The following is a 53,160-nucleotide window of genomic DNA, read 5'->3' as shown; positions in this document are numbered from 1 at the left end:
GCGGGCAGCAGATCGGCAAAGTCAATAGTATTCAGGGGTGTGAGGCCAATCAACGAACTGAAGTAGAGGTGCCGAAGGCGGGCTGGTATCCGCTGAAGATAATCTATTTTCAGAAGCTCGGTACATCTTGCCTGATGATGAAGTCAGGAAAGAAAGGTGAGCGTTTTACATGGACGCCTAACGACGTCTTTGGCCGTTAGGCCCAAATAAGGCGCCCCTAAGGACGCCTTATTCAATTATATCAGTTCGCGGCAATCAATTCGGCCTGCGCCACGATCACTTCTGCCTGTTTGATCGAGGCGATGTCGACCAGACGGCCTTTGTAAACGGTTGCGCCTTCGCCATTGGCTTTGGCCTGCTCCATCGCAGCCAGGATTTCGCGTGCCTCGGACACGGCTTCATCCGACGGAGTGAAGACCTGATTGGCCAACGCGATCTGCTTGGGGTGGATCGCCCATTTTCCGACCATACCCAAGGTAGCCGAACGTTTCGCTTGCGCGATGTAACCTTCGTCGTCTGAGAAGTCGCCAAAGGGTCCGTCCACGGGCAGAACGCCATGTGTCCGGCATGCAGCAACAATGGCAGCCTGCGCCCAATGCCACGGGTCGGACCAGTGTTTTTCACCTTCGCGCAGCATGTAATAGTTTTCCTGCGTGCCGCCGATACCGGTGGTCTGCATCCCCATCGAGGCTGCAAAATCTGCTGCACCCAGGCTCATCGCTTGCATGCGCGGAGACGAGGCCGCGATTTCTTCGACATGGGCAACGCCAGCTGCGGATTCGATGATGACCTCAAAGCTGACGGGCTTTGTACGGCCCTTGGCGCGCTCGATGGCGGTGACCAGCGCGTCTACGGCGTAGACATCTGCCGCGCAGCCGACCTTGGGGATCATGATCTGATCCAGCCGGTCGCCGGCTTGTTCCAGCAGGTCCACCACATCGCGGTACCAATAGGGTGTGTCCAGTCCGTTGATGCGCACGGACATGTATTTGTTGCCCCAATCGACGGTGTTCAGCGCTTCGATCACATTTGCGCGCGCGGCGTCCTTGTCCGACGGCGCGACCGAGTCCTCAAGGTCGAGGTTGATTACGTCTGCGGCCGACGCGGCCATTTTCGGGAACAGCTTGGTGTTTGATCCCGGTCCGAACAACTGGCAACGGTTGGGGCGCGCGGGGGCGGCGGGTTGGATGCGAAAGCTCATCTGGACCTCGTGCGAGAAAGGAAATTACGATTTTCTTGCCTCATGGGGTATTAAATTGCGCAAGCCATAGCAAGCATCTTTGTGCAAGTGCGGCAATGCAATCGCAGCAATTGCCGCAATACAGGGTCAAAACAGTGATTAAAGTTTAATCGCTTTGGAAACTTGAAAGATTAGTGCGCCATTTAGGAAGAAGGCGCAAAAATTTCCCACCTGACGGGGCGTTGTCAGACGAAAACGCGAAACACTCGTGGAAATCGTCCCCTAGATTGCGCCAGAATCAAAGGAGTAAACCGCAATGATCGAGACACCGTACCTGCTGTTTTTGGGCGATGCGCCCGACCAATTGGCGGCCAAAGTTGCAATCGGCATCAAGGACTGGCGTCCTGAGAATGCCGTTGGCCAGTACCGTATGGAAGGTTGCAAGGCCGATCTGGGCCTGACCGACATGTCCCTGACCGAGGCGAAAGAAGCCGGCGCCAAGACGCTGGTTATCGGCGTTGCCAACCGTGGTGGCGTGATCAGCCAGGAATGGAAAAAGGTTCTGGTCATGGCGTTGGAGGAAGGCTTTGACCTGGCCTCTGGTCTGCACAACCTGCTATGCGACGAACCCGATCTGGTGGCTGTTGCTGAAGCCACCGGCCGCAAGCTGCACGATGTTCGCGTACCTTCGGTGGAATACCCGATTGCAAACGGCATCAAGCGCAAGGGCAAGCGCTGTCTGGCTGTTGGCACCGATTGCTCTGTCGGCAAAATGTACACGGCGATGGCGATGGATGCCGAGATGCGCGAGCGCGGCATGAAGTCGACCTTCCGCGCAACCGGTCAGACAGGCATTCTGATCACCGGGGACGGTGTGCCGCTGGATGCGGTCATTGCCGATTTCATGGCCGGTTCGGTCGAATGGCTGACGCCTGACAACGATGACGATCACTGGGATCTGATCGAAGGGCAGGGGTCGCTGTTCCACGTGTCTTATTCCGGTGTGACCATGGCGCTGATCCACGGCGGCCAGCCGGATGCGCTGATCCTGAGCCACGAGCCGACCCGCGACCATATGCGTGGTCTGCCGACCTATCAGTTGCCGACCCTGGAAGCGCTGCGCGACACGGCATTGGGTCTGGCCAAGGTTGCCAACCCGGATTGCCAGGTCGTTGGTATTTCGGTCAACACGCAGCACATGTCCGAAGAGGACGCCACCGCATATCTGGCCAAGGTTGAGGCCGATATGGGCCTGCCCGCGACTGACCCGTTCCGCTTTGGTTCGGGCAAGCTGGTGGATGCGCTGGCCGCACTGTGATCTAAGCGGCGCGTCGGAGGCGGGCTTGTCCGCCTTCGGCGAAAGTATTTTGAAAAAGATGAAGGAGCTGGCGCGTGCAGGTAGAAGTCTCTCGTGACGTGTTTCGGCTGGCGCAGGTCTTTACGATCTCGCGCGGGTCTCGGACCGAGGCCAAGGTGCTGACGGTTCGGATTTCTGACGGTACCCATCAGGGGTGGGGCGAATGCGTGCCCTATGCCAGGTATGATGAAACGCTGGACTCGGTCGAGGCCGAGATCGCAGCTTTGCCTGCCGAGTTTACCCGCGACAGCCTAATGGACTTTTTACCTGCCGGGGCGGCGCGGAATGCGGTTGATTGCGCCCTTTGGGACCTTGAGGCCAAGCGCGCAGGAAAGCGGGCCTGGGATCTGGCCGGGCTGCCGGTTCCGGGGCCAGAAATCACAGCGTATACGCTGTCGCTGGACACGCCGAAAAAAATGCAGGCGCAGGCCGCAGCCAATGCGCATCGGCCCTTGCTGAAGATCAAATTGGGCACACCGGATGACATGCCCCGGCTGGAGGCTGTGCGCTCAGGTGCACCAGATGCCACGATCATCGTGGACGCCAACGAAGGCTGGTCAGCTGCGGTTTACGCCGACCTTGCCCCGCATCTGGTGCGTTTGGGTGTAGCCCTGGTCGAGCAGCCTTTGCCCGCCGGGGAAGATGACGCCCTAATTGGAATGGAGCGCCCCGTGCCAGTGTGTGCTGATGAGTCCTGTCATGATCGCACAAGCCTTCAGGGCCTCAAGGGCAAGTACGATGTGGTCAACATCAAACTGGATAAAACGGGCGGCCTGACCGAGGCGCTGGCCCTGCGCCAGCAGGCGCTGGCTGAAGGCTATCGCGTGATGGTCGGCTGCATGGTTGGCAGCTCTCTGGCTATGGCACCTGCGACACTGTTGGCACAAGGTGTGATGGTGACAGACCTTGACGGCCCGCTTCTGCTGGCCGAAGACCGCGACAACCCGCTGATTTTTGATGATGCCGGAGTGCACCCGCCCAAAGCGGACCTCTGGGGCTGAGGAGACAAGACATGACCCGCACCGTTTTTGTAAATGGCGAATACCTGCCCGAGACCGAGGCCAAGGTGTCCATCTTTGACCGTGGTTTTCTGTTCGCAGACGCCGTTTACGAAGTCACCAGCGTTCTGGATGGCAAGCTGATCGATTTCGAAGGTCACGCCGTGCGTCTGAAGCGGTCTCTGGATGAGCTGGAGATGGCTGAGCCCTGCACCAAGGATGAGCTGCTTGAAATTCACCGCAAGCTGGTGGAACTGAACGGCATCGAAGAAGGGCTTGTCTACCTGCAGGTCAGCCGTGGATCGGATGGCGATCGGGACTTTGTTTTCCCGTCCGAAGATACCAAGCCCAGCCTCGTGCTTTTCACCCAGAACAAGCCTGGTCTGGCCGATAGCCCAGCCGCCAAGAAGGGTGCCAAGATCATCTCGATCGAAGACATCCGCTGGGGCCGCCGGGACATCAAGACCGTTCAGCTGCTGTACCCATCGATGGGTAAGATGATGGCCAAGAAGGCTGGCTGTGACGATGCGTGGTTGATTGAGGACGGTTATGTGACTGAAGGCACCAGCAACAACGCCTACTACGTCAAGGACGGCAAGATCGTCACCCGCCCACTGTCGAACGACATTCTACACGGCATCACCCGCAAGGCCGTGCTACGCATGGCGGCCGAGGCACAGATGGAAGTCGAAGAACGCCTGTTCACCATTGATGAGGCGAAGGAAGCGGATGAGGCTTTCACCACTTCGGCCAGCGCGTTTGTCATGCCCGTGGTTGAGATTGACGGGGTTGCGCTGGGCGACGGTACACCGGGACCAATCGCCAAGCGTTTGCGGGAAATCTATTTGGACGAAAGCCGCAAGGTCGCAATCTAAAGATAAGGCCCGCCAGATTGGCGGGCCTCTTTCGTTTTGGGCGTCAGCCCTTGTTCGTTACATTCTCTTCGAACGCGACTTTGAAGGCGGCCTGTTTTTCCGCGCTGGCGTCGGTCTGGTATTTGGCTTTCCACTCATCCATGGTCATGCCGTAGAAAATTTGACGGGCTTCGTCCTTGCCCATCTGAATACCTTTTTCGTTGGCTGCTTCCTGATACCACCGCGACAGGCAGTTGCGGCAGAACCCGGCGAGATTCATCATATCGATGTTCTGCACATCGGTGCGATCCTCCATCAGATGCTGTTGCAAGCGACGGAATGCGGCGGCCTGAAGTTCGATTTCGGTTTGCTTGTCCATGGTCTGGCTCCGGATGACAGAAATGCGTGCTGTATGTGACCTAGCGGCCCGGGGGCGATGATTCAACAATCAGCGTATCAGGCCAGTTTCAAAGCCAGCCATGGGGTGATGCAGAAGATCAGCGTCAGGATCTTATAATTTGCCAGGTACCTAAAATAAGCCCGTTTCACTGCGGGGCGTTCCATCTGGAACATTTTGCCGTGAATGCCAGCAATCCAGTCCTGCAACAGCAAGATCATCATTGTGGTGAACAGCAGAACCGCGATGTTGAGCACGGCCATCCAGCCAAAGACGGACGTCAGAAATTCCTGAGTCATAGTGGCCTCCTTTACCCCTATAATATGGGGTCTGGGGTTGGCTCTCACAATGAAGTGAGGGCTTTTATCACAAGCCGCTTTGGTCCAGCGCGTCCTGCAGGATGGGGGCTAGCCGCTCGGCCCATTCCCGCTGTCCCGCGTGTTCGGCAATCAGATCATTGCGCAGCTCGATCAGTGCGTTGGGGCGGCCAAAACTGGTACAGTGTTTGTCAATGGCATCACCGGGCAGCACGCCGGTATAGGGTTCATTAACGCCCACGCAAAGGTCACCCTCGGCCTCTAGACGGTTGATCAACGGGCCCGAGAACCGTTCGTCCGGAGTATGCAAAACGCCGACATGCCAAGGGCGGGGATCACGACCCCTTAGTTGCCGTGTGAACGAGTGCATCGACACGATCACTGCATGCGGCAACGCGGCCATCTGCGCCAGCGCGTCATGATACGGGCGATAGCACATGTTCAAACGCCGCTCTCGTTCTGCCGCATCGGCGTGCCGGTTGCCGGGAATGATCGACCCGTCATAAAGCTTCATCAACAAGGTCGGATCATCCTCGCCGCGGTTCGGATCAATCACGAGGCGGGAAAAATTGGCTGCGATCACGGGCGCATTCAAAAGCTCACCCAGATGCTTTGATACCTCGTAGGCACCTACATCATAAGCGATGTGGCGTTCCATATCTTCACGAGGCAGGCCAAGGTCGCCACCGTGGATGTCGGGCGGAACCAAGTTGGATGCGTGGTCGCATGTGATCAGCCAACGCGAGGGCCGATCCGCGCCGTGGATAAAAAACGGGGAATACGTCATAAGCCTGTCATCTAGTTTGTCGCAGGTTTAGGGCAGTTGCTTTGAAAAGGGAATTGCGCAATAAGCAGGCGGAGCAATGTTTGCGGTAACATTTGCGCAGAATCAAGAGAAGACGTTAGGAGAGCCAGACCAATGCGACGCCTGAGAAATGTGAAAATCGTGGCGACGCTGGGACCGGCGTCAAATGACTATGACATGATCCGCGCGCTGTACGAGGCAGGCGCAGACGTCTTCCGCCTGAATATGAGCCACGGCAGCCATGATGAGATCCGCGAACGCCACCGGATCATCCGACAGATCGAAAAAGACTTGGACCGGCCAATCGCAATTCTGGCCGACCTTCAAGGACCCAAGTTGCGTGTCGGGGTGTTCGCCAACGACGCAGAAGAACTTGAAGAAGGCGCGGCCTTCCGTCTGGATCTGGACCCTGCGCCCGGAGATATCAACCGCGTTTGCCTGCCGCATCCCGAGATTTTTGCCGCGTTGGAGCAGGGTGCGCGGCTTCTGGTCAACGACGGCAAAATCCGTCTGACCGTGCAGGACTGTGGCCAGGATTTTGCCAATTGCACCGTTGAGGTCGGCGGTACGATCTCGAACCGCAAAGGTGTGAACGTTCCTGATGTGGTGCTGCCACTGGCAGCTCTGTCTGCCAAGGATCGCGACGACCTGGAATTTGTCTGCCAACTGGGTGTGGATTGGCTGGCACTGAGCTTTGTGCAGCGTGCCAAGGATGTGTTTGAAGCGCGCGCGCTGGCCGACGGTCGCGCCTCGATCCTGTCCAAGATCGAAAAGCCTGCAGCGGTCGAGGCATTCGACGACATTCTGGATGCCTCTGACGGGATTATGGTCGCGCGCGGCGATCTGGGTGTTGAGCTTCCTGTGTCGGCGGTGCCGCCGATCCAGAAGCGATTGGTGCGCAAATGCCGTGGGGCGGCTAAGCCTGTGATCGTGGCCACTCAGATGCTGGAAAGCATGATCGAAAGCCCGATGCCAACCCGGGCCGAAGTTTCGGACGTGGCGACAGCAATCTACGAAGGCACGGATGCGATCATGCTCAGCGCGGAATCCGCTGCGGGTACGTACCCAATCGAGGCCGTGCAAACCATGAACAAGGTTGCGATCGAGGTCGAAGCGGACCCGACCTACACGCAGATTATCGCAGCGTCCCGGACGGCAAAGGGGACCACTATTGCCGATGGTATCGTTGCCGCCGCGCGTGAGATTGCAGAAAAAACAGATATCAAGGCGATTTGCTGTTTTACCCAAAGCGGCACCACCGCGCTGCTGACCGCCCGCGAACGTCCAGGCGTTCCGATCATCGCGATGACGCCAGCCACCGGAACCGCGCGACGTCTGTGTCTGAGCTGGGGCTGTCATTGCGTGATGACGCCCGAGCTTGAGCGGTTCAAAGGCGCTGTGGTCAACGCGGCCCGTGCGGCCCGTGCCGGTGGGTTCGCATCCGAAGCCGATCAGATCGTAGTGACTGCCGGTGTGCCTTTCAACGTCCCGGGAACGACCAATATTTTGCGTATCGCGCCTTGCGATGAACGGCTGATCTACAACACTGATCCCGGGTGACAGTTGCGATGCAGGGCCTTGAAAGGCTGGTATCAAACCGATACGCCTAAATTTTAGGCGGAAAAAGTATATAAATTTCAATGACATGCCGAAATAACGGGTGTGTTTGGAAGATAACTCTCTGTTTTTGAGGGTTTTTCCGGGATACTCGGGCGCATGGGCGGTCCACTTAATAAGTTCCAGGTTCCGGCTGCCCTGCCGGGGGCACGGGTCCCGGCATGACCAAAATTATTGGAGGAACGTTATGACAACGAAAATTGTCATTGGACTGGACGGGACAGAAACCGGAGAACACGCCATCGCCTTTGCCAAAGATCTGGCTGGCCGAATTGGTACGTGTGAATTGCTGGTTGTTTATGTCATCGAATGGTCCCCATTTACTTTTCAAACCCCTGAAGAGAACGCATTGCGGCACAAGCGGCGAGAAGAAGAAATCGAACTTGCGACGAACCGGATTGTTACCCCGGCTGTCGAAGCCCTGACCGCAGATGGTTACACAGTGCAGGGCATCGTGCGTCATGGCGACGTGGCTGAAACTCTGAACGCAATCACCGTCGAGAATGGCGGTTCGCAGATCATCGTCGGGCGCGCCTCGGCCGATGGGTTCAAGAAACGCTTGTTTGGCAGCTCGACTCAAAATCTGGTCATGCACGCCGATGTGCCAGTCACTGTTGTGAACTGACGGGAGGGATGAGAATGACTATGTTGAAACATCTCTGGCTGGCTGTAATTGCCGCCTTGATCGCCGCACCGGCAATGGCGCAAGACGCGCCTGGACTGGACGACAAGATCAATCAGGCATTTGCCGATTTCACCGGGCCATTTGTCAGCTTTATCTTTGCTCCGTTCCCGGGAACCAGTTTCCCGTGGATCGTGGGTTGGTTGGTCGTCGCGGCGACTGTCTTTACGCTGTACTTTGCCTTTGTACAGCTCAGGTTCTTTGGCCATGCGATCAGCCTTGTCAAAGGTGACTACTCCGACCCCAACGATGCGGGTGAGGTCAGCCACTTTCAGGCTCTGGCCACGGCGCTGTCGGGTACGGTTGGCCTAGGAAACATCGCCGGTGTGGCGGTTGCTGTCGGCATTGGCGGACCGGGTGCCACCTTCTGGATGATTGTCGCGGGCCTTCTGGGCATGGCGTCGAAATTCACCGAATGTACGTTGGGCGTGAAATACCGCAACGAATACGAGGATGGCACCGTTTCCGGTGGCCCGATGTATTATATGTCCAAGGGCTTTGACGAGCTTGGCTTGCCTGGAGGCAAGATTCTGGCCGTCCTGTTCTCGATCTTCTGTATTCTGGGCGCGCTGGGCGGGGGCAATATGTTCCAGGCCAATCAGGCGCATCAACAGATCGCGGGTATCACGGGCGACTATCCCGGATGGATCACAGGGGTTGTCTTTGCAATCATCGTGTTCCTTGTCATTGTGGGTGGACTGAAGTCCATCGCACGGGTGACCGAAAAGGTCGTTCCATTCATGGGCATCCTGTATGTGGCTGCTGCGTTGGTGATCATCATCATGAATGCTGATCAAATCGGCTGGGCGTTCGGCCAGATTTTCGCAGGTGCCTTCACCGGCCTCGGCGTTGCTGGTGGTATGGTCGGGGCGCTGATCCAAGGCTTCCGTCGTGCTGCGTTCTCGAACGAAGCGGGCGTGGGTTCTGCAGCGATCGCACACTCGGCGGTGCGGACCAAAGAGCCGATCACCGAAGGGTTCGTCTCGTTGCTTGAGCCGTTCATCGACACGGTTGTGATCTGTACGATGACTGCGCTGGTGATCATCATCACCCAGCAGCTGATCGTCGATCCGGAAACCGGCAATTACATGCTGAACGAAGCGGGTAATGCCATTGCGACTGTTGATGGCAACTCGGGCGTCAGCCTGACCTCGGCGGCCTTTGGAAGTGCCTTCAGCTGGTTCCCATATGTACTGGCGATTGCGGTGGTCTTGTTTGCCTTCTCAACCATGATCAGCTGGTCCTACTATGGCCTCAAGGCCTGGACTTATCTGTTCGGGGAAGGCCACGCCAAGGAGCTGGTGTTCAAGGTCATCTTCTGCATCTTCGTTGTTATCGGCGCGGCGGCCAATCTTGGCCCTGTCATCGACTTCTCGGATGCGGCAATCTTTGCGATGGCGGTCGTGAACGTGTTTGCGCTCTACTTCCTGATGAAGGTGGTGCGTGAAGAACTGGCCAGCTATGCGAGCCGACTGAAGACTGGCGAAATCCGCAAATTCGAACACTAAATCAAACCACCGGGGCGGCCTATGTCGCCCCGGTGCCTGATCAGGCTGCAAAAAGCGCAGATTCTGGTCCAAACCCCCTTGCCAGTATGGTCGAACTTGCGTAAACGGCGCTTCTGATCGCGTGACCGGCCGAGATGGCATGCCGAGTCGCGTCTGAAACCGAACCCCGAAAGGAGACGGAAATGCCTAAGATGAAGACAAAGTCGAGCGCCAAAAAGCGCTTTAAGGTGACTGCGACCGGTAAGGTCCTTGCTGGCCAGGCCGGCAAACGTCACGGCATGATCAAGCGGACCAAGAAATTCATCCGCGACGCCCGTGGCAACACCACCCTGTCCGCCCCCGACGCCAAGATCGTCAAGGGCTACATGCCCTACGACCGCTAAGAGGAGATTAAGAGATGTCCCGCGTTAAAGGTGGAACCGTAACTCACGCCCGTCACAAGAAGGTTATCAAGGCCGCCAAAGGTTACTATGGCCGCCGCAAGAGCACCTTCAAGGTTGCCCGTCAGGCCGTCGACAAGGCCAACCAGTATGCAACCCGCGACCGTAAGAACCGCAAGCGCAACTTCCGCGCGCTGTGGATCCAGCGTATCAACGCTGCTGTCCGTTCGCATGACGAAGCACTGACATATTCCCGCTTCATCAACGGCCTGACCCTGGCCGGTATCGAAGTGGATCGTAAAGTTCTGGCCGACCTGGCCGTGCACGAACCGGAAGCGTTCGGCACGATCGTCGCCAAAGCTCAGGCCGCTCTGGCTGCCTGATCCTCTCTTAGCAGAGACAGTGAATGAAGGGCCGTCCCGTTTGGGGCGGCCTTTTTTTGATTGAAAAAGAATTAGTTCGAGGCAGTTCAAAAAAACCGAGGTAAGGGAAACCGGTCTGGCCAAAACAGTTTATAGATGCAAGGTTTCCAAAATAACCCTTAATGGTTGAGTTTGGGATTTAGACAAATGGCCTTTATCAAAGAGTTAGCAAAGATTGCCTTCGCGGTTTCGACGGTGTTCGTCAGTTTTTCCACGGAGGGAAAATCACAGGTTCAGGAAATTGATGCCGTTGCACCTGCCACCATCAACGAATCCTTTGATGGAGAGGATCAATCTCTGATGTTGGGCGGTCAGATTTTCTTTAATCCGACGAAATCGCAGTGGGTGATCTATGTCTCTGATGGCGATCTTGTGCTGGAGAACCGAAAGAACCCACAAAGCCTTCATTACAACGATATCGCCTGGGCCAAGTTTCCAGACGCGGAATCCGTTGAAGCAACTCAGAACCTTCTGATTTCTGCAGTTGTTGAAAGTCAGAACGACGCGCATGGTGGCGCGGGTATTCTTGTTGGCAGTGGTAAGTCAGGCCTTTATCTGGCGTTCACTGTTGATGGGCAGGGGCGTTTTCATGTCCTCAAAAAAGACGGCCGCCAACTACGGACTGTGCATAGTGCAAAGCATGAGGCGATCAAAACGGATGGCCCAAATCAACTTAGTTTTCAGGTGCGCGGTGCGCATGTCTTGTTTTTTGCCAATGGCACAAAGGTTATCCAGGTTCCCTTTTCGAAAAGGGCGGCAAGCTCCCGCAACTCGGATGGCGGTACAGGCATTGGTCTGGCAGCTTTTGGGACCGGTACATTCCGCTTTGAAGAAGTCGAAATATCACGGCCCAATTAAGACACGATAAACACTACTTATCTTCGTTTTTCTTCACCAACTGCGCCGCAAAGGACACGCCCGTTCCCGGCCCGGCATAGGTGACCATGATCACGTCATCCAGATAGACTCCGTTGAATATCCCGGCTGACACATCGTCGCCCGAAATCCCGGCCTCGGCCAGAACAAAGCGGGTGGGCTCGTCCAAAGAAAAGGTGCCCATAGCCTCTTCTACGATCCAATCGGTGTCGCCGATCCGACGCCAGCGATTGGTGGCGGTGATCAGGTTGCCGTCCAGCTTGGTGATCTCCAGCTCCATCTCGGTCTTCAGCAAGCCTTTTGCGTGGTTCGGGTTCGATTTGGCAAAGCCCACCAGATAGGTGCCGTGCCAGGTGCCGACGATCTGGGGAAAGCCGCTGCCTTCATCGGCGCTGGAAGGGGTGGCGACCGCAAGGATGGCCACGGCGGCGAGGCTTCGGATGAGCTTGAGTACCATTGGACACTTCTCCTGCATGGGGTGTGATAACCACAGGGTACTTGAGTTGGCGCATTTGACAAACCCGCGTGTGTAAACACAAAAAAACCGGCGCGGTGGTCGCGCCGGTCTAAGTTCATCTGCCGTGATTGCATGAGTGATGGCAGATATATTCCAGTTAGGTTCAGCCGAATACACGACCCAGTGCGCCGTCGACCGCATCAGTGATCTGGTCGATGTCGTCTGCGGTTGCAATCAGTGCAGGCGAGAAGCACAGCGTGTTGTTGCGACTGGGGATCGAACGGTTGGTGGCCCCGATGATGACGCCCTGCGCCATACAGTCGGCAACAACCGCCTGAACCTTTTTCTCGTCCATGGGCTCTTTGGTGGCCCGGTCGGAAACCAGTTCGGCACCCAGGAACAGACCCTTGCCGCGCACGTCGCCGATAACTTCGTGCTTATCCATCAGCGCCTGCAGGTTGCCCAACATCCGGTCGCCCATATCAATGCAATTCTGCAGCAGGTTCTCGTCTTCGATAATGCGCATGTTTTCGATTGCCGCAGCTGGACCGGCGGTGCAGCCACCAAAAGTCGAGATGTCGCGGAAATAGCTCATCGGGTCCGACATGTCGTCTTTGAACATGTCAAAGACTTCCTCGGTGGTGACCATCACGGCAATCGCCGCATAGCCCGAGGCAACGCCTTTGGCCATGGTCACGAAGTCCGGCTTGATCCCGTACTGCTGATAACCGAACCAGGTGCCGGTACGGCCCACGCCGCAGACAACTTCGTCAATATGCAGCAGGATGTCGTACTTTTTGCAGATTTCCTGCACGCGTTCCCAGTAACCTTCGGGGGCTTCGATGACGCCACCACCGGCGGTCACGGGCTCAAGGCACAGCGCACCAACGGTTTCGGGGCCTTCGCGCAGGATCACCTCTTCGATGGCGTCTGCCGCGGCTTTGCCGAATGCCTCGCCGGACAGGTCTTCCAAGCCCAGCTCGTGCTTGCGGTATTCCATGCAATGCGGAACGCGGACAAAGTCTGGTGCGAACGGACCGTACTGCGCCGTACGCTCGTCCTGACCGCCTGCAGACATGGTTGCCAGGGTCGAGCCGTGATAGTCGCGGTCACGGTACAGGATCTTGGTTTTTTTGCCGCCATAGCGCTTGTGCGCGATCTGGCGAACCATCTTGAACGCCTTCTCGTTCGCTTCGGAACCGGAGTTGGTGTAATAAACGCGGCTCATGCCCGGCATTTTGCTGATCAGCTTTTCAGCAAATATCGAACCGGGGATAGACCCTGCGGTATTGGCGAAATAGCACAGCTTCATCAGCTGGTCGTGAACCGCCTTACAGATCGATTCGCGGCCATAGCCTACATTTACGGTCCAGACGCCACCGGACACGGCATCCAGATGCTCTTTGCCGTTCTGGTCCCAGACACGCATGCCTTTGCCTTCGACAATGATCTTCGGATCGTTGCTTTCCAATGGCTTATGTTGCAGCAGGTGGTGCCAGATATGGGCGCGGTCGGCTTCGACCACGTGCGAGAGATCGTTTTCGTTGAACGTGCCGTCCATGACATGTCCTTTCAGAATGACTGGGGCGCGGGTTGCCAAAAATGGGCTTTCCCGGCTTTGTGTTTCGATGGCTCAGATCACCGCGAAAGCTCTGTCGGAGATAGGGCCAGATTGCACCATCCCGTAAATCCAGTCCATGGCCACGCCGTATTATTACGGGTTTGTCAGAGGAACGACTTTGTGCTCAATTCGCCAGAACCGCAGAGGGAGGGTCAGCAAATGACACAAGCCAGCATCTATGAGCGTCATTTGGACAAATGCCGGGCAAACTATACGCCGTTGTCACCGCTGAGTTTTATCGAGCGAACAGCGCACATTTACCCGGATTATCCTTCCGTGGTCTATGGCGCGCGTCGCTTTACATGGGCTGAAACCTATGCCCGCTGCCGCCGGCTGGCAGGCGCATTGTCCGCACGTGGAATCAGCGTGGGCGACACGGTTTCAATCATCGCGGCCAACATTCCGGAAATGTATGAGGCGCATTTTGGCGTGCCGATGGCAGGTGCTGTTCTGAATGCCATCAACACTCGATTGGACGCACCGATCATTGCCTTCATACTGAACCACGCGGAATCCAAAGCCCTTCTGGTCGATCCCGAGTTCTCAGGCGTGGTCAAAGAGGCGCTGAAACAGGTGGATCACGATGTACTGGTCGTCGATATCGAGGACCCGAGCTTTGACGGTGGTGAGAAGCTGGGCGGCCTGACCTATGATGCCTTGCTGGACGAGGGCGCCCCTGAATTCAACTGGTCCTTACCCACAGATGAGTGGGACGCGATTACGCTGAACTACACGTCAGGTACGACGGGCAATCCTAAGGGCGTCGTGTATCACCACCGAGGGGCCGCGCTGAACGCGCAGTCGGACCTGCTGGACTGGAATATGCCAAAGCACTCGGTCTATCTGTGGACCCTGCCGATGTTCCATTGCAACGGCTGGTGCTTTCCTTGGGCGATGGCCGCGAATGCGGGTGTTTCGGTCTGTCTGCGGGCCGTGCGGGACGAACCGATTTACGCGGCGTTTCGGGATGAGAAGGTGACCCACTTCTGTGGCGCGCCGATCGTGCTGAACATGCTGGCCAACGCGCCCGATCACCTCAAGGACTTCGATCATGAGATCAAGGTGATGACCGCTGGCGCGCCGCCGCCCGCCGCGGTGATCGAAAGTATGGAAAGCATGGGCGTCGAGGTTACCCATGTCTATGGATTGACTGAGACTTATGGTCCGTCGGTTGTCTGCGCCTGGAAAGACGAGTGGAACGACAAGGGGGCCGAAGACCGCGCCGCGCTGAAGATCCGTCAGGGTGTGCGCTATACGGCTCTGTCGGGGCTGATGGTTGCCGACTCGGACACGCTGGAACCTGTGCCCTCTGATGGCGAGACGATGGGTGAGATTTTCATGCAGGGCAACGTCGTCATGAAAGGGTACCTCAAGAACGCCGAAGCCACAGATAAGGCGTTCCGGGGTGGATGGTTTGCCTCGGGTGATCTGGGGGTGATGCATCCGGACGGCTACATCGCGCTTAAGGACCGGTCCAAGGACATTATCATTTCAGGTGGCGAGAATATCTCATCCGTCGAGGTTGAGGATATCCTTTACAAACACCCAGCCGTTATGGAGGCAGCCGTGGTCGCCCGCCCGGACGACAAGTGGGGTGAAACACCCTGTGCGTTCGTTGAACTAAAGCCAAACGCACAGGCGAGCGACGCGGATATCATCGGCTTCTGTCGGGAAAACATGGCCCATTTCAAGGCCCCCAAATCGGTGGTGTTTGGACCTTTACCCAAGACCTCGACTGGCAAGATCCAAAAGTTCAAATTGCGGGATCAGGCAAAGGCGCTGACTTAAGCGCCCACCTTGTCAAAGATCGACAGGTCAAGATCCAACATTTCGCCCATCCAGATCGCCCGGTCCCGGTGGTCCGCCAGGTGATCTCCGGTTTCGGGGTGGGTGAAGATGGTCAGGCCCTGTCGGTTCAGCATCAGCCAAGGCATGACTTGATCGAACGCGTTCGGGCCAAAGCCCAGCTGGCAGCTCCATCGCGGGTGGGGGCCTACATTTTTGGCATGCATGCGCCCCATTTGAACAGGAAACAGGCCGGCGATCTCTTCACAGACCTGCCGGGCAATGGCTTGCGTATTTGCGTCGTAGTAGACATGGGCGTGATAGCCGGTGATCTCTGACATTGGGACCTCTTGCATACGTTTCGAACAAGGTACGGCGCTGCAAATGGTATTGCCACTTGCGCCGTCACACAGGCTCTGTGCGCCAGGTCAAGAGGGTGCGTGGATATCTGGGTGGGCTGCGGCAAAGGCGGGATGTTCGGCACAAGCGATCTCGGCGCTTAGACTGCGCGGCAAGTCCGATAAATCCACGTCCCAACGGCGCGCATTATACATTTGCGGGACCAGACAAACATCGGCCAGTCCAGGCTTGGCCCCGGTGCAATAGGGCGCTTGTTCGAAGCCCTCGAGAAGCGCCTCAAAAGCCAGTAGGCCGGGGCGAATGAAATGGCGCATCCAGATGCCGGGCATCCCATCAGCACCATCACTCAGCGCGGCCGCATACTGCGCGACGGACAAATTGCAGACCGGATGCACATCGACCGCGATGGATTGCGCCAAAGCCAGCGCATGTGCCCGGGCTGCCGGTTCCGGAGGCAACAGTCCAAGGCCGCGAGTTTGGTCAAGATAGTCGATAATGGCCAGAGATTGTGTCAACCGCAGCCCGTCAATCTCGAGCACGGGGACCAGCCCCTGTGGATTACGCGCCAAGTGGTTGTCGGACCTTTGTTCGCCCGCAGCCAGATCAATTGACACGCCGCGATAGCTGATCCCAGCCAGGTTCAGCGCGATGCGCACCCTGTAACTGGCCGAAGACCGCCAAAAGTCATACAGCACCACGCCGCTCATCATCGATCTCCTCAGTTCGTCAGGTGTCCTTCAGCGTGGCGGCTTTCAGGGCGCTAGACAATACATTTGCGTTCCCAATGTGATTGGCCAGGACCAGAACCAGACGTGCGTTCAGGGCGTCACTGTCGGCTTTGTCCAGCCCATCATGCGCCGCAACCAGATCGGCATAGAAACCGTCGGCATTTTCCAGATTTGGGGTGAGGATCAGATCTGTCATGTCGCTTATTCCTTGCCGGTTGCCCGGCGGATCGCCTGCCGGAATGCGTTTTCTTCGAACGTGTCGCGGCGCGCGGCGACGTGCTGGTCAGGTCGGATCAGATAAACCGCACCCGGGGCTTCGCCCAGATACCTGCGCTTCAACTCCAAAGTCAGGTCATCCTTGACCGAGAGAGCCAGTCGCGTGGCCGTAACGCCGCCTTCTTCTAGACTGTCAGGAGCGTCCGCATCTATAGTCAACAAAGTGAATTTCCCGGCCAACTTGGGCAGCAGAAATTCCTCGCCCAAAGGCGCGTCCGGGCAGGCGGAACCGGGGCGCGTGATCTCTGGCCCGGTCAGAGCATCCGCAGAACTCAGCGATGATCCGGAATATGCGCATGGTGTGCTCAACCGGCCGGAATTGACCAGCGGGCGCGCAAACGCATAGTGCTCGCTGAGGTCCAAAACCGCATCCCGCAAAAGACGCGACATATCGGATTTGGGCGTGATAAATTCCGTCGATAGGGTGGACATGCGAATGTTCTCATCAGCGGCTTCGACCCGTTCGCGGTTATAGCTTTCCAGCAAAAGCTCGGGGGCTTCGCCGTCTATAACCATCTTTAGTTTCCAACACAGGTTGTCTGTGTCCTGCAGACCAGAGTTGGCCCCGCGCGCGCCAAAGGGGCTGACCTGATGAGCGCTGTCGCCAGCAAACAAAACGCGACCATGACGGAACTGCTCCATCCGACGGCATTGGAACGTGTAGATCGAGACCCATTCAAGTTCGAAATTGATCTCTTCGCCCAGCATCGCCTTGAGCCGGGGGATCACGTTTTCAGGTTGTTTTTCCTGCTCGGGGTCGATGTCCCTGCCCAGTTGCAGGTCGATCCGCCACACGTTGTCGGGTTGCTTGTGCAGCAGGGCAGATTGTCCGCGATTGAACGGCGGGTCGAACCAGAACCAGCGTTCGGTCGGGAAATCCGCCTGCATCACCACGTCAGCGATCAGAAAGTTGTCTTCGAATACGCGGCCTTCGAAATCCAGGCCGAGCATGCGACGGGTAGGCGAGTTTGCACCGTCACAGGCAATCAGCCAATCCGCCTCAACGTTATAGGGGCCTTCGGGAGTTTCGACTTCAAGCTTGACGTGATCGTTGTGCGTGCCGACGGCTTCGACCTTGTTCTGGCCGCGAATTTCAATCGGGGCGCCCTCGGCCTGCAATTCCCGTACCCGTTCAACAAGCGCTTTTTCAAAATAGTATTGTTGCAGATTGATGAAGGCGGGGTGCGCATAGCCCGCGTCGGGTTGCAGGTGAAACTCATAGACCTGACGGTTGTCAAAAAAGACTTTGCCGGCATCCCACAGCACACCCTTATCGACCAACTTACCCCCGGCGCCCAGACGGTCGGCGATTTCCAGAGATCGCTGTGAAAAGCAGATCGCGCGGCTACCAAAGCTAACCTTGTCATTGTCGTCCAGCACGACGACATGGACCCCTTTCTGGGCCAGGTCAATGGCTGCGGCCAACCCAACCGGGCCGGCACCAATCACGATTACCTTGTGTCGTACCGAGCTTGCCGTGTCCTGATCCGGGCTGCGTTGATAGGCATAGAGTGGAACTTCGAAAATCTTGTTCATGGGCTCTCCCCCGATACTCAGGCGCCGTGGGCGCACTAGATCCCGCCCTTTGGCACGTATGCGCCAGAAGGCATTGCCCTATGATTCCACCTATTTCCCCTGCGCAAAACGATCTGGATCAAGTTTGCCCGTCTTCTTCAGCCCTGCAGGGCCTCCCACATCTCCAAGTCGCGCTGGGCGGTCCAGATACGGGGCGTGTCAATGCCGCGGGCTTCGTCATAGGCGCGGGCAACGTTGAAGGGCAGGCAGTGTTCATAGATCGCGTAATCGGAGAATTTCGGATCGCACTCTAAGCGAACTGCATCCCATGCCTCTTTCAGAGATCCGCCACGGGCTGCAACCTTTGCGGCGGGTCGGTAGGTGCTTTCGACGAAGTCGCGTGTGTTCTCGATGGCTGCATTGACCATGTCCTTGCCGACCAGAGCGTCTCCGCGACCCGGTGCGATGGCATCAACGTCGAACCACTTGATTTCATCCAGCGTATCACCCCAATCGCTAAAATGCCCGTCGCCGCAATAGCAGGCCGAGTGGTATTCGACGATGTCACCGGTGAACATGACATTCTGATCGGGTATGTGAATGACGATATCACCTGCGGTGTGTGCGCGGCCCAAATGCATAAGATCGACCCGGCGATTGCCCAGATAAACCGTCATCGTGTCGCTGAATGTGGTGGTGGGCCAGGTCAGGCCGGGGATGCTTTCATGTCCTTCGAACAGGCGGGGGAAACGCTGAAACTCACTGTCCCAGTCCTCTTGCCCGCGTTCAACGACCATGGCGCGCGCCATGTCGGACATGAGGATCTGTTGCGCACCAAAGGCGCTGGCCCCCAAAACGCGGACTGCGTGGTAGTGGGTCAGCGCAACATGCGTGATCGGTTTGTCGGTCACGGATCGCACACATTCGATCACCTTGTTGGCCAGACGCGGGGTCGCCTGCGCCTCGACAATCATGACGCTGTCATCGCCAATGATGACGCCGGAATTTGGATCGCCTTCGGCGGTGAAGGCATAAAGGCCCTCGCCGACCTCGGTGAAAGAGATCTTCTTTTCCGACATATCCCCCTGGGACGCGAATGCCTTGGCCATGATGAGTTCCTTATCGGGCGTATGGGTTTTCAAGGGCGGGCAGCAGGGTCCCGACACAGTCGCCAAACCCGATGGTGTAACCTTTGCCTTTGGCAGCACCTGTCAGGGTCAGTGTGTCACCGTCCTCGATAAATGTGCGGTTTTCACCGGTATCCAGCGTCAGCGGTTCCTTTCCACCCCAGCTGAGTTCCAGCAGCGAACCCCGCTCTGGTTTTGTTGGACCGGAAATCGTGCCAGACCCAAGCAGATCGCCCGTGTTCATCGGGCAGCCCGAGGTCGAATGGTGTGCCAGTTGTTGGGCGGCCGAGTAGTACATTTCGTTGTAGTTCGTCCGGGCAATGACTGTGGCGTCCTTGCCGTCGGGCTCCATCGTGACCTCAAGATCAATGTCATACAGCATCGGACCGCAGTCTTTGATGTGATCCAATAACTCGAATTCACGCACAGGCGTGTCGCAGCGGAAGGGTTCCAGCGCCGCCTTTGTCACAATCCACGGGCTGATCGAAGTGGCTGTGGCTTTGGCCTGAAACGGCCCCAAGGGTTGATATTCCCAGGCCTGAATGTCGCGTGCGGACCAATCGTTCAGCAGAACATAGCCAAAGATGTTGTCGTCGGCCTCCTGAACCGAGATGGGTCCGTCCGAGGGTGTACCGACAATCGCGCCCATCTCAAGTTCGATGTCAAAACGACGGCTGGGCAGAAAAGCGGGCATGTCATGATCGGGCGACTTGAGCTGACCCCAAGGCCGACGGATATCGGTGCCCGACACGACAACGGAAGAAGCCCGGCCGTTATACCCGATGGGGATATGCAACCAGTTCGGCGGAAGGGCATTTTCCGGTCCGCGGAACATGGTGCCAACGTTTTGCGCGTGGTGACGTCCGGCATAGAAATCGGTGTATTCGCTGACCGCAAAAGGCATGTGCATTTCGGCGTCGATCTGAGCAATAAGCAACGGTTCAACCTGCGCCTGTTCCTCGGCGCCTTCGGCCAACAATGCGGTCAGGCGGTTGCGCAATGCAGCCCAGACGGCAGGACCTTCCTCCATCAGCGGGTTCCAGAAAGGCAGATCGAAGAGCGGCTCGTCTGCCAGTTCGATCAGGCCCCCGGCCTCGGCTGCGGTGACGTCCAGAATCACGTCGCCAATCGCCACGCCGCACCGCGGATCACCTCCTTCGGTCGAGAAAACGCCGTATGGCAGGTTGTTCAGGGGAAACGGGTGATCAGCCTCATTGGCCGAGGCCACCCAGGATTTCATTAATGGCATGTATTCAAACCTCTTTTGGGTGTCACTTTTTGCCCGGCGTGCCGTCGAACTTTTTCTCAAGCGACGTCCAGCAGTCGATGTAATCATCCTGCAACGGGGCTTCGTTGGCTGCAAATGGTGTCAGATGCTGCGGGAAACGGGTTTCGAACATGAAGGACATCGTGTTGTCCAGCTTGTCTGGCCCGAGGTTCGCGTTTGATGCTTTTTCAAACGCTTCCCGATCCGGGCCATGCGGCAGCATCATGTTGTGCAGACTCATGCCGCCCGGAACAAACCCCTGCGGTTTGGCATCGTACTGGCCGTAAATGTTGCCCATCAACTCGGACATGATGTTCTTGTGATACCAGGGCGGGCGGAACGTATCCTCGGCCACCATCCAGCGTTCGCGGAACAGGACAAAATCGATGTTAGCCGTGCCCGGTTGCCCTGAGGGCGCGGTGAGGACAGTAAAGATCGACGGATCGGGATGGTCGAATAGAATTGCACCGACCGGACAGTAGGTGCGCAGGTCATATTTGTAGGGCGCGTAGTTCCCGTGCCACGCCACCACGTCCAGCGGGCTTTGGCCGATCTTTGTGGTATGGAACTGCCCGCACCATTTGACCGTCACGGTCGAAGGCACCTCGCGGTCTTCAAACGCCGCCACCGGAGCCTTGAAATCGCGTGGGTTGGCCATGCAATTGGCCCCAATTGGACCGCGGCCGGGCAATTCGAACTTCTGGCCGTAGTTCTCGCAGACAAATCCGCGCGCCGGACCTTCCAGCACCTCGACACGGTACACGAGGCCACGGGGGAGAATGGCGATTTCCTTGGGTTCCAGATCAATGATTCCGAGTTCGGTCGCGAACCGCAGGCGACCTTCCTGTGGCACCACCAACATCTCGGAATCGGCCGAGAAGAAATAGTCATCCTCCATAGAGTCGGTGACCAGATAGATGTGGCTGGCCATGCCCACCTGCGTGTTCACATCCCCCGCCGTTGTCATGGTGCGCATACCGGTGAGCCATGTCAGCCCCTCATCGGAATGAGGCACTGCGTCCCAGCGGTATTGGCCAAGGCTGATCACGTCCGGGTCAACGCAGGGCGCGGATTTCCAATGTGGCAGTTCGATTTTTTCATAACGGTGCGAATGCTTGACCGACGGGCGAATGCGATAGCACCACGTGCGCTCGGGCGGATTGGCTGTAAAGGCCGTGCCGCTAAGCTGTTCACCATAAAGGCCGTAATTGCAACGCTGCGGGCTGTTCATGCCCTGCGGCAGCGCGCCGGGAAGGGCCTCGGTTTCAAAGTCGTTTCCAAAGCCGGGCATATAACCCGCATGCGTGCCAACGGGTGTGCTGGCTTGCGTCATTTTGTGCGGATCCGTCGGATGGTTCATCCCGTGTTCCTCCAATTGCTGCTTGTCGAGTAATAGTTGATTTTGTAACTAACAAGCATGACTCAGGACAAATCTGCCAAAAAAGATGACTTTGATCTGCAGGAATTCCTGCCGTACCTGCTGAACCGTGCAGCCGAAGAAAGTTCGCTGGAGTTTCAGCAGGTCTATAAGGACCGTTACGGAATGCTTCGCACCGAATGGCGCGTCTTGTTTCATCTGGGAAATTACGGCGAGATGACTGCGAAAGAAATAGGTGAGCGCGCCAAAATTCACAAAACCAAGGTCAGCCGCGCAGTTTCGAAATTGGAACAGCGCCGATACTTAGCCCGTAATCGCGACACATCCGACCGCCGGGTTGAACAATTGACGCTGACATCCGCAGGTCAGACGGTTTACAGGGATTTGCGCCTGGTGGCCGAGGCCTATGATTCAAAGCTTGCCGGCCTGTTTTCGCGGGACGAAGCGGAACTGTTGCGCAAAATGCTTCGGCGTCTGGCGCATATGGATTGACCACTGGTAATTCGCCGCCGCAATTCCCAGATGAAGCCCAGAACAAAAATGGGACAAAACATGACGACCTTGGATGCCGATACGGCAAAATCAAGCGATCTGATCAACTGGCTGGTGGCGCGCGGGCTTGAGGGTGTCGAAAAAGAAGAACTGCTGGAAGAGTACTGCAATCGCCTGGTGGAACTGGGCGTTCCGCTGATGCGATTTCACGCGGCCCAATCGACCCTGCACCCGATTTATGGCGGAACCGGCTATAGCTGGTATTACGGCCAGGGCGGGGAATATCAAAAGTTCGAATACTCTGAACAACCCAGCGATCAATGGCGTGCTAGCCCTCTGTTTGCTGTTCTGAACGAAGGCGAAAGCGTTGTGCACGAACGGTTGGTGGATCAGAACGAACCAAGCCGATTTCCCTTGCTGAATGAACTGCGCGAACATGGCGCCACTGAATATTACGCGACGGGTGTGTCCTTTGACATTCCGACTCACAATCAGCCGAAGGACGCCAAAAAGGCGGTGAACGGTGTATTGTTGTCCTGGACCTCAAACGCGCCCGAGGGGTTCAAGGATAGCGATCTGGCGTTGATCAATACAGCCCTACCGCATCTCGGATTGGCTTTGAAATCTGCAAACAACCAGCGGATATCAAAGGACCTGATGCGCGTCTATTTGGGACGCGATGCCGGTCGGCGCGTTTTGTCCGGCGAGATCAGGCGCGGGTCGCTTCAGCAAATCGACGCAGTGATCTGGAACTTTGACCTTGAGGGGTTCACCAGCCTGTCCGAAGAGCTGCCGGGTGATGCCCTTATTGAGATGCTAAACGAGTATCTGGCCGCTGCGATAGACGTGGTCCACAAATGCGATGGAAGCATCCTCAAGTTCATGGGCGACGGGCTAATGGCCATGTTCGATGTGGGCGAGATCGATGCGGACGCGCGTGCGGCACTGGCTGCCGTCGGCGAATTGGAGGTATCAATGGCGAAACTGAACGCACAACGTTCTGCCGATGGCCTGCCTGTGTCGAACTATACGCTGGCGCTGCATGCAGGTGAGATTCTGTACGGCAATATCGGCTCTGAGAACCGCCTGGACTTCACCGTCATCGGCCCGACCGTCAACCAGACCGCGCGGATTGCCGGAATGCACCGGTCGCTGGGGCAACGGATCCTGATCTCGGACGATGTGGCAAAGGCTGCACGACCTGCCGCGTCAGAGCTGGTCTCTGTCGGTCGCTATATGCTGCGTGGAGTGCCGGAACCGAAAGAACTGTTTACGGTTTACAAGGCGAATGACGCACGGGATTGAGTTTGCGTTTCGTGGCCGAAATTAATTGCGGCTTGGGCCTATCCATTTGTGAACAGGCCCAAGCAATGGTTTCTGGCTCAGACGTGATCGTCCTTAACCAACGCGCCGCGCCCGTGGCCGGCCATACCCCCAGAGACTTCTTCTGTCGCCTCATCCGCGAGTGTCTCTGGCAGGATCAGGTTAAGCACAATAGCGATAAACGCTGCTGGAAGGATGCCTGACGCGCCCAGAACCCGTAGGGTGTCGGGCAGGTGCTGCAGCGCATTTGCCGATCCGGGTGCCACGTTCATGACTTCGAGTTGAAGCCCCAGACCAATCGAAAGCGAAACCGCAAAGATCACCATGTTGCGACGGTTCCATACAACATCCGACAGCATGGATACGCCTGCGGCGACAACCATGCCGAACATGACAATGACACCGCCGCCCAGCACTTCGATCGGAACCGTTCGGATCAACCCGCCGACCTTGGGCACCAGACCGCATACAATCAGGAAAATGGCACCAATAGTGACCACGTGGCGGCTCATGACGCCGGTCATAGCGATCAGACCGACATTCTGGCTGAACGATGTGTTCGGGAAGCCACCAAAGACACCAGCAATGGCAGAGCCGAAACCGTCAGCATATGTGGCGCCCTGTATCTCTTTGTCGGTCGCCTCACGACCTGCGCCACCTTTGGTGATCCCCGAGACATCGCCGACCGTCTCGACGGCGGACACAAAGGCCATGAGGCAGAAACCGATTACCGCGGCGAACGAGAACTCGAAGCCGTATTTGAAAGGCTGCGGTAGTGCGAAAGCCGCAGAGCGTTCCCACGAGCCTGAGATCACTTCAACGGGCAGCTTCCCAACCAGGAGGCAATAAACATAGCCCACCAAAATACCGACCAGGACGGCCGATACGGAAAGCATGCCACGCGCGAAAAACTTCAGCCCCAAGGTGACAAACACAACGATCAGCGCAGGTGTCCAGCTGGACAACGAGCCATAACTTTCTGCACCTGAAGCCTTGGCTGGGACACCTCCGGCTGCGTATTCGATGCCGACCTTTACCAGCGCAAGACCGATCATAGTCACAACCAATCCGGTGACCAAGGGCGGTAGTGCAAAGCGTATCCTGCCGATTACCGTGCCCAACAGGGCGTGAAACAATCCACCGATAATCACGCCCCCAAACAGGGCAGCAAGACCGTCCACGCCTTTTCCGGCAACCAGAGGGATCATGATCGGAATGAAGGCAAAGGATGTGCCCTGTACGATCGGAAGCGCTGCGCCAACCGGGCCAAGCGTTACCGTTTGCAACAGCGTGGCAACGCCAGCAAAAAGCATCGACATCTGGATCAGATACAGCAACTCGGGAAAGTCCGGGCTGTTTGAACCAAAACCAAAACCCGCCGCGCCGGCAACGATAATCGCCGGAGTAACGTTCGACACGAACATTGCAAGCACGTGCTGTATCCCCAGCGGTACGGCCCGATAAATGGCTGGAAAATAGTTTGGATCCCGAAGTTGCTCCGGCGTCCCAATGGATGAATCGGTCATGGCTGTCCTCCCGTCAACGCGCGTTTTGGCGTCCTGTCCTTTGATAGCCTGGTGTGGAATTCACATCCTGATCCATTCAAAGTTGTCTATTATTAGATCAAGCAGATAGCTGGGATTATCAAAAATACCAAAAAGGTGTTTTGGATGGTTGTATTTTAGTTAAAGAAACCAATGGCGGTCCAGAGTCAGCCTGAACGCGACGCTGAAGCTTCAGGCTGCCGGTATTGTCAAAACTCATTGCCCAAAAGGGCAGGGGCGCACACCCGATCTACAATTTTAGCGAGGTATTGTAGCGCTGGGGCTGGAACGCCCGAACGGGGCCGTTAGAAGTCGATCTCAACGCCCGGCAGGTTCAGTTCTTTCATCATGTCGCGCAGCTCTTGCCGTGCAGCGATGTTTGAAATGTTCAGCTGTTTGACCCCGATATCCTTGAGGTCCAGCAAGGTCAGGCCGCGTGGGAAAAGCTCGCGGAAGATAACCCGCTCGGAGAAACCCGAAGCGACGCGGAAGCCGATGCGCTGGGACAGCATCTCAATCGCGCGCTGCATCTTTTCCTTGTTGACCATGCGCTGGGTGCCGACGCGGTTGCGGACAACCACCCAGTCGATGGGCTTTAGTCCCGCCTGCGCGCGCAGTTGGCGCGCGTTCCACACCATTTCTGAATAGACCGACGGGCCCAGGATTTTTTCACCCTTCGAGTCGATCCGTGCCAGCAGGTCAAAGTCGATAAAGCTGTCATTCAGCGGCGTGATCAGCGTATCGGCCAGCGAATGTGCCACCTGACTTAGGCGGGTGTGCGATCCGGGACAATCGATCAGGATGAAATCGCTGTCGCTTTCCAGTTCGGACACCGCGGCGGACAAGCGGTGATCATAGATATTCTCGCCGGGCTTCAGTTTGGACGCATCAATCTCGGGCAGGTCATGATGGCGGGGGCCGGGCAGGGTCAGGTCCGCGTTTTTCAGAAAATTGCTGCGGTTCTCGAAGTACCGACCAAGGCTGCGCTGTCGAAGATCAAGGTCCAGTGTGCTGACCTTGTGACCCAATCGCGCCAGTGCGGTCGCTACATGCATCGACACGGTCGATTTGCCTGCGCCGCCCTTCTCGTTCCCCACTACGATAATATGTGCCATGCTTGTATTCCCACGTCCCGCCGTGCTTAACCACACGTTGTTACCGACCACTATATGTTGTGGAGTCCGGGAAGGGAAGAACCCCAAGCGCCCGCGCAGAGCAATATCAGGCTCTAATTTGGAAAACTCAACCGGCTGGGTCGGTTAGGACCCGCGCTTGCCAAAGCGAATAGGCTGTTTCACAGTTCAAATCAGGGTTTTGCAATAGGGGAACCGGTTGGACCATCTGTTTTTGAACGTTTTGAACGTGGTTCTGCCGGTGCTGATCTGCGCCGGAATCGGCTATGCCCTTGCCGCGATCAAGGCACCGTTCGACAACAAAGTTATCGGTGGGATCGTTTCGCGCGTTGGGTACCCGACGCTGATCATTTCGCACCTGTCCACAACCAAGATCGCGGTAGGCACCTTTCTGGACGTCATGATGGCCGCAGCGCTGGCCATTGCTGGGTTCGGAGTGTTGGGGTTCCTGGCACTGAAAACCATGCGTCTGCCGGTTCGGGCCTTTTTGACGCCGCTGATGCATGGGAACGTGGGCAATATCGGGTTGCCTATCGCCTTGCTTGCGTTGGGTGATGCGGGAATGGCCTATACAATGGGATTTGTCGTGGTGGTGCTGATCAGCATTTTCACCGTCGGCATGTGGATCCCGGCGGGGGAGTTTTCACCCAGAAAGCTCGTCACGTCCCCGATCATTTATGCAGTGATCCTATCCCTGATCCTTATGGCGAGCGGATCAAGCTTGCCTCAACCGCTGGCAAAATCCTTCGACATTCTTGGGGGGCTGTCGATCCCACTTATGCTGCTGACATTGGGCCATACGCTGGCGACGTTGCGGATCAAAAGCCTGGGCCGGGCGGTGCTGTTGACCGTTCTGCATCTGGTCATGGCGATTGCAATCGCCAGCGCTTTGGTATGGGTTTTTGGTTTCACCGGGGCTGAGCGCGGCGCGGTGATCCTGTGTTGCCTGATGCCGTCCTCGGTTGCGACTTACCTGTTCATTGACCAGCACGTACCGGAATACGGGCCGGATGTTGCTGGTTTCATTCTTGTGTCGACGCTGGTCACGATCATCGTCCTGCCGGTGGCTCTGTCTTACTGGATCTAAAGCCGACCCTATGCGCAGCGACAAAAAACGCTAAACTGCTGATGAATTGCATTTAAGAACAATGAGTTTTGGGGTGGAATTATGACCGACAAGACGCCTTCTGACCCAACGCACGAGGGGGGTGCCCGCGTTGTGCTGGCGATGACGGCTATCTGTATGATGGTTGTTGGGTTTAACACAACGGCTGTTGCGACCATCCTGCCCAACCTCAAGGCCGAGTTCGATTTGACGCCATCCGGTCTGCAATGGGTGATGGCAACCTATACCGTGGCCAGCGCCACGCTGGTCACAATAGTCAGCCGGTTGGGCGATATCACCGGCAAGATGGGCGTATTCTTCGCTGGTATGATTGTCTTCGGAATTGGGTCCGCCTCGGTCCTGTTTGCGCAAGACGGCGCGATGCTTCTGTTTGGGCGTGGGGCGCAGGGTGCGGGTGCTGCGGCCCTGTTTGGAACATCTCTGTCATTGCTCACCGCCGCCACACCCGAAGAACAGCGTGCAGGTGTTACCGGCGCATGGGGTGCAATTGTCGGACTTGCCATTGGCGTCGGCCCGATCGTCGGCGGTGCCTTTGCCCACTATATCAGCTGGCGTGCGGTGTTTGCGACCGATCTGGTGTTGCTGGTGTTCGCCTTCCTGATTGGGCTGCATGTTAGCCGACGCGGTTACGTGCCGGACACGCGTCAGGCCGGGGCCAAGTTTGATTATCCGGGCGCTTTTGCGTTGCTGTTGTTCCTTGGCCCGCTGTCCTTTGCGCTCAGCAATGGGGAAAGCAGCGGGTGGGCAACGCCGATGACATTGATGCCGCTGGGTGTTGCGGCGGTTGCGACAATCATCCTTGTTATCGTGTCTCGCCGCAGCGACGATCCGTTGATCGAACTGCGATACTTCAAGCATCCGCGTTATTTCATGGCCGCCGTTGGCATGTTCTTCACCGGCTTCACGCTGTTCTGTTTCTTTGTGTATTTCAACACGTTCGTTCAATCCCCGGATGCCTTCGGTTATTCGCCCATCGGCGCAGGTTTAGCGATCATGCCGCTTAGCCTCAGCATGTTCGTGATCTCGGTCACTGCACCCCGGTTTCTGGCGCCCTACAGCTTTCAATGGCCTATCGTGATCGGCTTGGGGGCGATGGCCTGTGGGTTCTTGCTGTTGATGACAACTTCGAACTCCACTCAATATGCCGAGATCTGGTGGAAGCTGATGATCGTCGGCATTGGATTAGGTATCTGTTTTTCACTTTTACCCCGGCTCGGTCTGCGCGTGTTGCCAGAAGAACATGTGGGGCAGGGATCCGGGGTGATTAACGCCTGCCTGTATTTTGGCGCGACACTGGGCGCCGTGGTCGGAGGTTTGGCCGAAGCGATAACGACCCGCAGAGGTATTTCCGAGGTCATGAATGCTTTGCCCGCCGGTTCCGACCAGCGAGAAGATCTGGCCCATGCCCTAACCCATGGGACGCCGAGTCAAATCCAACAACTGATCGCTAAAATGGATCCTGAAACTAGCAGCGCTTTAGCCAAGGCCCTTAGGGACTTGCAGGACAACGCCTTCGACAGCGCGATGCTTGTTGCCGCGGTGGCGGCTCTAGTCGGGATGGCTTTGGCGCTGATGTTGCTTCGGGGCCCGGTTCCGCCCGTACACAGCGCAGCCGAGCTGACGCGTGCGAAGAGTTGAGTTCGCTTCAACTGTTGGCAATTCTTCTACTGGAAATCCGGCTGTGATAGTAGGCCTCCATGGTTGAGTTTGCGCTACTCTCTCAAAAATCCCTACGCCCTTTGGCGGCATTGTCTGTGCGCGAAAATCAGGCAGGGTTTGTCGCGACAAATCTAATGACGATGGCGCAGTCGATTTTCGAACCGGGGTCAGAAATCTATGGCATTTGGGATGGCGGCGATGCGGTGGGATTGCTTGCCATTATCGACATGGCACATCCCGATGCAGAATTGGATGACGAGGATGACCCGGATGGCGTCTATATCTGGCGGCTGATGGTCGACAAATCTCGTCAGGGCCGGGGCTATGGAATGGCCGCATTGGATTTTGCAAAATCCGTGGCTTTGAAAAAGGGTCGCTCCAACCTGGTGATCAGCGTCGTCGACGAGCCCGGCAGTGCGCTGCCGCTTTATCAATCGTTCGGGTTTGCGCCGACTGGCCGGCTTGTCGATGGTGAGGTCGAGTTGATCATGCGGCTGGCTTAGCCACTTTTTTCTGGCGACGTTCTACAGACAAAAAAGGCCGCCCCGGTGGGCGGCCCTTCGCATCTCAAAAGGTTCCGGCTTAGAAGCCCAGACCTTCGTATTTTTTCTTGAACTTCGACACACGGCCGCCGGCGTCCAACAGGCGCGACGAACCACCGGTCCATGCAGGGTGCACAGAGGGGTCGATTTCCAGAGCCAACTGATCGCCTTCGGCGCCCCAGGTGGATTTCATCTGAACTACGGTGCCATCGGTCATTTTGACGTCGATGACGTGATAATCGGGATGGATGTCTTTTTTCATCTTTCCGTTCCTTACGCTTCGGCGCCAGCCTTGGGCTTGTAGTTGGTGACTTCTGCGATACGCGCGGATTTACCACGGCGCGAGCGCAGATAGTACAGTTTGGCGCGACGGACGCGGCCACGGCGGACAACGGTGATGCTGTCGATGTTGGTCGAATACAGCGGGAACACACGCTCCACACCTTCGCCAAACGAAATTTTGCGAACGGTGAACGCACCGGCGATGGTGTTGCCGCCTTTGCGGGCGATGCAGACGCCTTCGTAGTTCTGTACACGGGTGCGCGACCCTTCGGTCACTTTAAAGCCGACACGGATGGTGTCTCCGGCTTTGAAATCGGGGATGTCTTTCCCCAGGGCGGCAATCTGTTCCGCCTCAAGCTGTGCGATCAGGTCCATCGCATTTCTCCTATCTGCTCGTGGTTGGTCCACGAAGTTGAGCACGGCCTGAGAGCTCTTGGTCTTCACCGGGTCCTGCGTACAGCCCGCCAGAGGTCAGATCGAATATTCCTTTGGTCCGGTCCGCCCTGCCGCGCCGTGGCCGAAGAAAGCCGGGCGTCACGCCATGATGCAAACCAAAACACCGGAGTCGCATGTCGCGGCACCGGATTGCGCTGCTTTACGGGCTTTGTGGGCAGGGATCAAGCCTGAATCGCAAGAATGGTCAGGGCCAGATGGTAAGATTTCGCCACCGGCCAACAACACCGTTGCCTTGTCAGGCAGATCAGGCATTCTAGAGGGAATTATAAGAGCAGAAATTTTGAACAGGAACATACCATGCGCACAGCATTGATGCTGGCTGTTTTGGCCTTCGCGACCCTGTCCTGCGGTCGCAGCAGCCCTCCGCCCCAACAGGTCGAAGCTAAGGCATTCCTGAGCACCACGTCGCCCTCGGTCATTTTTCCAAGCTTTGGGGATGCCAAACCGCATGAGTGGGAAGGCCGGCACCCGGGGCACTATCCGGTTCACGGGCTCGATGTTTCGCGATGGCAGGGTCCGATTGACTGGCGCAGGGCCAAGTCCTCCGGTGTCAGTTTCGTATTCATCAAGGCGACCGAGGGGGGCGACGTGGCCGATCCTTTGTTTGATGATCACCGGCGCGGCGCGCAAGCCGCGGGTGTTCCATGGGGGGCGTATCACTACTACTATTTTTGCCGACCGGCGCATGAGCAGGCAAAATGGTTCATCGAGAACGTGCCCCGAGGTGCCGACCTGCCGCATGTGCTGGATATGGAATGGACGCCACATTCCAAGACCTGCACCATCAGACCCGATGGCGCCACCGTCCGGTCCGAGGCGAAGCGGTTCCTTGATATCCTGGAACGCCACTATGGCCGCCGTCCGATCGTCTATACGACCGTGGATTTCTACGGTGACACCGATATCGCCCGCCTGCCCAAGACGGAATTCTGGCTGCGGTCGGTCGCCGGGCACCCGCGCAACGTTTACCCCAAGGCCGCGTGGCGGTTTTGGCAGTATACGGGCACGGGTTTGGTCCCTGGCGTTCAGGGGAAAGTGGACATCAACACATTCAACGGCCCGCCTGAGATATGGGCCAGATGGAAGGCGGGGGGCGCTTAGCCGCTTGGTGCCCCATAAGTTTCAATGGTTCCTCCGGCCACAAGGTGATCCAGACGGCGTACCCGTTCTTGGCCAGATGTGTGGTGCAACCAGAACCGCTCTCCATCAGTCAGGTCGCGTCGCTCGAAGCCAAGTTCGGTCATGCAGCGGTGCACCTGGTCAATTTCACCCTGTGAGCGAAGCTTATCGTCGAAGGGCGCCGTAACGATGGGGCCCAGGATCACGCCCCACAGCAGGATATTCGTGGCGTATCCACCAATCACCGCGCTGTTGCCCCCAATATCTTCCTCGGCGGCGCATGATTGCACGGCGACCTTTGCGGAGTGCAGGTTATGCCCCGCCTGAGTGGGCACTGCCATCTCAAGAGGCTTGGTTGTGCAAGCTGAAAGGGCAAGCACAGCTAAGCATATGATTTTTTTCATTTAGCAGCCTGTTATGCGTTGAATTGAAATCGCATTTTGCAATATCTGAAAGATGAGTATTTTTTCAGAACATCAGCTTCAAGTGGTGTTCGCTAAATACAGGAACGTGCTGCATACAAGCCACACTCGGGGTATCAATCCTGTGTGTCGTCCCCGGATTCCTCGTAGCGTTCCCACAGATCAGGGCGTCGCTTGCGGGTGATCTCTTCAGACATCTGGTGCCGCCATTCGGCAATGCGCCCGTGATGACCAGACATCAGAATGTCGGGGATCGGGCGGCCTTTCCAATCTGCGGGTCGGGTGTATTGCGGGTGCTCTAAAAGACCCGAGGAAAAGCTTTCGTCTTCGGCTGAGGCCTGGTTGCCCAATACGCCGGGAATCAACCGCACAGTTGAGTCAATCAGCGCCTGGGCTGCGATCTCGCCGCCGGTCATCACGAAATCCCCAAGGCTGACTTCCTGAACGCCGTAATGTTCCAACACGCGTTCATCGACGCCTTCGAACCGACCGCAGAGCAAGGTCATGCCGTCGCAGCGTGCGAGGTTTTGCATCATACGTTGATCCATGCGGCGACCGCGCGGGCTGAGGTAGATCAATGGCCAGTTGCCCTGCACGCCAGCCATTGTGTGTTCGATTGCCTCACCCAGCACGTCTGCGCGCAACACCATACCCGCGCCGCCGCCAGCCGGCGTGTCATCGACATTGCGATGTTTGCCAACGCCGAACTGGCGCAGATCCACGGTCTCTAATTGCCACAACCCTTCTTGCAAGGCTTTGCCCGTCAAGCTTTCGCCGAGAACGCCGGGAAAGGCGGAAGGGAACAGGGTGATGATTTTTGCCTTCCAGACCCCGTGCAGATCAGGGGTCGGAGTCATCAATTCACGCGGCTTCAGCGTGGGTCGGATTGCCTTGCGTCCGTGAGATTTGCTTGGCTTGTCTGTCATATTGTGCCGACCATCGCGTTCTTTGCCCGCTCTACTACCAGCGCTTTTTGCCGGGTCAACTCCGCTTCGTCCAGATGGGATCGGTTCAGCGTCAGCAATTCCGCCAACACGCTTTCCGGTAGCCTGCTGTTAGATTTTGTGGGCGGCACCAAAAGCTGCGCTTTTTCCCGAGGCAAGTTCAGGAATTCGGCAAAAGGCGTACCGGGACCAAAGCGTCGCAAATGCGTCTCTTCCAACCACTCTTCGGTCACAGTGACCGACGGCAGTTTCTTGCGAATGTCCGAGACCGTTTCCTCTAGCGGGGGCAGGTGATCCATGTTCGCGCGGAAGATGTCGAAATCCTGGACCTCGCGGGTTCTCTGAAGATCGTGTGCCCAAAGGCTGCGCAACCACGCTCCGCGCTGCCGCAGGGACAGGTAGATCGTGATATCGACCTCCTGATCTTCGAACCGATCGCGGATGGCATCCACCAGACAGGCGGCCAGATCCGGTGCGGCGGCATATCCCTGTTCGATATTGCGGCTGGGACGCAGGCCGCTGAAATTCTCTTCGCTGACGATCAGGCCGCGTTTCGTGCCGAAGTTCCGCGTGGCCAGATACTCTCGGGTCTGCGAGCTGAATTCGGACAGCGTTCCCACGGTTCCATAGATGGAATGGCGGGTCGCGGCACCTGACAGCCCCAATTTGCGCGTCTTGTAAGGCAGCAACAGCGCAAAATGTGGCCAGATCAATTCGCGGTTTTCATACAGAAATGATTGTGCTGCAGTGGTTCCGGTCTTGTGTAGCCCCAGATGCAGCAGAACGCGTCGCATCAGATCAGCCCCTCGGGCGGGTCTGCGATGATGCGGCCTTTGTCCAGATCCACAGTTGGAACAACCTCAAGAGTGAAGGGCAGAAAAACGGTGCCTTTCAACCCCGGCCCGTGCAGTTCCAGCAGATCTGCGGCGCCGTGGTTTTGTACCGACTTCACACGACCCAGCAGCGTTCCGCCGGTGTCGTAGACCTCAAGCTCGATCAGGTCGGTGTGATAGAATTCGTCATCAGGCAAGGACGGCAGCTGATCACGCCGCGCGAATAGGCGGAGGCCGTTGATGGCGTCTGCCTGTTCTTTGGTCTCGATCCCACCCAAACGCGCCGCAAAGCCGTTTTTGATTGGGCGGGTCAGGACCAGCGGATAGCGTTCCTTGCCGTCTTCATCAGTTAGGGGCGAATAGGTCTCGATGTCCTCTGGGATGGCGCAAAAACTTTTCAGCCGCACTTCGCCGCGCACGCCGTAAGACCCCGCAACGCTGCCCACGCAGATCAGATCAGTCATTTGGCACTTCCGTCGTTACACATAATCCGTCCTGCCAGTCTCCAAGCGGGGCACATGCCTCGCGTTGGTTATTGCGCTCAAAGAACACGCCCACAATAAAAGCGATCAGCAACAGGATGGGAAGCCGTATCAGTCCGAACATCTGGCTTTACCGCGTTTCGATATGCAACCGGGCGCTGCGCTGTTCCCAGCCGGCACGCTCAAGTTCGGGTCTTTCAGACATTTCTTCCGGCCAGCCCACACAATAGTAGCCGACCAGAGACCAATCGTCAGGCACAGCCAGATCGCGTTTCATCTGTTCTGGATCAAGGATTGAGACCCAGCCCAGACCCAATCCCTCGGCCCGCAAGGCGAGCCAGAACAAGGTGATCGCGGCGACGACAGAGTAGCGGCGCATCTCGGGCATCGTGCCCGCGCCCAGCCCCAGACCTTTGTTGGTCGTCTCATCAGAGAACACTGCCAGCTGAACAGGCGCTTCCTGCATGCCGGACAGCTTTAGGCGGCTGTATTTCAGCGCCTTGTCGCCCGAATAGCCTGCAAGGGCCTTTTCATTGGCGTGTTGGAAATTCTCTAGCGCTGCGGCACGCGCCGCTTCGCTTTCGACGCGAATGACGCGCCAGGGTTCGCTAAGCCCCACGGAAGGGGCCAGACGAAATGTGTCGAGGCAGCGCGTCAGCACCGCCTCGTCCACGGGATCGGTGCGAAACCGGCGCACATCGCGCCGGAGCCGCATCAACAGTTCGAACTGCGTGCGAAAATCGTCGGTGAAGTCCTGATCCTGCACGCGCTGACCTGCTTACTCTTCTGCCGCTGCTTCTTCAGCCGGAGCAGCAGCTGCCTCGGCGGCTTCAGCAACCTTTGCAGCTTTCTCTTCTGCGCGTTCCTGAGCTTTCTTGCCCGGGGTACCCTTGTTGGGGTTGTTGCGCTCGGCCTTGTTAAGGGTGCCGGCAGCTTCCAGCATGCGTGCAATACGGTCGGTGGGTTGTGCGCCCTGATCCAGCCAGTACTGAATGCGCTCCATGTTCATTTTCACGCGCTCTTCGCTGTCTTTCGGCAGCAGCGGGTTGTAGGTGCCGAGCTTTTCGATGAAGCGGCCATCGCGGGGCATACGGCTGTCAGCCGCTACGATGCGATAGAAAGGGCGCTTTTTTGAGCCGCCGCGGGCGAGACGAATTTTCATTGCCATGGTGGTATCTCCTTTGAATGGCGTATCCGGTGATTCACCGGTTTAGTTCTGGTGTTTCTTGTGGTGTCGGATGACTTCCTGAATGATGAAATTCAGGAAAGCCTTGGCGAAATCTGGGTCCAGATGGGCCTTGTCCGCCAGGTCTTCTAACCGTGCGATCTGCGCGGACTCGCGCGAGGGATCGGACGGGGGAAGGTCGTGTTCGGCCTTGAGCTTGCCAACGGCCTGGGTGTGCTTGAACCGCTCGCCCAGCGTGTAGACGAGGATCGCGTCCAGCCGGTCGATGCTTTCGCGATGCTCTTTCAGCAACGTCGCAGCCCGAGTCACAGGGTTGTTCATTGGCCGGTCCTTTCGGTGGTCAAAGCAGTGTCAGAGAATTCGAATTTCGGGTGCCGCCAAACCTGACAGCGTTGACCCACAACCTCGCCCTCGCGTTCATAGGTGGCGCCAAGACGTTCGGCCAATGCGCGCGAGCGGTTGTTTTCATGGGCGATGTACGAAATCGGGCCATTCACCCCCTGGTGTTGGGCGGCATAAGCGCGGGCAGCCATCGCGGCCTCGAACGCAATTCCTTTGCCTTCGAAACCATCAAAAATGACCCAGCCCAATTCGGGCTCATCCCAGCCCGGCGCGTTGATGATGCCGGTCCAGCCTGCAAAGGCGCCGCTGGCCTTTTCGACGATGTGCCAACCACCGTAACCCATAATGGCCCAATGCCCGAACCGGCCCAAAAGGGACCGCCATGTTTCCAGTGGCGTTTTGGGGCCACCGACCATGCGGCTGCGGTCCGACGCGAAGAAGGTTGTCATCGCGGGCAGGTCACCCTCTTGCGGTGCCCGTAGGATCAGGTTTTCTGTTTCTACGGTGGGGATGGTGTACGAGGTCATGCGTAGGCCTCCATTCCGCCGTTCACCAGATCGGCCGGGGCAGGGTGCCGCCAGACTTGCATCGTACCAAAAGCCGGATGTTCGAAAGTGTAATCGAACTGGGCACCCAGACGTTCGGCCACGGCCTTGCTGCCCAGATTCTCCGGGTCGATCAGCGAAATTGCCGTTTCCCAGCCCAGCACATCATAGGCATGCGCGCGCGCGGCCAGCGCGGCCTCGGTCGCGTAACCTTTACCAGTTGCGTTATTCATCAACGTCCAACCGATTTCAGGTTCGGGCCAGCTGTGCGGGCACCACAGGCCGACATGGCCGACATAGCTGCCTGTGTCCTTTTCCTCGACGCCCCAGAACCCGTAGCCGCGCATGGCCCAATGACCCAGCAGCATGGCAATGGCGCGCCATGTTTCATCAGGGCGCAGGGGGCCGCCGACGAATTTCGATGCATCGCTGGCAAAGAACTCGGCCTCGGCCTCGAAGTCCGCTTCGCTAGGGGCCCGCATGATCAGGCGTTCGGTTTCCAACCTGGGGATCGACGGTGTCATGCCTGCACCTCGCCATAGCGCCAGACATGCTGATCTGCGTCAAAGGCACTCTCGGCCGCTGCGTCCCGGGATGCGCCAAGGCGTTGCGCCAACGCATTCGAACGCGTGTTCGACCGCGAGACATAACTGACGAACTGGCCCAATCCGAGCAGGTCGAAACCGAAGTCACGTACGGCCGCGCAGGCCTCAGTCGCGTAGCCTTGCTTGCGGTGCTCGGCGCTGAACATATAGCCAAGCTCGGGTTCGCGATCATCCCATTCCAGCCCCAGAAAAACGAAACCAGCGATCTGATCATCGTTCTTTAGGGTCACCGTGAACAGGCCATGCCCATGCAGAAGCCAGCCGGAGGTATAGTAGGAAAACTCGGTCCAAGCCTCCTGTTCGGAACTGCCAAAGCTCTCGCCGCAAACTGTAGTCCAAACAGGCAAGTCATCCAGAGTGGGTGCACGCAGAACCAGCCGCCGGGTCTGAATGACCGGCAGGGCCGCGCGATATTGCGTTGCTGCCATCGCCGCCTTTCCGGACGGGGGCTGGGTGCAGCGTGCTGGTGTCACTTTTTCTTTCCGAAACCGCTCAGACCCGGGGGCAGGGCCATGCCGCCACCCATTCCAGGCATACCGGGCATCTTGCCGCCCATCGCTTTAGCCGCCTGTTCCAGCGCCTTGGGGTCCATGCCTGCGGCCATGTCTTCGGGGCTGGGGCCACCTTTACCGAACATGCCTTTCATGGCCTGTTTCAGCATCTTGCCTTTGCCCATTTTGCCCATCTTCTTCATCATGTCCGACATCTGCCGGTGCATCTTGAGCAGCTTGTTGAGGTCACTGACCTCCATCCCAGAACCGGCTGCGATCCGTTTTTTGCGGCTGGCTTGCAGCAGTTGCGGGTTGGCACGCTCGCGTTTGGTCATGGACTGGATCAGGGCGATCTGGCGCTTGAGCACCTTGTCGTCCATGCCCGCCTCTTCGACCTGCTTGGCCATCTTGCCCATGCCGGGCATCATGCCCATCATGCCCTGCATGCCGCCCATCTGGATCATCTGCTCCAGCTGCATCTTCAGGTCGTTCATGTTGAACTGACCTTTGACCATGCGCTTCATCATGCGCTCGGTCTGTTCCATCTCCATCGTTTCCTGGGCTTTTTCGACCAGGGCAACGATGTCGCCCATGCCCAGAATACGACCGGCGATCCGGTCCGGCTCAAAGGTTTCGAGCGCGTCCATTTTCTCGCCCAAACCGACAAAACGGATTGGCTTTCCGGTGACCGCACGCATAGACAGCGCCGCACCACCGCGCCCGTCACCATCCATTCGGGTCAGGACCACGCCCGAGATGCCAACCTTGGCGTCGAACTCCTCGGCGACCTCAACGGCGACCTGACCTGTCAGGCCATCGACCACCAGCAGGGTCTCGCGCGGGTCGACCGCGTTGCGCACCTGCTCGACCTCGTTCATCAGCACTTCGTCAATGTGCAACCGGCCAGCAGTATCCAGCATATAGACGTCATAGCCACCCAGCGTCGCCTGTTGCTTGGCACGTTTGGCGATGTCGACGGGTTTTTGGCCGGGAACGATTGGCAGGGTATCGACGCCGACCTGCGTACCCAGAACGGCCAGCTGATCCATCGCCGCCGGGCGATAGACGTCGAGCGAGGCCATAAGGACCTTCTTGCCCTCTTTCTCTTTCAGGCGTTTGGCCAGCTTACCGGTCGTGGTCGTTTTACCTGAACCCTGCAGGCCGACCATCAGGATCGGAGCAGGCGGGTTATCGATTTTCAGAGCGCCGGGGTCTTCCTCACCGCGCAGTGTGTCAACCATCGCGTCGTGCACGATCTTGACGACCTGCTGTCCGGGGGTGATCGACTTGGTCACCGCCTGACCGGTGGCCTGATCCTGCACTTTCTTGACGAATTCACGTGCAACCGGCAGCGAGACGTCAGCCTCAAGTAAGGCCACGCGCACTTCGCGCAGGGCAGTTTTGACGTCCTCTTCGGACAGGGCACCCTGTTTGGTCAGCCGGTCAAAGACGCCAGAGAGGCGTTCGGATAGATTTTCAAACATGCCTTCGGCCTCCTATGCCGGTTATCTCGTGGCGTGCCCCAGATAGGAAGCGCCGGTTAAATGCACAATTGCCCCCACGGGCGTGACACGCTGGTGGGGGGCGATCCCTGAACGACTCAAGGGACCGGAAGATCAGACGCTTCCGGATGTTTGACGGCGATTTAGGCCGATTGGCTGTCCGAGTCAACCTCTCGCGCGGGTAGCCAGTTGTTGACCGCATCAACCATCCGCTGTGCGCCGCGCCCGCTGACATAGGCTTCGACGATCGGGTGACGACCAGCACTCATGCCTTTTTTAAGAACCAGAACGGGGCGATGCATCTTGGACGTGGTCCTGTCGCGGGTCGAGGTGGTGGTTTCCACCTCGGCATGGGACAGGTTCGACAACTCATGTTCTACTGCGTCATATCCAAAGATCGATTGGCGACGGATCAAGATGCTATTGCTATTGCGGTCCAATATGACCTGTACGCGGCGCACAAAGACGCAGAATGCGCCAAAGCCCAACCCGCCACCGAACAGCGCAAAGAAGATGCCGAACAATATGCCCTCGCCACCCTCGCTGACCATGAATAAACCAGCCCCAACAAAACAGAGGATAAAGAGTACCAGCGTAATGCCGATGAACCATGGCGTGTTGGTCAGGATCAGTTGGTCCGGGGTGCTGCGCGTGACTTTCATGGCGGCACGCTAGCATCGATTTTTAGGCCTGTCGTGGCTTGAATCTGTCAGCGCATTGCGCGATGAGCGCCACAAACGAGGAGGTTCCCATGGACGCGTCATCCACTTTTCAAGACACGTTGCCGATCAGTTCAGACGCGCTGTTGCAGCGGTTGGATGACTGGGGGCTGAGCTATCGTCTGCACACGCATATTCCCCTGCGCACGGTTGAGGATGCCAAAGGCGTTGAAGAGCAATTCCTGGTACCGGGCGAAAACTCCCTGCGCCTCAAGAACCTGTACCTGCGCGACAAGAAAAAGCGGAACTATCTGGTGACGCTCGAACAAAGCCGCGAGATTGACCTCAAGGCGCTGGGCACAGAGCTGGGGATCGGTAATCTGTCCTTTGGATCAGCGGAGCGGTTGTTTCAGAGCCTCGGTATCCGTCCCGGCGCGGTCAGTCCGCTGGCCATGATCAACGGTGTGCAAAACGATGTGCGGTTCTTCATGGACGCCACCGCGCAAACGACGGACATCATCTATATGCATCCTCTGGTAAATGATCGGACCGTCGCCATGACGCGCGATGACCTGATGGCATTCTTCGATCAGGTCGGATGCGCAGTCACCTGGCTGCCGTGATCAGTCGCTCAGCGCCTCTTCGAGGGCTGCGGCGGCATGGGCGGCGGACGGATTGACGAACAGGTGGCCGTCAGCTTCAAAAACAGGGTCATCCAGGTGGTCGGGAAAGGCCAGCGGCAGTTCGGTACACGCCAGCAAGATCGCAGTTCCAGGTTTTGCGTGCTTGTCGCAGAAAGTTAGTAAACGAGCGCGCGCCGTGGCTGATGCGCCGCCGTAGAAGTCACTGTCGATCATCGCCTGCATCTCGGCAATTTCCGTTTCGGGCAGGCGATCATTTGCAGTGATCCCTTCGGCGGCCAATCGGTCTGAATAATTGCTGGCCTGCATGGTCACTGTCGTTCCCAGAACCAGGGCTGTGGACGCCCTGGCAGATGCTGTGGCCTCAGCGGTTGCATCGAAAATGCTGAGAATGGGCATGGTGATACCTTGCCGGATCGCATGCAGTCGCGCGTGCGGAGTGTTCGAGGCGATGATGCCAAAGTCGCAGCCCGCGTTTTCAAGCTTCAGCAATGCCTCGCGAAACACCGCGTCGAACCCGGACCAACTGGCCTCGTCCCCGGCGGTTCCCCGCAGGGCGCGGGTTTTGGCCTGCGTAACGGATTCGATTGTCATAGGCGGGATCGGCAAGGGCGAGCCGTGGCCGCGATTGGCAAAGTGCCTGCTGGCCCCTTCTGCGATCGCTCGGTAATAGTCCACGGTCGAGGCCCAGCCCACACCGCCCAGAATGCCGATTTTCTTCATGATGAACGCCCAGTCTGCAAATCTCGCTTAAGGTAGACTGGACGTTTCACAAGACAAAGGCCAGAGGTGGATCAGGCGGCGAGTTGAGTTACCGCTTTTTGGGCATTCGCCAACGCGGCGTCCGCATCCAGCGCCATCTTGTCAGCCGCAATCACGTCGACGTCGTGGATGCCGATGAATCCTAGAACGTGCTTGGCATAGTTGGTGGCAAAATCGATCTCAGACCCTACTTCGGTGCCGCCGGACGCGATTGCCAGCACGGCGCGCTTACCTTCCAGCAGGCCTTTGGGGCCAGTTTCCGAATAGGCAAAGGTCAGACCCACGCGGGCGACAAGGTCGATCCAGGCCTTGAAGGCCGCAGGCACCGAGAAATTGTAGATCGGCAGCCCGATGACAATGGTGTCGGCGTTTTGCAGCTCGCCAACCAACTCGTCGGACAGGGCCAGCAGATCACGTTGAACCTCGTCACGCTGATCGGCGGGGGTGAAGTTGGCGTTGATCCAGTCTTCGGTAAGCAGGGGCAGGGGGCTGGCAAGATCGCGGCGGATGATGCGCCCGGCGCCAAGATGCCCGATAATCTGGCCGGAAAGGTCGCGGGTGGCGGATCCGGTACGGCGGGCCGAGGCGTCGATATGCAGGATGGTCTTGGTCATGTCAGGGTTTCCTTTTTGGCGGGGTAACTGTTTCCGGTTCCAATATGAATGTTGCGTCAGCGAACGAAACGCGGATATACCAACAGGTATTGTTGGAATTTGCACAGTGGGCTTGAGCATGGATAATTGGGACGAAGTCAAAACCGCCTATCAGGTCGCTCGGATGGGCACTGTCAGCGGCGCGGCCGAAATCTTGGGCGTGCACCATGCCACCGTGATCCGCCATATCGACGCGATCGAGGCGCGGCTGGGCGTCAAACTTTTTCAGCGCCACGCGCGTGGCTATACCCCAACCGATGCCGGAGAGGACCTTCTGCGCGTGGCTCAGGCCACCGAAGATCAGTTCAATCAGTTAGTGGGCCGAATGAAAGGGCGTGGCGATGATGTGTCGGGCGAATTGGTTGTGACATCTCTGGCCTCGCTGGCGCCCTTGGTCGTTCCCGCCCTGTCCGAGTTTCAATCAATGCACCCGGGTCTGATTGTGCGTTACCTGACCGGGGATCGTCTGTTCCGCCTGGAATACGGCGAGGCACATGTGGCCATCCGTGCGGGTGCCGCCCCGGACCAACCTGACAATGTTGTGCAGCCGTTTATCGAACAGGAGGTCGGCTTGTTTGCCAGCAAGTCATATATCGAACGCCGAGGCAAACCAGCGAGCATTGACAAATTTGCAGACCACTTGTTTGTCGGCACGGACGATGAAAACAGCCGCGCTCCGTTTTCCAAATGGTTGCGTGCCACTGTCCCGGCCGAGGCCATCGCGTTCCGCTGTACCAACAATTTCTGTTTGCGCGAGGCAGTTCTGGCCGGGGCCGGGATTGGTTTCATGGCACGATGGGAGGCATCGCGCGATCCGGAACTGGTCGAAGTTATTGAGCCATTGCCCGAATGGTTCGGCAAACTTTGGCTGGTGACCCATGTCGATCTGCATCGCACGACCAAAGTGCAGGCATTCCTATCGTTCCTTAAGAAAGAGTCCAAAGGTTGGCTTTCGTGACACCGCAGGGGCGTGGTCATTTGGCAATGATCACATTCACTCTGCTGGTGGCGGGTAGTTTCTCGTTGGGATCTATTGTTGCCAACCAGATTGCGCCGTTGGCGATTACAGCCGGGCGGTTTCTGATTGCGACCGTCATCATCGGCATTGCCGCGTTAGCCACCACCGGTTTGCCGCGCAGCGCTGCGCAAGCGCCGTGGCGATACGCCGTTTTGGGCGGGCTGTTCGCCACTTACTTTGTTCTTATGTTTTACGGCTTGAAAACCGCCGACCCGGTCAGCACATCTGCGGTCTTCACCCTGACGCCGGTCATGTCTGCGGTCGCCGGATGGGTTCTGCTGCGCCAGATCACCACTCCGCGTATGGCTTTTGCCCTGACGGTGGGGGCAACCGGTGCTTTATGGGTTATCTTTCGCGCCGATTGGCAGTCCTTTCGCGCCTTCGAGATCGGCGGCGGAGAGATCATCTTTTTCTGGGGCTGCATGGCGCATGCAATCTACACGCCGATGGTGCGCAAACTGAACCGGGGTGAGCCCGCAGTAGTCTTTACATTTGGAACACTGGTTGCTGGCTGCGTGATCCTGACGGTGGTCGGCTGGTCAGACATCCGTGCAACCGATTGGGCGAACCTGCCGCTGATCGTCTGGGTCAGTCTGCTGTATCTTTCTATCTTCGCAACGGCCTCCAGTTTCGTTCTGGTCCAGTTTGCAGCGCTACGCCTGCCGTCGGCCAAGGTTATGGCCTACACTTATCTGATCCCCAGCTGGGTGATCCTGTGGGAGATCGCGCTTGGGCGGCCTGCGCCAACCGTCATGGTGCTGGTCGGTGTCGTTTTAACCGCGATCGCGCTTGTTCTGCTGCTCAAAAGCGAAGAGCAACCTGCGAAAGACACTGCGCCGGTCTCGGAATGACCCTTGTCTTTTGGCCGTAATCTAACAACCCTCGGGTCTGATGAACCATCCCGGAGGGAATGATGAAGCAAGCTATTCTATTTGTCGTCGGTGCGATGTTATCCGCCTGTACGCAAGGAGGGGGGCAGGGGTCTTCAGAGACCGACCTTCAAGGCAGTTGTGAGGCACTCGTGTCGGCTGAGACAGGTGTTCAGGCCGCTGACGTCAACGCGGTTTCGACCGAGTCCGTGCCGACTGGAACAATCACAACAATTGAGGTCACTGGCGCTCAGGCACCGTGGTTGTGTCTTGCGGACGCAACGGGTGTGATCATCGGCGTCGAATATAGTCAGGAAGGCTAGCTGGGAACCGGCCAAACCAAATGAAATGGTCGGAGTCATCTACATGAGACAGATCAAAGTGCTCTATTCCTGAGCCCGCTAACATCGCCGGCAGGAGGAAGATGCCATGTTTAGTCACATTATGATCCCGGTTGATATTCACCTGCCGCCGGAAATTCGCAAAGCTCTGGATGTCGCGGCGCAAATGGCGAGATGGCAAAACGCCCGGATCACGATCGTCAGCGTGACCGGAACCCAGCCGGGCGACGTCACGCATTCAGACGCGGAGATCAGCACCGAGTTGCAAGCCATTGTGGATCAACTTACCGAGCAGAGCGGCTCCGAGGTTTCCGCGCGCAACATCCACTCGGTAGATGTAGCTGCAGAGGTCGACGGTGATTTGACCCGCGCCGCTGAAGAGATTGGGGCCGACCTAATCGTCGTTGGGACGCACGCACCGCGCATCACGGACCACATCTTTTCCAGCCATGCCGGATATCTGGCCAAGCACGCCAAAGTATCGGTGTTTGTAGTTAGATAGGTCTAGGGATCGTCTGTTGCGGGCAGTTCGACTTCCAGAAATCGTTCAAACGCATCCAGATTGACTGGTTCGAACTGACCGAACCCCTGCATCCAGACGGATGCCGCGCGCAGCGCATCCGGTTCCAGCTTACACCACTTCACCCGCCCGCGCTTTTCCTGGCTGATCAACCCGGCCTTGGTCAGGATGATCAGATGTTTCGAGATCGCCGCCAGCGACATCTCGAACGGGTCGGCGACGTCGGTGACGGCCATGTCATCCTCAAGCAGCATCGCAAGGATGGCGCGGCGGGTCGGGTCGGCGAGGGCCGCGAAAACGGTATCGAGGTCATTGGACATGCTATCGCTCAATCACAGCGCCCGGTTTTGGTCAACCATTTGGTTGAATATACGAATTGAGTGGTTTTTACGCGCGCCGATGGATCGGGACATTTTAATGGCGCTTCAATTGCATGAATAAATTGCATAAATTCAATTACTTAACCTGCGGCAAGTCGGACATTTAACACCGTTGACTCTGTGCCTTGCGCCCCTTAGCAACCTACCCAAGACTGTGCGAGGGAATTGCCCGTGACCGATGATGACCAAAAGCAGCGTATGGCGCAGCTGGAGGCCAAGATCACAGCGGCGAAAAAGGCCAAAGCGCCAAAGCCTCGTGCGGATGCTGACGTGTCCGGGGGCGAGCTTGCCTGGAGGATGGTCATCGAAATGGTTTCCGGTCTTGGGATCGGATTTGGCATCGGATACGGGCTGGACAGCCTGCTCGGGACAATCCCGATCTTTCTGGTGCTGTTCACATTGCTGGGCCTTGTCGCGGGCGTGAAGGTTATGCTCCGCAGCGCGAAAGAGGTTCAGGAGAAACAAGCGGCTGCTGAGGCGGCCGATAAGGACGAGAGGGACTGAACGTGGCAACTGAGACCACCGCAGCAGAAGGCAGCAGCCTGGTTTTCCATCCGATGGATCAGTTCATCGTTAAACCGCTTTTCGGTGACGGTGCGATTGCGTGGTACACGCCGACCAACGTGACTCTGTGGTTGTTTCTGGCTATTGCGGCGATCTTTGCCCTGCTGGTTCTCAGCACCTCGAAACGTGCCATTGTTCCGACCCGGATGCAGTCTGTTGCTGAGTTGGCCTATGGCTTCATCTACAAGATGCTGGAAGACATTTGCGGTAAAGAAGGCGTGAAGTACTTCCCCTATGTCATGACCCTGTTCATGTTCATCGTCTGCGCGAACTTCCTGGGCATGTTGCCCATGTCTTTCACCACCACGTCGCATTTCGCCGTGACCATCCCGCTGGCGCTGGCTGTGTTCCTGACCGTAACCGTTCTGGGTTTCGTCAAGAACGGCGCAAGCTTCCTAGGTCTGTTCTGGGTGTCCAGCGCACCGCTGGCACTGCGCCCTGTCCTGGCGATCATCGAGCTGATCTCGTACTTCGTGCGTCCGGTCAGCCACTCCATTCGTCTTGCCGGTAACGTCATGGCAGGCCACGCGGTTATCAAGGTTTTCGCAGGCTTTGCCGCGATTGCCGTGATCTCACCGGTGTCCGTTCTGGCGATCACCGCAATGTACGGCCTCGAGGTCCTCGTGTCCTTTATTCAGGCCTACGTATTCACCATTCTGACCTGTGTTTACCTGAAAGATGCGCTGCATCCTTCGCACTAAGGTCCGATACCCAAACATCGAAACTTCCAATTCGTAAGGAGAAACATCATGGAAGGCGATCTCGCACACATCGGCGCAGGCCTGGCAGCAATCGGTTCCGGCGCAGCCGCAATCGGGGTGGGCAACGTAGCAGGCAACTTCCTGGCCGGCGCCCTGCGCAACCCTTCGGCGGCTGCTTCGCAGACCGCAACCCTGTTCATCGGTATCGCATTCGCAGAAGCCCTGGGGATCTTTGCATTCCTGGTCTCGCTGCTGCTGATGTTCGCCGTCTAATCTGCGGAACCTGATCCTTACGCGCAGGTGGGTCCAAGCCATAGCGGCCCACCTGTTGTAAAGACAACGTTCCGACGGAGGACATCATGGCGACTGAACCCCTTGCCAAAGAAGTAGCTGGCACCTGCGTCGACGCCTACGGCTCGGCCATCGGTATGCCGCAGCTCTGCTTCGATTGGTTTCCCAACCAGATTTTCTGGCTGGTCATCACGCTGGTCGTCATCTTTCTGGTCCTGTCTCGCGTGGCCTTGCCCCGCATCGCGGCAATCCTGGCGGAACGTCAGGGGACCATTACAAATGACCTGGCTGCGGCCGAAGATCTGAAGGCCAAAGCGGTCGAGGCTGAAGAGGCCTACAACAAGGCGCTGGCCGATGCCCGGTCTGAGGCACAGCGTATCGCAGCGGAAGCCCGCGCGGAAATCCAGTCAGGTCTGGATGACGCGATTGCCAAGGCAGACTTGGAAATCGCTGCAAAGGCGGCTGAATCGGAAAAGGCTATTGCCGATATCCGTGCCGGTGCGCTGGAAAGCATTCAAGTGGTTGCCAAGGATACGGCAGCTGAACTGGTCACAGCACTGGGCGGCGAGGCAGATGCCAAAGCCATCGACAGTGCAATTGACGCGCAGACGAAAGGATAAGTGACATGCGGAATACTCTTGCCCTTATCCTGACCGTCGGCGCCGCCAGCCCCGCGCTGGCTGCAAGCGGCCCGTTCTTCTCGCTTGGCAACACCGACTTTGTGGTCACTCTGGGCTTCATCGTTTTCATCGCGGTCCTGTTCTATTTCAAGGTTCCGGGCATGATTGGTGGCGCGCTGGACAATCGCGCCGACGGCATCAAGTCCGAACTGGACGAAGCCCGCGCCCTGCATGATGAGGCACGCAGCCTGTTGGCCTCGTACGAGCGCAAGCAGCGTGAAGTGCAGACCCAAGCGGATGCCATCGTGGCTGCAGCCAAGGAAGACGCTATTCTGGCGGCAGAACAGGCAAAGGTCGATTTGGAGAAATCCATCGCCCGCCGTCTGGCAGCAGCTCAGGACCAGATCGCTTCGGCTGAGGCGTCAGCTGTCAAGGAAGTCCGCGATCAGGCCATCACCGTTGCGGTATCGGCTGCCAACGCGGTTCTGGCCAAGCAAATGACCGCGGCACAGGCGAACAAGCTGATCGACGCGGCCATCGCGGATGTTGGTGACAAGCTGCATTGATAGCTTCCAACGCCGTTTCGACAAAGAGTGACCCGAAGGCTGATCGCTTTCGGGTTTCTTTTCTTAGGGAACTGCTCTTGGCGATGTTTTTGGCGTGAAATACCCTGCGCGAAACCTGACGGAGAGTTGCTATGATTGACACAGCACCTGCGATTGCCGATCCAGCACCGGTCTGTCTGTTCGCTTTCAACCGACCCGATCACACTGAGCGGACCTTGCGGGCGCTTGCTGCGTCGCCTTTGGCTGCGCGCACCGATGTAATTGCTTATCTAGATGGGCCGCGTTCGGCAGATGATGTTATCCCGGTTGCGGAAACCCGCAAAGTGATTGAAGCGCAGACAGGCTTTGCCACCCTTACATTGCGCGCACGTGATGCTAACGCCGGGTTGGCCCAGTCGATTCAGGAAGGCGTTACCGCTACGATGCAAACTTATGGCAGGGCGATTGTTGTAGAAGATGACATTGTGACCTCGTCCGCGTTTCTCACCTACATGAACCGCGCGCTGGATCGATACCAAGATGACCCGCGGGTCTGGCATATCGCAGGATTCAACGAAGACCTTCCTCCCTTGTTGGATCGGCGTGGTGCGGTTTTCTGGCGCTTCATGAGCTGTTGGGGATGGGCCAGCTGGGCCGACCGCTGGCAGCATTTCGAACGCGACCCGAAAAAACTGGTTCAGCAGTTTTCCGATGATGACATTCATCGGTTCAACCTGAGCGGGGCCGAGGATTTATGGGGTCAGGTACAAGGCAATTTGCGCGGTGACATTCGGACCTGGGCGATTTTCTGGTACGCAACGATTTTCGGGCAGGATGGCCTTTGTCTGTCGCCTTGCAGGTCTTTTGCCGAGAATATCGGCCTGGACGGGTCTGGTACCCATTGCGGACCAGTGGACGAGGTTAAGCCAAAAGATCTCTGCCATGACTTTGACCTGCCACTTCCCGACGATGTCACCGAAGACAAGGTCGCGCTCGAGGCGCTGCGAGCGCATTTCAGCTATAGACCGGATCGTTTGACCCGTTTGAGACGCAAGATCAGAAGGCTGGGGGCTAAACTTCTTGGTTAATTGGCGTCATTTGAAAATGGGGATGTCAGTTGGCGACGACAATCCAAAGGCACTGACGATTGGACGTCGGTCATCCTCACGGAATTCGTTCCAATGCGCATAAACCATATTAGCCATAGCTATTCTGGCGGAGGTGCCGCCATCGCTGCCCGCAGGCTGCATCTTGCCTTGCTGTCCAAAGGGACGAATTCGCACATGACCGTCGTCGATGGCCCGGACGAGGATCGGATCACAAAATTCGCGCCGCGGAAAACACTAAAGCGGCTTTGCCAGCGTGAATACGCACGTCATCTGCGAAAGAAATATGCAAGAACTCAGGTGAATGGGTTGGCGTCTCTTGGTCTGGCAAGGTCGGGTCTGGCCGCGTATCTGAACAGCCAACCGTCGCAAATATTGAATTTGCATTGGGTGAATTCCGACATGATTTCGATTGCCGAGATCGGGGCGGTGAAACATCCCGTGGTCTGGACGTTTCATGACATGTGGCCGTTCTCCGGGGCCGAACATGTGAGCGAGCTGGACAGATGGCGTGACGGTTACGTGTCATCCGAATTCAGTGGGTTTGACCTGAACCGCTGGGTCTGGAAAAGAAAAGCCGCGCATTGGAAAAAACCTTTTCAGATCGTTTGCCCCAGCAATTGGCTGGCTGACTGTGTTCGGCAAAGTGCGTTGATGCGCGATTGGCCTGTCACCGTGATCCCCAACGCAATCGATACCGATTTCTGGGCACCTGTCGAAAAAGCCCAGGCGCGCGCTGATCTATCGCTGCCTCAGGACGCTCCGCTGGTATTGTTTGGTGCCGTCCAAGCGACTCAGGATCCCAACAAAGGCTTTGCCCACCTTGTCGAAGCTATGCGACGGGTGCATTCCGCCGTTCCTGATGTTCAGGCAGTTGTATTTGGTAGCGACAAGATCGATGCCGAATTTCCTTATCCGATCCATTTCATGGGGCGGATTAGCGACAACCGGGTGCTGAAGCGTATTTATTCGGCTGCAGATGTCTTTGTGTTGCCATCCCGGCGCGAAGTGCTGGGATATACAGGTGTCGAGGCCATGTGCTGTGGCGTTCCGGTCGCAGGTTTCAAAACCAGTGGGCTGTCGGATCTGGTTCCAAATCAAAGCCTGGGGTATTTGGCGCGCCCATTCGAGGCAGAAGACCTCGCACGAGGTGTTATCTCGATCCTCCAGAATCGCCACAATGAAACCGGGTTGGCCATGTCAGGTACTGCCCGGCAACATGCCGTGGACAGCTTTGCAGAGGCTGTGGTCGCTGGCCAATATCAGGCGCTCTATGAAGAGATCGCTGATAGCACTGAGTATGGATTTGGCGCAATATCAGAGCGTTGACGCCCGCCTAATCTTCGGCCTCGTGCATCAATTTTTGTTTGGCGATGTCTTCGTTGCGTTCGGCCTTCTTCCCGTCCCAAAGGCATTGTTCGACATAGGTTAAGTGCATGTCGACAGCGGCACGGGCAGCGGCCGGGTCGCGTGCCTGAAGCGCGGTGTTGATGGCGCGGTGCTGGTCCAGGATGGCCTCGCGCGTAGTTTGCTGCTGGAACATCATCTGGCGGTTATAGAACACGCCTTGCCGCAACAGATCGAACATTGACCGCATCATATGCAACATGACCACATTATGGCTGGCCTCGATGATAGCCATGTGGAATTGCGCGTCCAGCTGCGCCTCATCTTCGGTCGCATTGCTGGTATGGGCGGCTTCCATCTTTGCAAAAATCGTCTGTACCACCTTCAGGTCGCTGTCCGACCCCAACCGGGCCGCGCGTTCGGCCGCCAACCCTTCCATGTCGCGCCGGAACGAGAGGTAATCGAACACCGCCTCGTCATGGCTGCCGAACAGCCGGATCAGCGCCGGGGAGAAGGCTGAGCCCAGAACCTCGGCCACATAGATCCCGGATCCTGCTTTTGCTGTCAGCAACCCTTGGCTTTGCAGGTCCGCGATCGCGTCGCGCAGGGACGGCCGGGATACGCCCAGCCGCTCGGCCAATTCGCGTTCGGCGGGCAGACGTTCGCCGGGGCGCAGTATGCCGCGCAGTATCAGCAGTTCAATCTGGCGAACTACCGCGATTGAAAGCTTTTCGGTCTGAACTTTTTGAAATGGCATGCGGGCGTCATTCCGGAAATTGGTCAAATGATATGACCACGGATGGCGGCGAGGTTCAAGAATGCGGGGTCACGTGGTTTAAAATATTAGGTCAGTATTGTTGACTTTGTGATGTTCCTCTCTACGCTGGCCGTGACTGAGAGCGGAGGAGACTCATGTCTACGCACGAATTGTTCGCCACGCGGGCATCCCGGATGAAAGCGTCTGAGATACGCGAATTGTTAAAGCTGTTGGATCAGCCGGGGATCATCTCTTTTGCAGGCGGCATCCCCGATCCCGCGTTGTTTCCAGCCGAAGGGTTCGCGGCCGCCTTTCAAGCTGCGTTGGGGCCTGACCAGCAGGCTCAGGCGCTACAATATTCCGTCAGCGAAGGTTACGTCCCGCTGCGGGAATGGCTCGTCGACCACATGCGTTCAATCGGAGTGGAATGCGGGCTTGAGAACATCCTGATCACGTCAGGCTCGCAGCAGGCATTGGATTATCTGGGTAAACTCTATCTGTCGCCGGGCGATACTGCGCTGGTCGGATGGCCGACCTACCTGGGCGCATTGGCTGCATTCAATGCTTATGAACCACGTTTTGACCGGCTCAGCATCAATGGCAACCGGGGCGCGGCAGAATACGCGGCGTTAGCGGGCGAAGGCGCGGTCAAATTTGCCTATCTCTCGCCCGATTTCGCCAACCCGACAGGCGAAACCGTGGATCTGCGGGGGCGGGAAGCGCTGCTGGATCTGGCGGATGAGTTGAACTGTGCGGTGATCGAGGATGGCGCCTATCAGGCCCTGCGTTATGACGGTAATGCCATCCCCCCGGTTCTGGCACTGGAATTGGCGTGCAAAGGGTCGATTGAGGATTGCCGCACGATCTATTGTGGAAGCTTTTCGAAAACCTTGTCTCCGGGGTTGCGGGTTGGTTGGGTCGTGGCGGCAAAGCCAGTGATTTCTCAATTGGTGTTGATGAAACAGGCTGCCGATCTGCATTCGGCAACCATCAACCAGATGGCCATTGACCAGGTGGCACGGGTTTGTTTCGACACGCATATCCCGATGCTGCGTCGTGTCTACGGTGCCCGTCGCGACGCCATGTTGCAGGCGTTGCAGGACCATATGCCCGATGGCGTGCAGTGGACCAAGCCGGAAGGTGGCATGTTCGTGTGGTTGACATTGCCGGTCGGTACAAACGGGGCCGAACTGTTAGCCCGGGCGCTGGACACGGTCAAAGTAGCCTTTGTCCCGGGTGGGGCCTTTTTCCCGGACGGCAGCGGGACCAACACGATCCGGTTGAGTTTCTCGAACTCGGATGAGGATACGATCCGCGAAGGTATTCGCCGATTGGGTGAGGTTTTGCGCGCCTGATCGGCGGAAAGGTTTTGTTAACCTTGATGCTGCAATGCTGCGGGCATGATCCGGTATCTGTCCCTCCTAGTGCTGGCCGCTTGTTCGGCTGGCACGCCCCACTTTCGCGATGTGCCTGCGACCCGCGTTGCGGTGAATGGCAGTGTGTTTGACGTGCGGGTCCGCGATCAACTGGCCGAGGCTGTACGCATCAACTCTCAATATGCTCCGCGTCTTGACCCCATTCGGGACCGGGCCGCACTGGCTATGGCACAGGTGTCGGGTTGCCCGTTGTTGGATGTTCTGGGCGACGCTGCGGTCACCGTGGGCATTCTAGGTTGTGACCGGGAATTGGGGGAAAAGCTGATTCTCGGCAGCCTTCTTCGCGGTCCCTATGAATGTATCGACTATGGCTACTACGAAGACTATGGCTATCAGGTTTTTGAGTGCGCTTCTTACTGAGATACGCGCTTTTTTGCGTATTTTGGCAAGATATTGTGGATAACTTGGCGTGAAATCCCATATCCTGCGTTACTCCGTTGACTCACCCCCAATGGGTTGCGCAGACTTCCAGATATAGGAATCATGGGACGAGCGGCCTTTGCGGTTCAGCAAACTTAAACTCACCGGCTTCAAAAGCTTTGTTGACCCGACCGATCTGATTATCGCGGATGGGTTGACCGGTGTGGTGGGCCCAAATGGCTGCGGCAAGTCCAATCTTCTGGAAGCGTTGCGTTGGGTAATGGGTGAAAACCGCCCCAAATCCATGCGCGGTGGCGCGATGGAGGATGTGATCTTTGCCGGGGCCGCAACGCGTCCGGCCCGCAATTTTGCCGAAGTTGTCCTGACGATGGATAACTCGGAACGTTTGGCACCTTCGGGGTTCAATGACAGCGATCAGTTGGAAATTGTGCGTCGCATCACCCGCGATGTCGGCAGCGCTTACAAGACCAACGGCAAAGATGTTCGGGCGCGCGATGTCCAGATGCTTTTTGCCGATGCCTCGACCGGCGCGCATTCACCTGCACTGGTGGGGCAGAACCGCATCGCCGAGCTGATCAACGCCAAGCCCCGCGCGCGTCGCCGCATTCTGGAAGAGGCGGCCGGTATCTCGGGC

General features: G+C 57.4%; 66 protein-coding genes (2 of these 66 only partly in view). 32 read left to right on the top strand and 34 right to left on the bottom strand.

Annotated features, from left to right (window positions below):
- A protein-coding gene (locus tag AC2FID_RS15285; protein ID WP_109312215.1) for a PA14 domain-containing protein crosses the window boundary here: on the top strand, positions 1-200 show its end. 376 nt of this gene lie to the left of the window's left edge; only the last 200 of its 576 coding nucleotides appear in the window; its start codon lies beyond the left edge, outside the window; its stop codon occupies positions 198-200.
- Between the two features lie 41 nt (positions 201-241).
- Here AC2FID_RS15285 and AC2FID_RS15280 read toward each other — a convergent pair whose 3' ends face one another.
- A complete protein-coding gene (locus AC2FID_RS15280) occupies positions 242-1,201 on the bottom strand; it encodes an L-malyl-CoA/beta-methylmalyl-CoA lyase (RefSeq protein ID WP_058279015.1) in 960 nt (319 codons plus the stop codon).
- Between the two features lie 295 nt (positions 1,202-1,496).
- On the opposite strand from AC2FID_RS15280, the gene dgcN reads away from it, so the two are divergent.
- The 3 genes from dgcN to AC2FID_RS15265 all read left to right on the top strand — a co-directional run bounded on the left by dgcN (position 1,497) and on the right by AC2FID_RS15265 (position 4,410).
- Positions 1,497-2,498, top strand: coding sequence for an N-acetyltransferase DgcN (gene dgcN / locus AC2FID_RS15275; RefSeq protein ID WP_058279014.1), 1,002 nt, complete (start codon positions 1,497-1,499; stop codon positions 2,496-2,498).
- A 74-nt stretch (positions 2,499-2,572) separates the two neighbouring features.
- Positions 2,573-3,538: an N-acetyl-D-Glu racemase DgcA gene (gene dgcA / locus AC2FID_RS15270; protein ID WP_109312217.1), complete on the top strand. Its 966-nt coding sequence runs from the start codon at positions 2,573-2,575 to the stop codon at positions 3,536-3,538.
- A gap of 11 nt (positions 3,539-3,549) precedes the next feature.
- A complete protein-coding gene (locus AC2FID_RS15265; protein WP_109312218.1) occupies positions 3,550-4,410 on the top strand; it encodes a D-amino-acid transaminase in 861 nt (286 codons plus the stop codon).
- A gap of 43 nt (positions 4,411-4,453) precedes the next feature.
- Here the strand turns inward: AC2FID_RS15265 and AC2FID_RS15260 are convergent, their stop codons facing one another.
- The 3 genes from AC2FID_RS15260 to AC2FID_RS15250 form a co-directional block, all read right to left on the bottom strand.
- Positions 4,454-4,768, bottom strand: a complete 315-nt coding sequence (locus tag AC2FID_RS15260; RefSeq protein WP_282120799.1) for a DUF1244 domain-containing protein — start codon at positions 4,766-4,768, stop codon at positions 4,454-4,456.
- Positions 4,769-4,845: 77 nt separating this feature from the next.
- Positions 4,846-5,085 (bottom strand): DUF6868 family protein, encoded by a 240-nt coding sequence (locus tag AC2FID_RS15255; protein ID WP_058273353.1) that lies wholly within the window; start codon positions 5,083-5,085, stop codon positions 4,846-4,848.
- A 67-nt stretch (positions 5,086-5,152) separates the two neighbouring features.
- The gene (locus tag AC2FID_RS15250) at positions 5,153-5,890 is read right to left on the bottom strand and encodes an N-formylglutamate amidohydrolase (RefSeq protein WP_496733639.1); all 738 of its coding nucleotides are present in this window, start codon (positions 5,888-5,890) and stop codon (positions 5,153-5,155) included.
- A 132-nt stretch (positions 5,891-6,022) separates the two neighbouring features.
- On the opposite strand from AC2FID_RS15250, the gene pyk reads away from it, so the two are divergent.
- From pyk to AC2FID_RS15220, 6 genes are all read left to right on the top strand, one after another.
- Complete coding sequence (pyk, locus tag AC2FID_RS15245; protein ID WP_058273351.1) at positions 6,023-7,468, top strand: pyruvate kinase; 1,446 nt, start codon at positions 6,023-6,025, stop codon at positions 7,466-7,468.
- A gap of 244 nt (positions 7,469-7,712) precedes the next feature.
- On the top strand, positions 7,713-8,150 hold the full coding sequence (locus AC2FID_RS15240; RefSeq protein ID WP_058279007.1) for a universal stress protein: 438 nt from the start codon (positions 7,713-7,715) through the stop codon (positions 8,148-8,150).
- Between the two features lie 14 nt (positions 8,151-8,164).
- Complete coding sequence (locus AC2FID_RS15235) at positions 8,165-9,715, top strand: alanine/glycine:cation symporter family protein (protein WP_058279006.1); 1,551 nt, start codon at positions 8,165-8,167, stop codon at positions 9,713-9,715.
- Between the two features lie 182 nt (positions 9,716-9,897).
- Positions 9,898-10,098 (top strand): 50S ribosomal protein L35, encoded by a 201-nt coding sequence (gene rpmI / locus AC2FID_RS15230; protein WP_010443552.1) that lies wholly within the window; start codon positions 9,898-9,900, stop codon positions 10,096-10,098.
- A gap of 14 nt (positions 10,099-10,112) precedes the next feature.
- On the top strand, positions 10,113-10,478 hold the full coding sequence (rplT, locus tag AC2FID_RS15225; protein WP_058273348.1) for a 50S ribosomal protein L20: 366 nt from the start codon (positions 10,113-10,115) through the stop codon (positions 10,476-10,478).
- Positions 10,479-10,664: 186 nt separating this feature from the next.
- Complete coding sequence (locus AC2FID_RS15220) at positions 10,665-11,375, top strand: hypothetical protein (RefSeq protein ID WP_496837515.1); 711 nt, start codon at positions 10,665-10,667, stop codon at positions 11,373-11,375.
- 13 nt (positions 11,376-11,388) lie between these two features.
- Here AC2FID_RS15220 and AC2FID_RS15215 read toward each other — a convergent pair whose 3' ends face one another.
- Positions 11,389-11,850 (bottom strand): hypothetical protein, encoded by a 462-nt coding sequence (locus AC2FID_RS15215; protein ID WP_282169952.1) that lies wholly within the window; start codon positions 11,848-11,850, stop codon positions 11,389-11,391.
- A gap of 163 nt (positions 11,851-12,013) precedes the next feature.
- A complete protein-coding gene (locus AC2FID_RS15210; protein WP_472724694.1) occupies positions 12,014-13,411 on the bottom strand; it encodes an aminotransferase family protein in 1,398 nt (465 codons plus the stop codon).
- Positions 13,412-13,630: 219 nt separating this feature from the next.
- On the opposite strand from AC2FID_RS15210, the gene AC2FID_RS15205 reads away from it, so the two are divergent.
- Positions 13,631-15,259, top strand: a complete 1,629-nt coding sequence (locus AC2FID_RS15205; RefSeq protein WP_496837514.1) for an acyl-CoA synthetase — start codon at positions 13,631-13,633, stop codon at positions 15,257-15,259.
- Here the strand turns inward: AC2FID_RS15205 and AC2FID_RS15200 are convergent.
- The 7 genes from AC2FID_RS15200 to hmgA all read right to left on the bottom strand — a co-directional run bounded on the left by AC2FID_RS15200 (position 15,256) and on the right by hmgA (position 21,889).
- Positions 15,256-15,597 (bottom strand): DOPA 4,5-dioxygenase family protein, encoded by a 342-nt coding sequence (locus tag AC2FID_RS15200; protein ID WP_496837513.1) that lies wholly within the window; start codon positions 15,595-15,597, stop codon positions 15,256-15,258. The two genes, AC2FID_RS15205 and AC2FID_RS15200, sit on opposite strands and share 4 nt — an antisense overlap.
- Positions 15,598-15,684: 87 nt before the next feature.
- Complete coding sequence (gene maiA, locus AC2FID_RS15195; RefSeq protein ID WP_496837512.1) at positions 15,685-16,323, bottom strand: maleylacetoacetate isomerase; 639 nt, start codon at positions 16,321-16,323, stop codon at positions 15,685-15,687.
- Between the two features lie 19 nt (positions 16,324-16,342).
- Positions 16,343-16,540 carry a DUF2783 domain-containing protein gene (locus tag AC2FID_RS15190; RefSeq protein WP_496837435.1) on the bottom strand — a complete coding sequence of 66 codons (198 nt, stop codon included), beginning with the start codon at positions 16,538-16,540 and terminating at the stop codon, positions 16,343-16,345.
- A gap of 5 nt (positions 16,541-16,545) precedes the next feature.
- Entirely contained in the window at positions 16,546-18,156 is a 1,611-nt protein-coding gene (locus tag AC2FID_RS15185; protein WP_496837511.1) for an FAD-dependent oxidoreductase, read from the bottom strand.
- 137 nt (positions 18,157-18,293) lie between these two features.
- Positions 18,294-19,244, bottom strand: coding sequence for an MBL fold metallo-hydrolase (locus AC2FID_RS15180; protein WP_496755576.1), 951 nt, complete (start codon positions 19,242-19,244; stop codon positions 18,294-18,296).
- Positions 19,245-19,254: 10 nt separating this feature from the next.
- Complete coding sequence (fahA, locus tag AC2FID_RS15175) at positions 19,255-20,511, bottom strand: fumarylacetoacetase (protein WP_058273339.1); 1,257 nt, start codon at positions 20,509-20,511, stop codon at positions 19,255-19,257.
- Between the two features lie 22 nt (positions 20,512-20,533).
- Positions 20,534-21,889, bottom strand: a complete 1,356-nt coding sequence (hmgA, locus tag AC2FID_RS15170) for a homogentisate 1,2-dioxygenase (protein ID WP_496837510.1) — start codon at positions 21,887-21,889, stop codon at positions 20,534-20,536.
- A 57-nt stretch (positions 21,890-21,946) separates the two neighbouring features.
- Here hmgA and AC2FID_RS15165 point away from each other — a divergent pair, with 57 nt between their 5' ends.
- Positions 21,947-22,399 (top strand): MarR family winged helix-turn-helix transcriptional regulator, encoded by a 453-nt coding sequence (locus AC2FID_RS15165; protein WP_058273337.1) that lies wholly within the window; start codon positions 21,947-21,949, stop codon positions 22,397-22,399.
- Positions 22,400-22,459: 60 nt separating this feature from the next.
- The gene (locus AC2FID_RS15160) at positions 22,460-23,704 is read left to right on the top strand and encodes an adenylate/guanylate cyclase domain-containing protein (protein ID WP_282120813.1); all 1,245 of its coding nucleotides are present in this window, start codon (positions 22,460-22,462) and stop codon (positions 23,702-23,704) included.
- Between the two features lie 77 nt (positions 23,705-23,781).
- Here the strand turns inward: AC2FID_RS15160 and AC2FID_RS15155 are convergent, their stop codons facing one another.
- Together AC2FID_RS15155 and AC2FID_RS15150 are read right to left on the bottom strand one after the other, a co-directional pair.
- Complete coding sequence (locus AC2FID_RS15155) at positions 23,782-25,248, bottom strand: uracil-xanthine permease family protein (RefSeq protein WP_108861328.1); 1,467 nt, start codon at positions 25,246-25,248, stop codon at positions 23,782-23,784.
- A 323-nt stretch (positions 25,249-25,571) separates the two neighbouring features.
- Positions 25,572-26,381 carry a division plane positioning ATPase MipZ gene (locus tag AC2FID_RS15150; RefSeq protein WP_496837509.1) on the bottom strand — a complete coding sequence of 270 codons (810 nt, stop codon included), beginning with the start codon at positions 26,379-26,381 and terminating at the stop codon, positions 25,572-25,574.
- 217 nt (positions 26,382-26,598) lie between these two features.
- Between AC2FID_RS15150 and AC2FID_RS15145 the strand changes: the two genes are divergently transcribed.
- From AC2FID_RS15145 to AC2FID_RS15135, 3 genes are all read left to right on the top strand, one after another.
- Positions 26,599-27,486: an AEC family transporter gene (locus AC2FID_RS15145; RefSeq protein ID WP_282169940.1), complete on the top strand. Its 888-nt coding sequence runs from the start codon at positions 26,599-26,601 to the stop codon at positions 27,484-27,486.
- Between the two features lie 81 nt (positions 27,487-27,567).
- Positions 27,568-29,163 carry an MFS transporter gene (locus tag AC2FID_RS15140; protein WP_496837507.1) on the top strand — a complete coding sequence of 532 codons (1,596 nt, stop codon included), beginning with the start codon at positions 27,568-27,570 and terminating at the stop codon, positions 29,161-29,163.
- Between the two features lie 59 nt (positions 29,164-29,222).
- Positions 29,223-29,687 carry a GNAT family N-acetyltransferase gene (locus AC2FID_RS15135; protein ID WP_496837505.1) on the top strand — a complete coding sequence of 155 codons (465 nt, stop codon included), beginning with the start codon at positions 29,223-29,225 and terminating at the stop codon, positions 29,685-29,687.
- A 79-nt stretch (positions 29,688-29,766) separates the two neighbouring features.
- On the opposite strand, the gene rpmE is transcribed toward AC2FID_RS15135, so the two are convergent.
- Both rpmE and rplS read right to left on the bottom strand, forming a co-directional pair.
- On the bottom strand, positions 29,767-29,988 hold the full coding sequence (gene rpmE, locus AC2FID_RS15130; RefSeq protein ID WP_010437577.1) for a 50S ribosomal protein L31: 222 nt from the start codon (positions 29,986-29,988) through the stop codon (positions 29,767-29,769).
- Between the two features lie 11 nt (positions 29,989-29,999).
- Positions 30,000-30,383, bottom strand: a complete 384-nt coding sequence (rplS, locus tag AC2FID_RS15125) for a 50S ribosomal protein L19 (RefSeq protein WP_058273331.1) — start codon at positions 30,381-30,383, stop codon at positions 30,000-30,002.
- A gap of 378 nt (positions 30,384-30,761) precedes the next feature.
- Here rplS and AC2FID_RS15120 point away from each other — a divergent pair, with 378 nt between their 5' ends.
- Complete coding sequence (locus tag AC2FID_RS15120; protein ID WP_058278989.1) at positions 30,762-31,565, top strand: glycoside hydrolase family 25 protein; 804 nt, start codon at positions 30,762-30,764, stop codon at positions 31,563-31,565.
- Here AC2FID_RS15120 and AC2FID_RS15115 read toward each other — a convergent pair.
- From AC2FID_RS15115 to AC2FID_RS15055, 13 genes are all read right to left on the bottom strand, one after another.
- Positions 31,562-31,987 (bottom strand): hypothetical protein, encoded by a 426-nt coding sequence (locus AC2FID_RS15115; protein ID WP_496837504.1) that lies wholly within the window; start codon positions 31,985-31,987, stop codon positions 31,562-31,564. The two genes, AC2FID_RS15120 and AC2FID_RS15115, sit on opposite strands and share 4 nt — an antisense overlap.
- Before the next feature lie 134 nt (positions 31,988-32,121).
- Positions 32,122-32,931 (bottom strand): tRNA (guanosine(37)-N1)-methyltransferase TrmD, encoded by an 810-nt coding sequence (gene trmD / locus AC2FID_RS15110; RefSeq protein WP_113791359.1) that lies wholly within the window; start codon positions 32,929-32,931, stop codon positions 32,122-32,124.
- Positions 32,928-33,743 (bottom strand): hypothetical protein, encoded by an 816-nt coding sequence (locus tag AC2FID_RS15105; protein ID WP_282120819.1) that lies wholly within the window; start codon positions 33,741-33,743, stop codon positions 32,928-32,930. The genes trmD and AC2FID_RS15105 overlap by 4 nt, the downstream gene beginning before the upstream one ends.
- Positions 33,743-34,246, bottom strand: a complete 504-nt coding sequence (gene rimM / locus AC2FID_RS15100; protein ID WP_058278985.1) for a ribosome maturation factor RimM — start codon at positions 34,244-34,246, stop codon at positions 33,743-33,745. Before rimM ends, AC2FID_RS15105 begins: the two co-directional genes overlap by 1 nt.
- Entirely contained in the window at positions 34,239-34,388 is a 150-nt protein-coding gene (locus AC2FID_RS15095) for a hypothetical protein (RefSeq protein ID WP_496755568.1), read from the bottom strand. Before AC2FID_RS15095 ends, rimM begins: the two co-directional genes overlap by 8 nt.
- A 6-nt stretch (positions 34,389-34,394) precedes the next feature.
- The gene (bluB, locus tag AC2FID_RS15090; protein WP_082649269.1) at positions 34,395-35,030 is read right to left on the bottom strand and encodes a 5,6-dimethylbenzimidazole synthase; all 636 of its coding nucleotides are present in this window, start codon (positions 35,028-35,030) and stop codon (positions 34,395-34,397) included.
- Positions 35,031-35,042: 12 nt separating this feature from the next.
- The gene (gene rpsP / locus AC2FID_RS15085; protein WP_058273326.1) at positions 35,043-35,432 is read right to left on the bottom strand and encodes a 30S ribosomal protein S16; all 390 of its coding nucleotides are present in this window, start codon (positions 35,430-35,432) and stop codon (positions 35,043-35,045) included.
- A 42-nt stretch (positions 35,433-35,474) separates the two neighbouring features.
- Complete coding sequence (locus AC2FID_RS15080) at positions 35,475-35,771, bottom strand: chorismate mutase (protein WP_058273325.1); 297 nt, start codon at positions 35,769-35,771, stop codon at positions 35,475-35,477.
- On the bottom strand, positions 35,768-36,319 hold the full coding sequence (locus AC2FID_RS15075; RefSeq protein ID WP_496837501.1) for a GNAT family N-acetyltransferase: 552 nt from the start codon (positions 36,317-36,319) through the stop codon (positions 35,768-35,770). The genes AC2FID_RS15080 and AC2FID_RS15075 overlap by 4 nt, the downstream gene beginning before the upstream one ends.
- Positions 36,316-36,861, bottom strand: a complete 546-nt coding sequence (locus tag AC2FID_RS15070; RefSeq protein WP_496698494.1) for a GNAT family N-acetyltransferase — start codon at positions 36,859-36,861, stop codon at positions 36,316-36,318. The genes AC2FID_RS15075 and AC2FID_RS15070 overlap by 4 nt, the downstream gene beginning before the upstream one ends.
- Positions 36,858-37,370 carry a GNAT family N-acetyltransferase gene (locus AC2FID_RS15065; RefSeq protein ID WP_496837500.1) on the bottom strand — a complete coding sequence of 171 codons (513 nt, stop codon included), beginning with the start codon at positions 37,368-37,370 and terminating at the stop codon, positions 36,858-36,860. The genes AC2FID_RS15070 and AC2FID_RS15065 overlap by 4 nt, the downstream gene beginning before the upstream one ends.
- A 41-nt stretch (positions 37,371-37,411) precedes the next feature.
- Positions 37,412-38,917 carry a signal recognition particle protein gene (gene ffh, locus AC2FID_RS15060; protein WP_058273321.1) on the bottom strand — a complete coding sequence of 502 codons (1,506 nt, stop codon included), beginning with the start codon at positions 38,915-38,917 and terminating at the stop codon, positions 37,412-37,414.
- A 161-nt stretch (positions 38,918-39,078) separates the two neighbouring features.
- The gene (locus AC2FID_RS15055) at positions 39,079-39,597 is read right to left on the bottom strand and encodes a hypothetical protein (RefSeq protein WP_108861315.1); all 519 of its coding nucleotides are present in this window, start codon (positions 39,595-39,597) and stop codon (positions 39,079-39,081) included.
- A gap of 89 nt (positions 39,598-39,686) precedes the next feature.
- On the opposite strand from AC2FID_RS15055, the gene AC2FID_RS15050 reads away from it, so the two are divergent.
- Positions 39,687-40,217, top strand: coding sequence for a prolyl-tRNA synthetase associated domain-containing protein (locus AC2FID_RS15050; protein ID WP_496698603.1), 531 nt, complete (start codon positions 39,687-39,689; stop codon positions 40,215-40,217).
- Here AC2FID_RS15050 and AC2FID_RS15045 read toward each other — a convergent pair whose 3' ends face one another.
- Positions 40,218-40,958 (bottom strand): aspartate/glutamate racemase family protein, encoded by a 741-nt coding sequence (locus AC2FID_RS15045; RefSeq protein ID WP_496837497.1) that lies wholly within the window; start codon positions 40,956-40,958, stop codon positions 40,218-40,220.
- 71 nt (positions 40,959-41,029) lie between these two features.
- Positions 41,030-41,611 carry an FMN-dependent NADH-azoreductase gene (locus AC2FID_RS15040; RefSeq protein WP_496767230.1) on the bottom strand — a complete coding sequence of 194 codons (582 nt, stop codon included), beginning with the start codon at positions 41,609-41,611 and terminating at the stop codon, positions 41,030-41,032.
- Between the two features lie 118 nt (positions 41,612-41,729).
- On the opposite strand from AC2FID_RS15040, the gene AC2FID_RS15035 reads away from it, so the two are divergent.
- The 4 genes from AC2FID_RS15035 (at position 41,730) to AC2FID_RS15020 (ending at position 44,380) form a co-directional block, all read left to right on the top strand.
- Positions 41,730-42,608 (top strand): LysR family transcriptional regulator, encoded by an 879-nt coding sequence (locus AC2FID_RS15035; protein ID WP_496837495.1) that lies wholly within the window; start codon positions 41,730-41,732, stop codon positions 42,606-42,608.
- Complete coding sequence (locus AC2FID_RS15030) at positions 42,605-43,519, top strand: DMT family transporter (RefSeq protein ID WP_496837677.1); 915 nt, start codon at positions 42,605-42,607, stop codon at positions 43,517-43,519. Before AC2FID_RS15035 ends, AC2FID_RS15030 begins: the two co-directional genes overlap by 4 nt.
- A 62-nt stretch (positions 43,520-43,581) precedes the next feature.
- Complete coding sequence (locus AC2FID_RS15025; protein ID WP_058278977.1) at positions 43,582-43,860, top strand: hypothetical protein; 279 nt, start codon at positions 43,582-43,584, stop codon at positions 43,858-43,860.
- Between the two features lie 106 nt (positions 43,861-43,966).
- A complete protein-coding gene (locus AC2FID_RS15020; protein ID WP_058273315.1) occupies positions 43,967-44,380 on the top strand; it encodes a universal stress protein in 414 nt (137 codons plus the stop codon).
- A 2-nt stretch (positions 44,381-44,382) separates the two neighbouring features.
- On the opposite strand, the gene AC2FID_RS15015 is transcribed toward AC2FID_RS15020, so the two are convergent.
- Positions 44,383-44,718: an ArsR/SmtB family transcription factor gene (locus AC2FID_RS15015; RefSeq protein WP_058273314.1), complete on the bottom strand. Its 336-nt coding sequence runs from the start codon at positions 44,716-44,718 to the stop codon at positions 44,383-44,385.
- A 231-nt stretch (positions 44,719-44,949) separates the two neighbouring features.
- Between AC2FID_RS15015 and AC2FID_RS15010 the strand changes: the two genes are divergently transcribed.
- The 7 genes from AC2FID_RS15010 to AC2FID_RS14980 all read left to right on the top strand — a co-directional run bounded on the left by AC2FID_RS15010 (position 44,950) and on the right by AC2FID_RS14980 (position 49,934).
- Positions 44,950-45,282: an AtpZ/AtpI family protein gene (locus tag AC2FID_RS15010; protein WP_058273313.1), complete on the top strand. Its 333-nt coding sequence runs from the start codon at positions 44,950-44,952 to the stop codon at positions 45,280-45,282.
- Between the two features lie 2 nt (positions 45,283-45,284).
- Positions 45,285-46,043, top strand: coding sequence for a F0F1 ATP synthase subunit A (locus AC2FID_RS15005; protein ID WP_058278975.1), 759 nt, complete (start codon positions 45,285-45,287; stop codon positions 46,041-46,043).
- A gap of 48 nt (positions 46,044-46,091) precedes the next feature.
- Positions 46,092-46,316: a F0F1 ATP synthase subunit C gene (locus AC2FID_RS15000; RefSeq protein ID WP_005981269.1), complete on the top strand. Its 225-nt coding sequence runs from the start codon at positions 46,092-46,094 to the stop codon at positions 46,314-46,316.
- An 86-nt stretch (positions 46,317-46,402) separates the two neighbouring features.
- Positions 46,403-46,954: a F0F1 ATP synthase subunit B' gene (locus AC2FID_RS14995; RefSeq protein WP_058278974.1), complete on the top strand. Its 552-nt coding sequence runs from the start codon at positions 46,403-46,405 to the stop codon at positions 46,952-46,954.
- A gap of 5 nt (positions 46,955-46,959) precedes the next feature.
- The gene (locus AC2FID_RS14990) at positions 46,960-47,520 is read left to right on the top strand and encodes a F0F1 ATP synthase subunit B (protein ID WP_282169926.1); all 561 of its coding nucleotides are present in this window, start codon (positions 46,960-46,962) and stop codon (positions 47,518-47,520) included.
- 131 nt (positions 47,521-47,651) lie between these two features.
- Positions 47,652-48,587 carry a hypothetical protein gene (locus AC2FID_RS14985; protein ID WP_058278972.1) on the top strand — a complete coding sequence of 312 codons (936 nt, stop codon included), beginning with the start codon at positions 47,652-47,654 and terminating at the stop codon, positions 48,585-48,587.
- A 93-nt stretch (positions 48,588-48,680) separates the two neighbouring features.
- Positions 48,681-49,934 (top strand): glycosyltransferase, encoded by a 1,254-nt coding sequence (locus AC2FID_RS14980; protein WP_496755560.1) that lies wholly within the window; start codon positions 48,681-48,683, stop codon positions 49,932-49,934.
- 7 nt (positions 49,935-49,941) lie between these two features.
- Here AC2FID_RS14980 and AC2FID_RS14975 read toward each other — a convergent pair whose 3' ends face one another.
- Positions 49,942-50,709, bottom strand: coding sequence for an FCD domain-containing protein (locus AC2FID_RS14975; protein ID WP_058278970.1), 768 nt, complete (start codon positions 50,707-50,709; stop codon positions 49,942-49,944).
- Between the two features lie 155 nt (positions 50,710-50,864).
- Here AC2FID_RS14975 and AC2FID_RS14970 point away from each other — a divergent pair, with 155 nt between their 5' ends.
- The 3 genes from AC2FID_RS14970 to AC2FID_RS14960 form a co-directional block, all read left to right on the top strand.
- Complete coding sequence (locus AC2FID_RS14970) at positions 50,865-52,064, top strand: aminotransferase-like domain-containing protein (RefSeq protein WP_282153165.1); 1,200 nt, start codon at positions 50,865-50,867, stop codon at positions 52,062-52,064.
- A gap of 45 nt (positions 52,065-52,109) precedes the next feature.
- The gene (locus AC2FID_RS14965; protein WP_282153166.1) at positions 52,110-52,505 is read left to right on the top strand and encodes a hypothetical protein; all 396 of its coding nucleotides are present in this window, start codon (positions 52,110-52,112) and stop codon (positions 52,503-52,505) included.
- A 139-nt stretch (positions 52,506-52,644) separates the two neighbouring features.
- A protein-coding gene (locus AC2FID_RS14960; protein ID WP_496837491.1) for a chromosome segregation SMC family protein crosses the window boundary here: on the top strand, positions 52,645-53,160 show its 5' portion. Its footprint extends 2,940 nt past the window's final position; 516 of the gene's 3,456 nt are visible here — the first part of the coding sequence; the start codon lies at positions 52,645-52,647; the stop codon falls past the right edge of the window.

The sequence above is a fragment of the Ruegeria sp. CDSC068 genome (assembly GCF_059610545.1).
This window is presented reverse-complemented; position numbering and strand designations above follow the sequence as displayed.

What these genes read in the sequence shown, in the direction of transcription:
- AC2FID_RS14975 (WP_058278970.1), bottom strand. Translation starts at nt 50,709, where the DNA reads ATGCCATTTCAAAAAGTTCAGACCGAAAAGCTTTCAATCGCGGTAGTT.
- AC2FID_RS15180 (WP_496755576.1), bottom strand. Translation starts at nt 19,244, where the DNA reads ATGGCCAAGGCATTCGCGTCCCAGGGGGATATGTCGGAAAAGAAGATC.
- rpsP (WP_058273326.1), bottom strand. Translation starts at nt 35,432, where the DNA reads ATGGCAATGAAAATTCGTCTCGCCCGCGGCGGCTCAAAAAAGCGCCCT.
- AC2FID_RS15120 (WP_058278989.1), top strand. Translation starts at nt 30,762, where the DNA reads ATGCGCACAGCATTGATGCTGGCTGTTTTGGCCTTCGCGACCCTGTCC.
- dgcN (WP_058279014.1), top strand. Translation starts at nt 1,497, where the DNA reads ATGATCGAGACACCGTACCTGCTGTTTTTGGGCGATGCGCCCGACCAA.
- AC2FID_RS15190 (WP_496837435.1), bottom strand. Translation starts at nt 16,540, where the DNA reads ATGACAGATCTGATCCTCACCCCAAATCTGGAAAATGCCGACGGTTTC.
- rimM (WP_058278985.1), bottom strand. Translation starts at nt 34,246, where the DNA reads ATGACTGATCTGATCTGCGTGGGCAGCGTTGCGGGGTCTTACGGCGTG.
- AC2FID_RS15200 (WP_496837513.1), bottom strand. Translation starts at nt 15,597, where the DNA reads ATGTCAGAGATCACCGGCTATCACGCCCATGTCTACTACGACGCAAAT.
- ffh (WP_058273321.1), bottom strand. Translation starts at nt 38,917, where the DNA reads ATGTTTGAAAATCTATCCGAACGCCTCTCTGGCGTCTTTGACCGGCTG.
- AC2FID_RS15035 (WP_496837495.1), top strand. Translation starts at nt 41,730, where the DNA reads ATGGATAATTGGGACGAAGTCAAAACCGCCTATCAGGTCGCTCGGATG.
- AC2FID_RS15065 (WP_496837500.1), bottom strand. Translation starts at nt 37,370, where the DNA reads ATGGCAGCAACGCAATATCGCGCGGCCCTGCCGGTCATTCAGACCCGG.
- rpmE (WP_010437577.1), bottom strand. Translation starts at nt 29,988, where the DNA reads ATGAAAAAAGACATCCATCCCGATTATCACGTCATCGACGTCAAAATG.
- AC2FID_RS15215 (WP_282169952.1), bottom strand. Translation starts at nt 11,850, where the DNA reads ATGGTACTCAAGCTCATCCGAAGCCTCGCCGCCGTGGCCATCCTTGCG.
- AC2FID_RS15280 (WP_058279015.1), bottom strand. Translation starts at nt 1,201, where the DNA reads ATGAGCTTTCGCATCCAACCCGCCGCCCCCGCGCGCCCCAACCGTTGC.
- AC2FID_RS15025 (WP_058278977.1), top strand. Translation starts at nt 43,582, where the DNA reads ATGAAGCAAGCTATTCTATTTGTCGTCGGTGCGATGTTATCCGCCTGT.
- AC2FID_RS15240 (WP_058279007.1), top strand. Translation starts at nt 7,713, where the DNA reads ATGACAACGAAAATTGTCATTGGACTGGACGGGACAGAAACCGGAGAA.
- AC2FID_RS14970 (WP_282153165.1), top strand. Translation starts at nt 50,865, where the DNA reads ATGTCTACGCACGAATTGTTCGCCACGCGGGCATCCCGGATGAAAGCG.
- trmD (WP_113791359.1), bottom strand. Translation starts at nt 32,931, where the DNA reads ATGACAGACAAGCCAAGCAAATCTCACGGACGCAAGGCAATCCGACCC.
- AC2FID_RS14990 (WP_282169926.1), top strand. Translation starts at nt 46,960, where the DNA reads ATGCGGAATACTCTTGCCCTTATCCTGACCGTCGGCGCCGCCAGCCCC.
- AC2FID_RS14985 (WP_058278972.1), top strand. Translation starts at nt 47,652, where the DNA reads ATGATTGACACAGCACCTGCGATTGCCGATCCAGCACCGGTCTGTCTG.
- hmgA (WP_496837510.1), bottom strand. Translation starts at nt 21,889, where the DNA reads ATGAACCATCCGACGGATCCGCACAAAATGACGCAAGCCAGCACACCC.
- AC2FID_RS15115 (WP_496837504.1), bottom strand. Translation starts at nt 31,987, where the DNA reads ATGAAAAAAATCATATGCTTAGCTGTGCTTGCCCTTTCAGCTTGCACA.
- pyk (WP_058273351.1), top strand. Translation starts at nt 6,023, where the DNA reads ATGCGACGCCTGAGAAATGTGAAAATCGTGGCGACGCTGGGACCGGCG.
- AC2FID_RS15135 (WP_496837505.1), top strand. Translation starts at nt 29,223, where the DNA reads ATGGTTGAGTTTGCGCTACTCTCTCAAAAATCCCTACGCCCTTTGGCG.
- AC2FID_RS15040 (WP_496767230.1), bottom strand. Translation starts at nt 41,611, where the DNA reads ATGACCAAGACCATCCTGCATATCGACGCCTCGGCCCGCCGTACCGGA.
- fahA (WP_058273339.1), bottom strand. Translation starts at nt 20,511, where the DNA reads ATGCCATTAATGAAATCCTGGGTGGCCTCGGCCAATGAGGCTGATCAC.
- AC2FID_RS15160 (WP_282120813.1), top strand. Translation starts at nt 22,460, where the DNA reads ATGACGACCTTGGATGCCGATACGGCAAAATCAAGCGATCTGATCAAC.
- AC2FID_RS15210 (WP_472724694.1), bottom strand. Translation starts at nt 13,411, where the DNA reads ATGGACGGCACGTTCAACGAAAACGATCTCTCGCACGTGGTCGAAGCC.
- AC2FID_RS15105 (WP_282120819.1), bottom strand. Translation starts at nt 33,743, where the DNA reads ATGCGACGCGTTCTGCTGCATCTGGGGCTACACAAGACCGGAACCACT.
- AC2FID_RS15260 (WP_282120799.1), bottom strand. Translation starts at nt 4,768, where the DNA reads ATGGACAAGCAAACCGAAATCGAACTTCAGGCCGCCGCATTCCGTCGC.
- AC2FID_RS15070 (WP_496698494.1), bottom strand. Translation starts at nt 36,861, where the DNA reads ATGACACCGTCGATCCCCAGGTTGGAAACCGAACGCCTGATCATGCGG.
- AC2FID_RS14965 (WP_282153166.1), top strand. Translation starts at nt 52,110, where the DNA reads ATGATCCGGTATCTGTCCCTCCTAGTGCTGGCCGCTTGTTCGGCTGGC.
- AC2FID_RS15165 (WP_058273337.1), top strand. Translation starts at nt 21,947, where the DNA reads ATGACTCAGGACAAATCTGCCAAAAAAGATGACTTTGATCTGCAGGAA.
- AC2FID_RS15140 (WP_496837507.1), top strand. Translation starts at nt 27,568, where the DNA reads ATGACCGACAAGACGCCTTCTGACCCAACGCACGAGGGGGGTGCCCGC.
- AC2FID_RS14980 (WP_496755560.1), top strand. Translation starts at nt 48,681, where the DNA reads ATGCGCATAAACCATATTAGCCATAGCTATTCTGGCGGAGGTGCCGCC.
- AC2FID_RS15150 (WP_496837509.1), bottom strand. Translation starts at nt 26,381, where the DNA reads ATGGCACATATTATCGTAGTGGGGAACGAGAAGGGCGGCGCAGGCAAA.
- AC2FID_RS15050 (WP_496698603.1), top strand. Translation starts at nt 39,687, where the DNA reads ATGGACGCGTCATCCACTTTTCAAGACACGTTGCCGATCAGTTCAGAC.
- AC2FID_RS15000 (WP_005981269.1), top strand. Translation starts at nt 46,092, where the DNA reads ATGGAAGGCGATCTCGCACACATCGGCGCAGGCCTGGCAGCAATCGGT.
- AC2FID_RS15250 (WP_496733639.1), bottom strand. Translation starts at nt 5,890, where the DNA reads ATGACGTATTCCCCGTTTTTTATCCACGGCGCGGATCGGCCCTCGCGT.
- AC2FID_RS15075 (WP_496837501.1), bottom strand. Translation starts at nt 36,319, where the DNA reads ATGACCTCGTACACCATCCCCACCGTAGAAACAGAAAACCTGATCCTA.
- AC2FID_RS15255 (WP_058273353.1), bottom strand. Translation starts at nt 5,085, where the DNA reads ATGACTCAGGAATTTCTGACGTCCGTCTTTGGCTGGATGGCCGTGCTC.
- AC2FID_RS15095 (WP_496755568.1), bottom strand. Translation starts at nt 34,388, where the DNA reads ATGTTCGGACTGATACGGCTTCCCATCCTGTTGCTGATCGCTTTTATT.
- AC2FID_RS15015 (WP_058273314.1), bottom strand. Translation starts at nt 44,718, where the DNA reads ATGTCCAATGACCTCGATACCGTTTTCGCGGCCCTCGCCGACCCGACC.
- AC2FID_RS15020 (WP_058273315.1), top strand. Translation starts at nt 43,967, where the DNA reads ATGTTTAGTCACATTATGATCCCGGTTGATATTCACCTGCCGCCGGAA.
- AC2FID_RS15055 (WP_108861315.1), bottom strand. Translation starts at nt 39,597, where the DNA reads ATGAAAGTCACGCGCAGCACCCCGGACCAACTGATCCTGACCAACACG.
- AC2FID_RS15205 (WP_496837514.1), top strand. Translation starts at nt 13,631, where the DNA reads ATGACACAAGCCAGCATCTATGAGCGTCATTTGGACAAATGCCGGGCA.
- AC2FID_RS15155 (WP_108861328.1), bottom strand. Translation starts at nt 25,248, where the DNA reads ATGACCGATTCATCCATTGGGACGCCGGAGCAACTTCGGGATCCAAAC.
- AC2FID_RS15220 (WP_496837515.1), top strand. Translation starts at nt 10,665, where the DNA reads ATGGCCTTTATCAAAGAGTTAGCAAAGATTGCCTTCGCGGTTTCGACG.
- AC2FID_RS14995 (WP_058278974.1), top strand. Translation starts at nt 46,403, where the DNA reads ATGGCGACTGAACCCCTTGCCAAAGAAGTAGCTGGCACCTGCGTCGAC.
- AC2FID_RS15045 (WP_496837497.1), bottom strand. Translation starts at nt 40,958, where the DNA reads ATGAAGAAAATCGGCATTCTGGGCGGTGTGGGCTGGGCCTCGACCGTG.
- rpmI (WP_010443552.1), top strand. Translation starts at nt 9,898, where the DNA reads ATGCCTAAGATGAAGACAAAGTCGAGCGCCAAAAAGCGCTTTAAGGTG.
- rplS (WP_058273331.1), bottom strand. Translation starts at nt 30,383, where the DNA reads ATGGACCTGATCGCACAGCTTGAGGCGGAACAGATTGCCGCCCTGGGG.
- AC2FID_RS15080 (WP_058273325.1), bottom strand. Translation starts at nt 35,771, where the DNA reads ATGAACAACCCTGTGACTCGGGCTGCGACGTTGCTGAAAGAGCATCGC.
- AC2FID_RS15235 (WP_058279006.1), top strand. Translation starts at nt 8,165, where the DNA reads ATGACTATGTTGAAACATCTCTGGCTGGCTGTAATTGCCGCCTTGATC.
- maiA (WP_496837512.1), bottom strand. Translation starts at nt 16,323, where the DNA reads ATGAGCGGCGTGGTGCTGTATGACTTTTGGCGGTCTTCGGCCAGTTAC.
- AC2FID_RS15265 (WP_109312218.1), top strand. Translation starts at nt 3,550, where the DNA reads ATGACCCGCACCGTTTTTGTAAATGGCGAATACCTGCCCGAGACCGAG.
- rplT (WP_058273348.1), top strand. Translation starts at nt 10,113, where the DNA reads ATGTCCCGCGTTAAAGGTGGAACCGTAACTCACGCCCGTCACAAGAAG.
- AC2FID_RS15185 (WP_496837511.1), bottom strand. Translation starts at nt 18,156, where the DNA reads ATGAACAAGATTTTCGAAGTTCCACTCTATGCCTATCAACGCAGCCCG.